The organism is Pseudarthrobacter sp. As-47, assembly GCF_058215595.1.
The window spans coordinates 895,567-953,237 of the sequence record NZ_CM177088.1; the positions used below are offsets into that span (position 1 = coordinate 895,567).

Sequence of the window (57,671 nt, forward strand, 5' to 3'; positions counted from 1 at the left end):
TCAAGCGCATCCGAGCGCTCATTGCCGAGGGTTTCCAGCCCATCGTTTTTTGCCGCTTCATCCCAACCGCACACTACGTCTCCGAGTACCTGCGGGAAGTTGGGAAGGGGAAGTTCGACATCGAGGTAGTCACCGGCGAACTGCCCTCAGAGGAACGCGCCGCTCGCATCGCCGCGCAGGCGGAACGCGCCGGCGACACGCCGAAGGTGCTGGTGGCCACAGACTGCCTGTCCGAGGGTGTGAACCTGCAGGACGGCTTCCAAGCCGTAATCCACTATGACCTTGCCTGGAATCCCACCCGCCACGAGCAGCGCGAGGGGCGGGTGGATCGTTTCGGACAGTTGTCGGACACCGTCCGCGCCCTCACCATCTACGGTGATGACAACGGTATCGACGGCATCGTGCTGGATGTCCTGCTCCGCAAGCATGAGAGTATTCGCCGGGACTTGGGCATCAGCGTACCCGTCCCGCCCCGCAGCGATCAGATCCTTTCCGCGCTCCTGGAAGGCATTATGATGCGCGGCAAGAACGGGGATCAGCTCGAGCTGTTCAGCCTTACCCCGGAAGCCGCGGAACTGGACGCTGAATGGCGAAGCAGCGCGGAACAGGAGAAGGTCAGCCGCTCCCGCTTCGCGCAGAATGCCATCCGCCCGGAAGAAGTGCAGGAAGTCGTGGACGCAGCCCGATGCAGCCTGGGCGACCCCGACGACGTTGCGGCCTTTGTGAAAGCAGCCCTCGAAGAAACGGGCGCGCACGTCGAGACCACTCCTGATGGGCTTGTGGCCGAGCTGACAGCGGCCGTGCCGGGCATCCGCAACGCCCTAGGCACCGATTCTAAGGTCCGCTTCGTTAACGACTTCCCGGCCCCGCACCACACCTCCGTGCTGGTACGGACGGACCCCGTCGTCGCTGCCGCGGCAAACTATGTCCTGAACTCCGCCCTGGACGCGCAACTCAGGGGCAAGGAACGCCCTGCCCGCCGCTGCGGGTTCATCAAGACCAACGCGGTGGACAAACTTACCGTGGCGCTCCTGATCCGCTTCCGCACGAAGCTGGTGCTTCCCGCACGGCTAGGCGACAAGACAGATATGGCAGAGGAGGCCCGCGTACTGGCCTTCAGCGGCAGCCCGCAGAATCCCGTCTGGCTCCCGGAAGAAGCCGTCGAAGCGCTGCTCCAGGCCAGACCGGACGCGAACGCCGGCGATGTCACCAACATGATGGCCGCCATCCTTGGTTCCCTTGACCAGCTGAAGGACCAACTCGAGCAAAAAGCCCGAGAAGTGGCCGAACAAATCCGTGATGCCCACAGGGAGGTTAGGATCGCCGCCCGTGGCGACCGTGCCGGTCAGCTCGGCATCCGTGGCCTCACGGTCGAACCGAATCTTCCCGCAGACATCCTTGGCGTCTACGTCTACAGCCCGGCCGGAGGCACCAAATGAGCGGGGCATTCCAAGCCATCACCGTCGTCGGAGGAGTCGTCCCCCCTTCGTTGCTGGGGCGCATCCAGGCCGGGGAAGTCAATGATGCCAGGAGCATGGCTCCGGCCAGTTTCCACCTTGCCGGCACGGAAACCGTCCGTGACGCGGCCTCACGGACGTGGATGTACCTACAGGGTGCCTGGCGCGCCTGGCGCGAATCTGACGCCGCCAAACGCCCGGACGGACAAGGCGCCGGCACCGGGGACGCCCGGCAGAAGTGGCTTCTGGTGCTACTCCGCGAACTCGGCTATGGGCAGGTTCCGGCGACTCCCGGCGGCCTGACGATCGGCGGAGAGGCGTACCCCATCTCGCACCGTTGGGAGTCCGTGCCTATACACCTGCTTGGCCCTGGTGTGGACCTGGACAAGCGCACCCCGAAGATTGAAGGTGCCGCCAGGCGCGCGCCCCAGGCGATGATGCAGGAATTCCTGAACCGTGAGGACACTTACCTGTGGGCCATTCTCAGCAACGGCCTCAGGCTCCGTCTCCTACGGGACTCCACCGCGCTGGCAGGCTCCGCATACATCGAATTCGATCTCGAGACCATCTTCGAGGCGGATCTCTATTCCGAATTCCAGCTGTTCTGGCAACTCTGCCACCAGTCCCGACTGGACAAGCGCGGTGGCTCCGAAGCGTCCCCGTCTGACTGCTGGCTGGAACTCTGGCGCGGTGAATCCGTCGAAGCCGGAGCTCGTGCCCTCGACAAGCTAGGTGCCGGCGTCGAGAAAGCTCTGGGCTTCCTGGGATCGGGCTTTCTGCGTCACCCGGACAACCGCTGGCTCGTGGATGCCCTACATGCCGGGGATCTAAGCCATCGCGACTTCCATAAGGCACTCCTTCGCACTGCCTACCGCCTGCTGTTCCTATTCGTGGTGGAGGACCGCAACGCACTCCTCGATCCGGCGGCGACCACCGAGGCCCGCCACCGCTACGGGACCTATTTCTCAACACAAAGGCTGCGGAAGATGTCCCGCACTCGCGACGGAGGCCCGCACCCAGACCTGTGGCGTACCCAGAAACTCGTGTTGGGTGCGCTGGGCGGCGACGGCCTCGGTGTAGTCGGTCTACCGGCATTGGGCGGTCTCTTTGATCCCGACGCGCGTGCGGCCAGGCTGGAAAACCAGCCGCATGACGACCTCTTGCTAGGTGCAGAGTTGGCAAACCAAGACTTCCTCAAGGCCATCCGCGGCCTGGGCTGGGTGGCTGGAAAGACCGGCCGTCTGCAGCCCGTGGACTACCGACATCTCGGCGCGGAAGAGCTCGGCTCAGTCTATGAATCTCTCCTGGAACTCGTGCCTCGCGTCGACACGGAAACCCGGACGTTCGAACTCGCGCACCTAGCCGGGAATGAACGCAAGACAACGGGCTCCTTCTACACCCCGCCGAGTCTGGTGTCCGCACTGTTGGACACCGCCTTGGATCCCCTGCTCGATCAAGCCGTTAACGGTGCGGCGGACGGCGGCGACGGCGAGGTACGCCTGCTCGCGCTGACAGTCTGTGACCCGGCCTCCGGATCCGGCGGCTTCCTTGTGGCCGCCGCACGCCGGATCGCCCGCCGTCTCGCGGAGGTGCGCGCCCGTGAAAACGAGCCCACACCCCGCGAGGTGCAGAGCGCACTGCATGACGTGGTGGAACGCTGCATTTACGGCGTTGACATGAATGACCTCGCCGCCGAACTGGCCAAAGTCTCCCTTTGGTTGGAAGCCATGCAACCCGGGAAACCGCTGGGCTTCCTGGACGCCCGAATCAAGATCGGCAACAGCCTGCTGGGTACAACTCCAGCGCTGCTTGCAGGGGGCGTACCGGAGGGGGCCTTCACCGTTCTGGAAGGCGATGACAAGAAATTCGCTGCGGAGGCCAAGAAGCGGAACAAAGCCGAGAACACGCGGAAGGCGGACAAGCTGTTTGGATCCTTGGGGCAGGATGCCTTCAGCTTCGGTGGCACGGAGTCCGCTGCGGCCCAGCTGATCAGCCAGCGCCGCGAACTGGTCAAACCCGTAGCGAGCGCCGAGGAAGCCCGGTCCCGAGCAAAGGCCTACGAGGCCTTCGACCACTCCGCGGCCATGGAGCAGAAGAGGCTTCACGCGGATGCCTGGTGCGCGGCCTTCGTGTGGCCGCTCAAGGCCGGTGAGGCAGAGCCCCCCACGTCGTCAATCGTCCGGCAGCTGGGCGACTCCGGCACCGCAGCTGGATACGCCGAGACAGTGGACGAGATTCACAAGCTGGCTGATGAGTACCGCTTCTTCCACTGGCACCTCGAGTTCCCGGAAGTCTTTGGCGATCCCGAGTCCAGCGAAGATGTCGGCGCCGAGGGCTGGCCTGGGGGTTTCTCCTGCATGCTCGGCAACCCGCCGTGGGAGCGAGTCAAGCTTCAGGAACAGGAGTTCTTCGCGGCGCGGAACGAGGAAATTTCGAAGGCTCCGAACGCCGCCGCACGGACGCGACTCATCAAACGGCTGGCCGCGGACGACCCGATCCTTCACGACGAATTCCTGGCCGCAAAGCGCAATGCCGAAGGTCAGAGCGCGAGCATGCGCACTTCCGGCCGCTACCCATTCAACGGTCGCGGCGACGTTAACACTTACGCCGTCTTTGCTGAGCTTTTCCGGAGCCTGACAGGACCCCACGGACGCTCCGGCGTCATTGTTCCCACAGGCATTGCCACAGATGCCACCACCCAATATTTTTTCAAGGATCTCGTGGACACCAGCACCATCGCGGCGCTGTACGACTTTGAGAACGCCCGGCCTTTGTTCGAAGGCGTGCACAGAAGCTTCAAGTTCTGCCTGCTGACGATTGCGGGCCGGCTGGCGAAGGAAGAAGTAGCATCCTTCGCGTTCTTCCTGCACGATCCAGCCGACATCACTGCGTCGGAGTTTGAGCTCAGCCCGGATGAAATCAAGCTCATTAACCCGAACACCGGGACGCTGCCCATTTTCCGGACGCGGCGGGATGCAGAAATAACTCTCGGCATCTACCGCCGCGTGCCCGTCCTCATCAACGAGAACGACCCCGTCAACGGCAACCCTTGGGGTGCGTCGTTCATGCGTATGTTCGACATGTCCAACGACTCGCACCTGTTCCACACCCGAGAACAGCTCGAGAGCGATGGTTGGACGCTAGTTGGCAATGTGTTCGAGCGCACCATCAACGACACCGTGGAAAAAATGTTGCCCCTTTATCAGGGACGCTTTGCTCACCACTTCGACCATAGATACGCGACGGAGGAGCGTGGGCATGTTCGCGAGCTTTCTAACCATGAACGAAGGTCACCAGACTTTTCTAGCTTGCCAAAGTCATGGATACCTGAGGCGGAAACGACAGAGAGGCTGAAGGGGCGTTGGAACAAGCCATGGTTCTACGCCTTTCGAAATGTGGGTAGAAGCACGGACGAGCGAAGCCATATTGGAACCGTGGTCCCGATGGCTCCTGTCGGCAACAGTTCTCCGCTCGTGCTCCTTCCGGATGCTCGTTCATGCGCATTTGTTCAGGCTAATCTTTCATCCTTCGTGGCTGATTTTTGTACTCGGCAAAAGCTAGGTAGCGCCAACATGAATTTCTTTATTGTTGAGCAGTTGCCCGTCATATCGAGGTCCGTCGCCGAAACCGATTGCTTGTGGGATTCGTCTATGAGCTCAGAGGATTGGATTGCAATCCGAGCAGGGGAACTCGACTGCGTTACGTGGGATATGGTTCCGTTCGCCAAAGATCTGGCTCTAGGTGACCGACCCTTTGTTTGGTCCGTCGAAAGACGTTCGCTGCTGCGAGCGGAAATTGATGCCGCGTTCTTCCATCTGTATGGCGCGAATCGCGACGACCTTGAATATGTCATGGAGAGCTTCTTGATAGTGAAGCGTAAGGAAGAAACAGAGTTCGGTGAATACCGAACAAAGCGTCTGATCCTGGAGTCGTACGACGCCATGCAGCAAGCCATCGACACCGGTATCCCCTTCCGATCCGTTCTCAACCCGCCGCCTGGTCAAGGCCCCCGACACCCAGCCAAGGAGCTCTCCGCATGACCCAGAACCTGAGCTGGACTCCCTTCATCGACTTTGCCGGAAAATTCATCGAAACGGTGGACCTCGACGCGGACGAGAACCTTTACAAGAAGGAACTGGCCTTCAAACTTTCGGGTGCCAGAGAAGAACTGCTGGCAGGGGAGCCTGGATGGCATTCGCACTTCATTCGGGCCCTGCGGACGACGAACCTCGTCAATTACAGAACCATCGGTGCCATGGACAAGCTGGACGAGGTCTCGTTGCAGAACCTGCAAAGAGTCTTGACGCGTTTTTGGTCGGGGGAGCCTACGACAGAGAAGCTGAATGCCCTGGTCGCCGGTCTGAAGGACCTGAACCCTCGAGAGCTTTCAGACGGTATCGCGACCGGAGTGGGTTCTGTCCTGCTCATGGCTGTGGACCCGACCGGTTTTCCCCCGTACCGTCCCGAAGCAGTTCGACAGTTCTGGAACATCGTTGAGTTTGACTACAAGGAGTCGGTCCGGACCCCACAAGGCCGCTATGACGCATTCTTGGACGTCCTTGATCTGCTCCGCTCGGAGCTAGCTGTAGCGGGCCTCGGTGACTATGACCGCCTGGAAGCCCAAGGCATCATGTGGACGGTCATGAACGCCGATCCGACAGACGGATGGGCCCCCCAGGACATCGTGAACTTCCGTAAATGGCGCGGAGACAAAGCCGCGACTGCCGAAATCGATCTGAGCGCTCCCGCAGCCACGATAGCTCCCCAGCTCGAAGCCGCCGGGCGACTGATCCTTGAGAGCGGATTTCGCGGCGCCCCTTCCGCCATCGACGGGACGACGCCAACTTGGACTGTTGAAAACGCTCGCGAGCTGGCAAGAAGAAGTGAGCTCGACGTCGGCCCCGGAACCTTTATGGAGAAGTTCGAACGTCAGCTGCAGGGCGCCAGTCGTGGCGTGGTCCTCTTGGCGGCGGAACTGGCGTTCCTACAGGTAGTGCCTCTCTCGAATGTAGGCGCCCAAACAAAGATCGCAAGGATCGAGAAAATCCTTTCCTGGATCGAACACGACCAAGTGCCTCTACCTCCAAAGCTTCGAAAGGGACTGGAAGCCGAAGGCGCCTTCAACGGCGGTGTCGGATTCAACATCCAGGTTGCAGAGCACATGAATTGGCTGGCCCGGCTTGTTGAGCATGTAGCGACGCAACCAATGAGCCTGATTGAAGCGGCACTTTCGGATCCTTGGGCGCTTCGTGACTTAACCCAGTCCGTCCCTAATGACCGCCCCACGATTCGTTACAGCGTGGACTACCTCGCTTGGCCGGGATACTTCCCCCCCGTCGTAAAGCGGGACCACCGGACAGAGATTTGGCATGCGTTTGCCGGTGTTCTTGGAGATGCCACAAGTTTCAGCGACAACGACGAGGCCGCCATAGCCAGAGACCTCCACGCCATCCGGCTCGTCCAGCAGGGCAGCTCAAATGAATTCGTGGAATGGTACAACGAGCCCTACCTGAGCCAGTGGCGGGTAGGCACGGAAGACTCCGGGCAGCGGGCGTGGCTGGTCCGGCAAAGCCAGGCGGGTACGACCATGCTGCATCCGTGGCTTGAGGATGGTTTCGTGTCCACCCCTGCCCAACACCTTGGGTCACCTGCGCCCGGATCGAATCTGAGCCAAATACAAGCCGCGGTCAACAAGGGCTACCAGCACATCGAGTACTCGGAGCGCAAATTACGCGCCATGGAATACCATCGTTTCCTCAGCATCATGAAAGTGGATGACCTCGTCCTTACCGCCTTCGAAGAGGGACTTTATTTGGGGGTCGTAACCGGGGAGGCCCACTATGTCGAGGACGCGACCTCCCGGTTGCGACGCGCTGTCGACTGGCAGAAAACGCCGATCAGCAATGAAGACATGCCCGCTCCCTTGCCGCGGCTCCTGGCCGAACAGGGGTCAGTCGTGGACCTTACAGAAGCTCTTTCAATCATCATGGCTTGGTTAAGTGTGGAAGCTGGCGACAACGAGACAGAAGACGTGGCACCCGTGCCGCAGATCGCCGTCGTACCCCAACTGAAGAAAGCCACGCCAGAACTGGCAAGAAAGCTGCACGTGGACCAGGAACACCTGCAGAAGGTGATCCGGCTCCTCCAGACCCGGCAGCAGATCGTATTTTACGGACCTCCCGGAACCGGCAAGACCTTTTTGGGAACGGCTATCGCGAAATTCCTGGCAGGGGAGGAACACTCTGACCACGTCAAGACGGTTCAGTTCCACCCTTCCTACGCCTACGAAGACTTTTTCGAGGGCTACCGGCCCGCAAAAAGCCAGGACGGCAACGTGGCATTCAGTCTGGAAGCGGGTCCGCTGAGGCGTATCGCCGACGAGGCAGCATCCGAGGGCAACCGCGATAAGCCATATTTTCTGATCATCGATGAGATGAACCGCGGAAACCTCGCCAAGATCTTTGGCGAGTTGTACTACCTGCTCGAGTATCGGAACGAGGGCATCAACCTCCAGTACAACCCCGAGAAGATCTTTGCCCTGCCGCCCAACTTGTTCATCATCTGCACGATGAACACCGCGGACAGGTCCATCGCCATGGTGGACGCGGCCATTCGGCGCCGATTTGCGTTCATTGAGTTGCACCCCCAGGACGGGATGATTTCGGGGTTGCTGGAACGCTTTCTAAGCGCGAACGGAAGGCCGTCTCTGCGGGCCGATCTCCTCAACGCTCTAAACAACGAGATTGAGGACACGAACCGCGACCTGATGATTGGACCGTCTTACTTCATGAAGCCCCATGCGGAGACCGATGAGGGGCTCGAGGAAATCTGGAAGTACGAGTTGCTGCCGCTTCTGGAGGAACAGTACTTTGGGCGGCTGAAACGGGACCAAGTCCGGGAAAAGTTCGGGCTGGCGGCGATGAGGCGAAAAGCCGGCGCCGATGTTGGGCCGGTGGATCTTTCTTTGGTGTCAGTCGAGCAGGTGCAGGCGGGTGAGGGCGCCGAGGAGCTCCAGCAGTTGTTGACGGATCCGGAAGGTACGTCCTCCTGATGCTCAGGTCCATCGTCCTCGACGAACTGCAAAGTTCGGCGGATGCAGTCGAGCTGGATCCGGAAGTCGCTGCGACGCTCCGGGACACCGGGCTGGTGACGGTGCTACCTGCTCACGGCGGATTGTGGACGGTGCTCCCCGCAGGAACTGTGGGGGCTGTCCAGGTGGGGAACCTTCTAGTCGAGGTCACGCCAAAACAGAAGGTCGGTCTCAGCCGGCTGCTGTTCCTGCTCGGCTACGCCGCGAATCCGGGCTTCCGTCCGGAAGACGTCGCCGGCATCGAAGACACCGACCTGTTCGCCGCCCTTGGCGAATCCCTGGCTCGGCAAGGGTTGCGGGCGCTGGAACGCGGTGCGCTCAGTGGGTACGTCCATGTTGAGGACGCCCTCCGGACAGTCCGAGGGCGGATCCGTGTGGGCGACCAGATGACCCGCCGCCCCGGGATGCTCCTGCCATTGGAAGTTGCCTACGACGACTTCACCGTGGACATCGCCGAGAATCGTATCCTGCGGACCGCCATACGCTTGATGATGCAGGTCCCCAGGCTTTCCCATGACGTGGCCTGGAAGCTCGCTCACTTGGATTCGAAATTGGACGGAGTCTCCGAGCTACGGTTCGGAGCCGCGCTACCTGCCTGGACAGAATCGCGTCTCAACGAGCACTATGTTCCGGCCCTCCGCTTGGCGGAGATCATACTGCGGAACATGTCGGCCGAGGCCGGCATCGGACGCTATTCCGTCGCTTCATTCGTTGTGAACATGGCCAAGGTGTTCGAGGACTTCGTAACAACTTCGCTCCGCGAGGCGCTCGATGGCTATCCCGGCCAAACCAGTGGGCAATACGAAACGTTCCTGGACGAGTTTGAACTTGGCCAGACTGGGAATCGTGTCCGCATGTCAGTGGACATCGTTCATTCGGTACGCGGTGTTCCCGCTATGGTGTTCGACGCTAAGTACAAAGCGGCGTCTGCGGCCGACGGTTATCCCAATGCTGACTACTATCAAATGCTCGCCTATTGCACGGCCTTGACTGTGCCGACGGCATGGCTGATTTACGCGGGGCCCGGGGAGGTTCGGACGCGGCGGGTCACTAACAGTTCGGTGTCCATTGTCGAGTTCCCGCTTGATATTTCCCAGACACCCGCAGCCCTCTTGGCACGAGTGAGTGCGCTTGCCGAAGCGGCGTATCAGGAATGGCGCGTGTCCGGTTTGGCTATGGCTTACGACTCATCCAGCGGCCACGAGAGTCCTTGAATTGGTGCGGCGACACCTTGGTCGGGCCCGCCGGCGTTAGCAACAACGGCCGGTCACCGGGTTCGATGACCTCGACGACCATCGAGGGGGTGAGGTCCCGCGAAGTGCGCAGTGGCCTCCTGACTGCAAAGTCCAGGACTGTCAGCCTGCACACTTGAGCCTGGAAGGCAGATTTGCTTGAGGGACACGGTCAGCCTTGGGGCTCATCGGGCCACTAGGCGATTTCGGGTTCTTTGAGGGTGACGGATGCGGGACGAGCTCTTGTGCCCTGTCCATTGGAGAACCGATCAGCGCCGTGTGGTCCCCTGTACGAAGCCAGTGTGGTGTCGCGCTAAGCAGCGGTGCATTGTCAATGACCGCCGTCGCATCGAACGTTCGCCATGGCGTGAACGGGTAGTCTCCCAGCAGGTCCCGCTGTGCCCATCGGTCTGATTCGGAGGATCTATTCACGGCGTAGAAGGAGGCGGTCAAGGTGAGGAATTCTTCGGACAGGAGATGCCTCTCCGGGAACCAGTCCTCCCAGTGAGCGTAGCCGATTCGAGCTGCGGGGCAGTCCTGCCCTGTGCCGGGGAATTCCTGGAGTACGCGTTTGAGGCGGCGTTTGATCTCGTGGGCAGGGTCCGCGGCGGTGTGCCGCGGACGGTCCGGGTGCGGGGCAGCAATCAGAAGCACCGTCAGTCCCGAGGTCTCGAGCGGGCGCTGGATGATGAGTCGAGCCCAGCGGCGGACCTTTTGTTCGAAGCTATCCGATGCGGTGGTGACGAGTTCGTAGGCGATGCGCAGGCCGTCCTGGCGGATGAGTGTTCCATCGGCGGGCCGCCTGTCTCCTGGTATGGCTGCCTTGCCCAGTCCGGTACCGGCCAGTAGGTCTGGGGTAGAGAACTTTTCTCCGAGGACTGCTCCGATTGGGAGGTGCTCGGCTGCGCGTAGGCCAAGCTCGGCGGCGAGGATGTTGTGCCGGCCGGGGCGACCGGCTGACGACCAGGACAGGCCACCGGTGACTGTGGCCCATTCCGGCCATGTGAGTGTGGGCGCGATGTGCTGTTCGAAGACGTCAGTGTTGGAGGGCCTGTAAACGGCGAGGCGGTTCAGGTTGAAGCCGGTTAGCGGGTGGGAGTAGGTGCCTTGGTCGATGAGTCCTAGAGCAAACGAGGCTGCAGACGCGGAGTAGTTGGGGTCGAGGAAGAGCGTGGAGCCTGTGAACGCGGCGAGTTGTTGGGCGCTGACCGTTCGCCAGGAGTCGATTACTCCCCACGCGGCGAGACGTTGGGCCCGGCCTCGGTTGCTGCGGAGCAGCCGCAAGGCGTTGTCCTTTTCGGTAAGCAGCCGACGGTTGATTTTTACGGCTCTCGTGGCGGTCAGCTCCCTGGCAATGGCTTCAGTGAACCACACAGGTGCTGAGCCAGGTGCCCACAGCCTGTCCCAGTAGGGATCATGCCGGTCGTGGGTGGCAAGCCCCTCGCTGGCCCGCGAAGGGGCTTCGGATGCGTGCCGTGCATGGGCCATGGTATCTGCGCGGCGACGCTTTCTTCGCGCCTGCACGGCTTTCCTGGGGGAGCTGGTGGTGGCCTGATTGTGTGCGGTCATACCAGAGAGCATGCGCAGATTTCTGATCCACGGCCGTCACGAGAGTGTTCTAATTCGGGGAATCCGGGACCGTGCGATCGGCTCCTAGAATCGGCATTTCCCCGGAAGTTGTGTTCCCTACACCTGGGGCATCATCTCTTCATCTGAGGCCACATGCTGCAAAGGCAAGATGGTCTGACGCAATGTGCCCGGTTCGTGTGCTAGCTGGTTAGTTGGAGCAGGGGTTTGTAAGCCAGTGCCGACGGCGCTTCTAGGGGAGCGAAGGGTTCAAGGCCGTTCACTTGAATCGTGGCGTCTTGTGCCGTGGGGTAGCCGGGGTGTGGACCGGGTCGACAACGTGTGGACGTTCAAAACTGCTGAGTCGGCCCTTTTGCTATTACAGCGTTTGGCAAGGCTGTCCTGCCGAGCCGTTGCCGCACCCCGCACCCAACGCCGACGTCGCCGTTGCGTCGCCGACAAGGCAGCTGCACGACCTTGCCGCCTGCAACTTATCTCCGTTTTGAGGGCCCCACCGCTGTCGCATGGTTTACACATCGCGAGTACCGATCTGCAGACGGATCGGGAAGGGGGAGGGCGAAGCCCGACCTCTTTTTTATGCCTCGTCGTCCTCGCGGACCACGGAACACCCGTCGGCCGAATGGCGGCGGCAGAGATGCGCTATCGCGCAGCCTCCGGTGCTCCCCGGTACTTATATGTGTTCGAGCAACAGTGGATCAGACCAACTCATCGCCGCCGTGGGAGAAAGCATCTTCCTGCCGGGTGCAGAAAATGACACCCGTCGGGGCCTAGGGCGCATAGAAACCTTGACCGGCCGCTCTACGGGAGTAGCGCCGGAACGGGCCGCACTCCAATGGAGGTCCGAGGATCACTAATAGAAAGATGATTTTTTGAAGGCACAAGTAAGTTCAGAAGGTGGGAAGCCGGTAGACGCCGGTCCCGGAGTCATGAAGCCACTCATGGTGGCAGTAGATGCTGCCTGCCCTCCTAGCCTGTTGCCGGTCTCGCCGGAAAACGCCGGGACCTTTTCGACCTCGGTGAAGTGGACGGAAGCGGACTACGCCCCATTCATCACGGGCTCACCGGCGCGCAAACTGGCGGCCGCCGGCGTTGCGCCGCTGCTCGCACAGGCGCGCGGGTACCTAGGCATGGACGACTGCAACTATCGGGAGCAGTACCGGCAGATGGGTCTGCAGGGTCGCAGCAAGGCCGGCCTCCAGCTGACGTCGGCCATCACGAAACGGGGCGGCTGGGGAATGACGATTCCCTGCTTCACACCGTCCGCCATCCACTCAGCGCGCTGGGAGGAGGGACGCCCCGTCCCGTCCTTCCATGAAGTCCTTCCGTCATCCCCCTGGGCGGACTCCAGCGGTAAGCGCGTATCCTCCGTGACGGTCCCAGATGTTTCCCAACAGCTCGATGTGCACCCTGCCGTCCCGGCCGACTGGATCGATACCACCGGAAAAACTCTGATCACCAGCGACGCGATGGAGGCCGACGTGGCATTCAGCGCAAGCCTGCTTGCTCTCGGGATTACCCGGGCGGAACTCGCCCTTGTGGAGCCGCTCGTGGAGGGTGGGTCGACGGACCCGATCGCGAACCTTCAGACCCTCCTCGCGCGGATCCCGGAAAAGGACCGTCTCCTGGTGCTGGCGGCATCCGGTTTCGGCCAAACCCCGTGGAGCGTAACGGACCTTAACGAGATCAAGATCAAGGGCCGGGTTTTTTGGCTCGCGCTGCCAACGGACAGTGAGTCCTCCGAATCCGTGCACTGCAATATCGAAAAGTTCGTCCAGGCACTCCACAAGAAAAGGGCGGCCTCGGTGCTGTATCTCGCACCGAAGAGGCAGAGTGACACGGACGAAGAACCCGAGCGCATCCGTGTCGCAGATCTTTTGGCTGCCAGGGCGTGGCCCGCACTCATCGACGCTTTGCAGGATGCACTGCCCGCAGGCCCCGTCCGGGACCAGTCCGAGTTCGTCGGCGCTGTCAGGGTCTCCAAGGACGGGTTCGCTGTCGAGGAATGCGTCGCAGTCAAGGACCGCTCCGGCGGCACCATCGGCTCTTACAAGTGGACCAAGATCGTTGACATCGGCGGGCGTATCAAGACCATGGAAACGCGACGTCACCCCACGGACGACGAGCTGCGCACCGGGATCTTCGACCCCAACATGCAGGCCCACGACATGGACGAGGCGATCGTTGAAATTGAGGTCGCTTGGACCCGTGGCGGCAAGGAGGACAGGGGTGTCATTGTCGGGCCCAAGACCATCCTGCACTTCACCCCGGCCGACTGGATCCAGCAGAAGGCCATCATCCCGGACAACATCCTCTGCCATCCGGCATGGCCGCCACGGGCAGCCAAGGGCGAGGCGTGGCTGGTTGCGCTGAAGACCAACCGCCAAGCCGAGACGGTGCAGCGGACCCGCTGGCAGCAGATGGGTTGGGTCCCCGTCGACGGCTCTGACCCGGTGTTCATCGTCGGCAACCAGATCATCGGGGAAACCTTCGAAGGGACTACGGCGGCAGGCGTGGACACCCAGGACATCCCGGTCGCGGACCTGTTCGGGGTGGGTGAAAGCCCGGTGGGCGAAGACCTTAATGACGACACAGTGCGCGAGGCTGTCCGAAAGGACTTGCGCGACGTCATCAGCACCTACATCACCGCCGGTGCTTGGAAGGACCGCTCCACCGCGGCCCTGGTTCTCGCCGGCGCACTGCGGCCCGCGATCCCGCTGCGGCCCCGCGCAACCATCTACCTTTGGGGGCCCAAGGGGAGGGGGAAGAGCTGGTCTGCCAAGGCGATGATGTATTTCTGGGCGAAGGGCCGGTCCACCTGGCTGGACCAGCTCCCGGGCTCGGCCAAGGACACGGTCGCGTATATCGAAACCTGCGTCTCCCGGACCCCGATCTGGGTCGTCGACGATCTGGCCCCATCACCGGTCAAGCGGCAAGCGGAGGCCGAAGACGGTAAGCTCGCGGACCTGACTCGTTCGATCTTCAACAACGCCACGAAGGGCCGCATGAAGGCGGACATGAGCACGCGCAAGGTCAACAGGCCGATTGCCCAGCTGATCATCACTGCGGAGAATGAGCTGAGCACGCCGTCTGCTAAGGAACGTCTTATCCCGGCCTACCTTGGTTACGGCTGCCTGGCCGGTTCAAGGGTCCCCACCGACGCGATCAACGAACTCGCCAAGCGCGGCGTACCGGCACGCTTTACCGGGCACTTCATCCGTTTCATCCGACAGACCGCGATCACCGTTCCGGGCGGCTGGGAGGCGTTCTTCGCTCGGCTGGAGGACATGCGCGCAGACGTCCAGAGGTCCGTCGAAGCCATCATGAAGTCGACGGGCAAAGTCACGGGGTCCCTGGAACGTACCTCCTCACTTGCCGCGGACGTGCTCCTGACCTTCGAGCTCCTGCAGCTTCTCGCAGAGGAACTGGACATGGGTGACGAGTTGCGAGACCTCTTCGACTTGGAGACCGGTATGGGCCGGGACATCATCACCGTCGTGGCATCAGCCCAAGCGGAAAACACGAAGGCTTCCCCGGGAGCAGCTCTGGTGCGGGCGCTGTCAGCCCTGCTGGCTTCCGGAGGCGCCCACGTGATCAACGCACAGAATCCCTCGGCACCCCCCATCGAGGGCGCCGCAGATTCCGCCGCGCTGGCAAACCACCGCCTTGGCTGGTCAGCCGGACCAGGCCCGGACGGGAAACTCCACCCCAACGGGCCCTCCATCGGGACGGTCGTGACCAAGGACGGCCAGAAGATCATCGTCTTTGAGGTCGAGACAGCCTTCGCAAAAGCCCAGGCCGCCTACCCCGCCCTGATCCAGCACGGCCAGGGTACTGGTTCGGCGTGGGCCTCCATCTGGGACGAAAAGCTGAGCCCGGCGTCCATCACCCGCCCGACGAACAGCCGTGGGGCCGCATCCAACACGGTACGCCTGACTTCCGGTTCCGGCGGTAGCCGCGTGCGGCCGTCGGGAGTTCCCATCACCGTCGATACCATCCTCGCTGGCGGCAACGACGGGGAGTGAAAATCCCCTGGTTCAGAAGCCCCGCTGCACCTCGTGCGGCGGGGCTTCCTTTTGCCTTGACTCCCGCTGACGCATGCTTGCACGGACTGATGTCGAGCATCCTGGACTTCCGCGCCTAAGACCAGGAACTGGGACGGCGATGACCGGGTTCACCCGTGCTGTGTCCAACTGCGGGTGGACACCAAAAATCCCTACAACAAGCGGAAGTAAGGCCCGTCCTCCATCGTGACCGACCAAACCGACCAGATGCATACCCCTCTAGGGAAGAGACATAACAATGCATGTGCTGTGGCTCGAGGGGACGTAGGAAAAGAACAAGAACAGGGAGGTCCTATAGAGAGAGATTAATGGTTGGTTTGGTCGGTTATATCTATATAAGGGGCCTACTTCCCAGCGCTGGCGCGGATTTTGATGACCAGCCTCGGTTGGCCATGCATTGGCCATGTCTGGTCACTTTGGCCGGCGGCCACCACATGGCGGGAGGTCGCCCGCCAAAGTCCCTGTTGGTGAGAGGACGCTAGGCTGCCCTACACATCGGTGTCATGAACCATCACCGACATCCCACAGCATCGACCGAGAGTCCCTGCCAGGAAAGCCTAATCTCCCGAACGGATTCTTACCCACGGGACGCCTGGACCTGCAAGCTGGCGGAGGGTCGATAGGTGAACTTGCAACCCGAGTATTCCGTCGACAAGATTACGGAAGCTTCGGAGGCCGTCAAGAACGTTCCCGGCGGCGTTGACGAGGATTTACTAGTCGACGAACTCTACTTGGGCGCCTTCGCCGCGGGGTTGGAGGCCAGACTCCTGCCTGAAGCCATGCGTTGGACTGCGGAACACCAAAATGCCATTCTCATGTTCCGGGCCACCGGCCGTCCGTTCCGGGAAGTCGTGGGACTGGCTGCAGGGAAGACCCTTCGAGCCCGGTGGCTGGACCGATACTTTCACGGCGTCTGCCCTCAAGATACTGATCCCCGCAACGCCCACATTGCGCTCATAGGTCCTCTGGAAGAACTTGCGATGAGCGCCGTCATCGACGTCCGGTTCGTGGTGCAGGTCATCCGGGAGACGACACCAGGCCGACGGCAGGATTTGCTGGAAAAACTAGCTGAGACAAGTCGAGACGAAAACCTCCGGACACGATTGGAAGACTAAATGCAAAATGAGACGAGTGTGCAAGACCTTGCGGTAGTCGTTTCGGCGAAATCGAAAGTTATTGGCCAAGCGATGGCCGGGAGTCCCGAGGACGACCCGCAGCCAGGCGAAAACCTCCGGCAAAACCCACATGACACAAGCCGGGTTTTTGCCGGAGCGGTCTTGGGCTATGCCCGAGTTTCGAGGACCGACCAAAATCTCGAGCGGCAGCTTGACGCCCTCCTCGAAGCCGGCTGCACCCGCGTCTTCCAAGACCATGGGGTGTCGGGAAGCCGAGACTCGCGCCCAGGTCTGGACGAAATGCTCGAGTATGCTCGTCCTGGCGACGTCATTGTCGTTCACGCCTTGGACCGACTCGGCCGAAACACCAGGAGCCTGCTCGCTCTGGTCGAGAGCCTCCGCGAAGCTCAGATCTCGTTGCGCATACTGACCCTGGGCGTGGACACTGGGACGCCGGCCGGTTTGATGGTCCTATCTGTGATGGCTTCGCTGGCCGCTCTGGAGAAAGCCATTTTGGTGGAGCGAGTGCACTCGGGCCTCGAAGCCGCACGGAAGCGCGGCCGGGTCGGCGGACGCCCGCCCTCACTGTCTGAAGAACGCAAGCGCGAGGTCGTCCGGATGAAATCAAGCGGCCGCACAGTCGCAGAGATTGCCCGGCTCATGGTCACCAGCGAACGCACCGTTCGTCGCGTGCTCGGTGCAACGACAGTGGAAAGCGACTGACAAACCATTGGATGACTGTTGCGATGAATGCATTGCTTCTGCGGATCTCGGGAAAGTGGGCGAGAAGGTGTTCTAGCCTCTAGAGCCGCCCCGGCGTGCGTGAGCCGCGTAGCATGCCCTGACCTGGTCAACCCAGAACTTCTCCTTGGCCCGCGGCGTCGCTTCCGCGGCAAGGATCCCGTCATGCTGGGCAAGCGCGTAGAAACCAGGCCCGGCGTCGTTGGCATTAAGGTAGACCACCACTGACGAGATCATGAGGCCAGGATTATCGCCCTGGTCACGGTCGACGATCCGTCCTAGAAGCTCGCCCATCGCAGCGCGTTCACCTGACTGGCTGAAATCAAACCCTTCCAACCCGGTGCGATTCGTAAGAACCGTGTTGAGCTCGGTATACGAAGTCAGGCGCTCCCGCCCTGCGACCTCTTTTAGGAAGCGGTGCCCTTCGCTAACGAGCTCGGTCCATTCTGCGTCGTCGCGTCCGTACATGGCTTCTCCCTTTCCGCCTTGCTGGAATCGTAACAGCCGCCCACCGGACCAGTGGTTTCGTCCGTGCGACCACATCATCAGTCAAGACAGGAACCCTCACGTGTTCATGAGGGCGTCCGTAAGTGGATCGATGAACGTAGCCGCTTCGACTCCATTGAAATCAGGGGACTCGAGGAACCGCCTGGCGATGTGCTCACGCAATTGCTCCTTCATGCCATCCTGCATTGTCATCCCTGATTCGACTTCAGCCATAACTTGATCGTTCCGCATGTCAGACGCATTCCCCAATCCGCGCGCTGGCAAATACGCGAGAGGTCGTCATGGCGAGGCAGAGAGCGTCCCATTTTCTTAGAACCGGGATGCTCACAATGTGGCTCTTCATTAACGAGGCTGACTCGGCTCATGCTGATGCGCCCCCGATGCCGTGAGGCAAGCTTTGCCCACGATAAGGTTATGGCTGACCGCAGAGAGGTGAGGAGAACCAGGCATGGAGTTTTGGAAACGCATGACTAAACGGCAGCCTAGAGGTGTTCAAGGTCCTTTAGCTGCGATGGGTTCAAATCCTCATCGTGACATTGAGTTGACACCTCCGTCCACCACTGCAGTTGCTGTAGCTCTCGGCGAATTACACGCGATGGCTCTACTTGAAGACGGAACTGTCTGTACTTGGGGCGATAACTGCGCACCTACACCTGAGGGTTTGGGCGATGTGGTTGCGATCGCTGCAGGTGGTTTCCACAGCCTTGCGCTGAAATCTGACGGAACAGTGGTTGGCTGGTCGAGTGTCAATGGCCGTAGTTTTGCCGCCCCCGAGGGTCTTGAAGGTGTGCGAGCGATTACTGCCGGCAGGAACCATAGTTTGGGTCTTCGCGAAGATTCGACAGTAGTTGCGTGGGGCAACAACTCCGACGGTCAATGCGATGTCCCACACGGATTGACCAATGTTAGAGCGATCGCCGCTGGAGCGTTCCACAGCGTCGCATTGACTTGGGAAGGTCAGATTTACTCTTGGGGCCACCCAGACACCGATCAAAGACACATCCCACCACATGCAGAGGGTGCAGTAGCCATTGCCGCTGGGCTTAATGACAGCTCAGCGATCCATGCCGATGGCTCAGTGGTTGATTGGGGGGGAAGGCCGGATTTTCTATACATGCCTCAAAGCTTCCACAATGTGGCAACAATTGCGTACGGGAGACAACACCGTGTAGCGCTACGTGAAGATGGCACCCTGTCTGCAGATGGCTTATGGATGGGCGGCTTGCCGATTCCCGAGGGGCTGCCGGAAATCGCAGCTGTTTCGGGTTGCGTGTCGGCAGAGCATTTCTCGTTCTTAGCCCTTACTTCAAATGGCAAGGTGCTTCCTCTAATGCATGATGTAGCAAAGCCTAGGACAGAGACTTTTGAGCTATTCCCGCCAAAACACGCGCCCCTAAACCCTGTAATGGATGTGCCAGAGTTCCTTACAAAGTAAAGGTCACACCCTCAAGGACGTCTTCGAAAGTTGTGGAACCCATGAGAAGTATCTTGCCTCATGTGATGACCCGCATGGCTCAACTTGACCACGCAGAGGTCGGCATGCGCGGGCTTACAGGCCGGCCCGGCAGCGAGGTCAGGCGAGCCGGGCAGTTGAACTTAGAGGTCCTTTAGGATGCCTGCCAGGTCTTCCGGAGTTCTCGGCAGGACGGTGTTCATTCGCTCATGAAGCTTTGCTCGTACTAGGCCATTCCTTGCAGCTGCGTCGGTGAAGACGATGTCGCAGTATGGCACCGCGAGCGACATGGCACTGATGTCGTGGAGGTCATTGACTGACCATCGTTTCTTTGCGTCGCGGTGATAGTGGGTCTTCAACTCAACGGTCACGCAGCTGCTGGGCATGCTCAGTACCAGTCTTCGGGCATCTGTGAGGTTGTCCACGACATCACTGAGAGTCATGGCCCGCGCCGTCAATTCGGCAATGAGCATATCGTTGAGCTCGAGATTGACCTCACGCCCGGCCAACACATCCCTCAAGCGTCCGCGGCGCCAACTTTCACTAAGCTGTTCATCCGCGAAGTGCTGCTCGATTCGTACGTTGCCGACAAGAGACTCTCGATGGACCTCGGGCGCATATCCTCGTTCTCGCATCCCCGGGATGTCCTCATCGCTCGGCCCTGCAATGAGCATTCGCTCGGCCTGACGTTCCAAGGCTCTCAGCCGCTCCCGACGCTCTGGCTCGAGGGTGTTGCGCTCGACGGATAAACCATCGGCATCCACCAGACGCAGTCCACCTACCCTGCCGAAGGCATGCAGAAGGCTCTTACCAACCAGAGGGACGGGTGAAAACGCCAGGCCACGCGTTTTAGTCATAGCATCCAGGGTTGCCTGCAGTTCGAGTTTCCTAATGTCCACAAGGCTGGCCATGTACTCGAAATGGGTTAGTTCCTCGATGAGGTCTGCCAGATCGTTCCTCTGGCGGGGATCTCGAATTGCGTAGATCTCCTCCACCAATGGGGCCGACAATAGGATTCGAATCCGCTTTTCAGTGACGGCTCGTCGGCATTCGTTGAGAAGATCTTGGTAGCGGGCCGCGCTTCCGCGCTGGAGTCTCGCCTTTGCGAGGTTAATCCAGTGATTGAGATCCAAGTACAGCAATGTAGGCGGGGTTGCGGGCCTCTTCAAAGCAGACGGCCAGACGAGTTCAAACGGGGCCATGTCAGGACGAGGCTTTGGTCCGTCGATTTGCATGGGAACCAGCCTAGTCGCGCGGTCGTGGTGTCCTTGATGGCGGCGCTGGCGGGTTCTCAGAGTCGCGGTCAAAAAGGCGACTCTCTAAGGGTCATTCCCGTCAAAACGGCTATTTGTCGCCACTCTCAGGGTGGCAGGAAACCGACAGCTGGCTGATCCAATGTCGGCCGCACCAGTGAACATGAACTCCAGTCAATCTGGTGTGTTTGAACTCCGTTATCCGCCGGGCGCACTGGACCGTCTCCGGCGGATCCGTCACTTAGTGTGCTTCTCGCGACGGAGGTCCCACAGCCTCCACGCTTCACTGGTCATTAGCACGGCGACTCCGACTGACTTGGCGAACTCCTCCACACTGGAGGTCACGCGCCGGACGTCGCCGCCCCGTGCGGACAGGGCCTCCGTTTTGCGAACCTGCATCGGCCAGGACCGAGCGTGTGCCGCAGCGCTGGCGACCCGCCACTCGTAGGACAGTGCCAACCGCATCCACTCGTCTTCGACTTCGCCTGCTTTGGTCAAGTGGGCAGCGGCCTCACGCATCATCCTTGTCGTATCGAACTTGCCGGAATAAGCCGTGCCCTTGCGAAGGAGTTCCAGCCGGTTGACTTCGCCGGTTAGCTCGGCGTCGACTCTGCGCAGATCGTCGACGAACCCGGCACTGAAGTTGTCTCTGATGTATCCATCGTTCAGGTGGTCTCGAATAAAGGTCCGATGTTGGATGCGTTCGTCAAGGGCGACAGCGAGGCTGCGGTCGATTCGCTGTGGCCTCATCCCCGTGAGAATCCAGACAGCTTGGGAGGAACCCAGCAAAGCGGCACGCGCCGGGGTGAAGATGGCGCTAGGGCGCAATGTCAGTTCGTCCTTGGCTAGGTCTGCGATGAGCCCTAAATGGTCGACGGCGGTTATCAGCCCATATCGGGCGGCCGAACGGACGGGGTTGCCGATGAGTCCTTCGTCGTCTTTGGCCAGTGAGCTGCCTGATGCGACGAGTTCGTGCTCGCCCATACGTGGTTCCCAGGCGCGGATGGCCGTGATGGACCTCTGTAGACGCTTCAGCCATTGCTCTTCACTCATGGCGTAAATCTACCGCCTGCCCGAACCGACACCGGGATCGCTGGGACGAGACGCAGGTTGGGAGCATCGCAGGGGCTAAAGACGCGTACGGATAGGGTAACCGCTCGTCAGGCCTGACGGTGTTGCGCCGCTTGGGCGTATTTGGCGTTCGTTACTCAGCCGGCGGAACTTAGTCATCCTTTGTGACCGCGATCCCGCCGTTGAAGATGCCCACGACCGCGACCAGACACTTGACGGCAGCGATACTGGCACGGTCGAACGACGGACGCTTCCGGGGAGAGCGGCTCGGTACGCGGCGCGCTTTGCCGCCCGTACTGAATGAGCCCCCTGCGTACCCGTGGCGCTTCGAAGCGCCACGGGAGCCGCCGGCCCCGGCGGTTCCCGTGCGGTAGAAGTGGCGGGCGGGCCAGCGGGAGGCAAGGACAATCCGTCCTGCCCCGCGCTGGGTCGAAGCGAACTCTTACGACGCAACTGAGGCGCCTGTACGTCCCTCGGCGGCGGGCCCGAGCCCGCGGCGCACGTCTCCCGTCGGTGCTGGCTAAGTTTCGCCTCCGGAGAGCGACCACACGGAAACGACACGTTTACGACACGCTTTGAACAGGAACTGACGGGAACACGCGGGTAGGATTTCGACATCAACAGCTGCAAAATTGCTGGTCAGGAGCGCTTTTTGCGCATCCCCGGGAACGCGCGGGATACGCCGCCGCGATAAGCGGGGGTCGTCGGTTCGAATCCGACAGGGGGCTCCACCGCCAGACATTCCGTCCAGGCCGTCCGCGTCCCCGTGCACCCTGGCAGTTAAGCTGGTGTCATCCGCATGATCAGCCTGCTGATGAAAGGAGTGTGGGTGCCATGCCCAAGACCGGCAAGAACGACCACGCCCGCAAGGAAGAGCTTCCCTCCACCCTGCAACGCTCTGAGCAAAAGGCCCAGGACACGTTCGCCAAGACCTACGATTCAGCCCTGGAAAGCTATGACAATGACGAGGGCCGGGCTGCGCGGGCGGCCTACGCCTCCGTCAAGCACAGCTACGAGAAGGTGGGAGACCACTGGGAGCCGAAGGAAAAGCGCGGCCCCTCGGACAAGCGGGCCGAGGAGGGTGGGACGTCATCCGAACCCACCGCGGGAGGGGTGGACGCGAACGCCTCCAAGGAGCACCTCTACAAGCTTGCCCAGGAGCTGGACATCGATGGCCGTTCCACCATGGATAAGGATGAGCTGGTCAAGGCCATCCAGAAGGCCAATGATGCCGCCACCCGGAAGGCGCGCGGCAGCTAATACCAGGCCCTGCGGCTCTTGCCGATCCACCCTCCAGGGTGTCGAATCAGAGGACACGTTTCAGTCCGGTCGGATGGCAAAGACGCCAGGAGGTTTCCCATGTCGGTCAAGGGCACCAAGGACCCAGCCAGGACGGCAGCTGGCCGCAACGGAGCCGAGTCGCGCCGTGCGGACGCCTCTGCCGGCCTTGCCGCGGAGGATCCGGCAAGGATCCGGAATGTGGCGCTGGTAGGCCATTCGGGCGCCGGAAAAACCATGCTCATAGAAGCACTGCTCGCTGCCCAGGGAATGATCACGCGCAAAGGATCCATCCCGGACGGGACAACGGTCAGCGATTCCGACCCCGCTGCCGTACACCAGCAACGCTCCGTTACCCTGTCCCTGGTGCCGCTGCTGATCGACGGCATCAAAGTGAACCTCCTGGATACCCCCGGCTACCCCGATTTCATCGGCGAACTCCGGGCGGGCCTGCGCGCGGCGGACGCCGCGCTGTTCGTGGTGTCCGCCGTCGACGGCATCGACGCCACCACCACCGCACTGTGGGGTGAGTGCGAGCTCATGCAGCTGCCCCGCGCCGTCGCCATCACCCGGATGGACCACCCGCGGGCAGATTACGACGGCGTCCTGGCCGCCTGCCGGAAATCATTCGGCGAGGGCGTCCTGCCGCTCTACGTCCCGGTGCGGGCGGGCGGTGAGGTCACCGGACTGCTGGGACTGCTGTCCGGCACGGTTACGGACTATTCGTCCGGGGAGCCGGCCGCTGCCGTGCGGGCAGCGGATGCGGCGGAACTTGACGCGTCAGGTGCCGCCAGGGGCGAGCTCATTGAGGGGATCATCGCCGAGAGCGAGGATGAGACCCTGATGGACCGCTACCTCGAAGGCGAGGATATCGACACTGATGTCCTGATCGCCGACCTGGAAACCGCCGTCGAACGCGGAACTTTTTTCCCGGTCCTGTCCACGTCCGCCGTGAGCGGGCTGGGCACCGCGGAACTCCTGGAGGTGCTGGTCCGGGCCTTTCCGTCACCCCCGGACGGCAGCGTGCCCGGGGCGACCGACCTGGCGGGGTCACCCGCAGGGGCCCTGACGTGCGACCCCACCGGTCCGCTGGCGGCGGAGGTGGTCCGCACCTCCGTCGATCCGTTCCTGGGCCGGGTGTGCCTGGTCCGGGTTTTCTCCGGAACGCTCAGGGAGGATGCGCCGGTGCACGTCGGCGGCCACGGGCTGGCGGACCGCGGCCACCAGGACCACGACTCGGACGAACGCGTCACGCACCTCTACTCACCGCTGGGCGCCTCCCTGCGGCCCGTGCCATACTGCGTGGCCGGCGACATGTGCGCGGTGGCCAAACTGGGAAGCGCCGAAACGGGGGACACCATTTCCGGACGGGACCGGCCCCTGCTGCTGGCCACCTGGGAGATGCCCGAACCGCTGCTGCCGGTGGCGGTTGAACCCGATTCGCGCAGCGACGAGGACGCGCTGGCGCGCAGCCTGGGGAAGATCGCGGCGGGTGATCCCACCCTCCGCGTGGAGCGGAACTCCGAAACGCACCAGCTGCTCCTTTGGTGCATGGGCGAGGCCCACGTCGAGGTAGTCCTGGACCGGCTCCGCGACCAGGGCGTGAAACTGCACACGGTGGACGTGGTGACGCCGCTGCGGGAAACCTTTGCAGCACCCGCGGCCGGACACGGCCGGCACGTCAAGCAGTCCGGAGGCCACGGGCAGTACGCCGTCTGCGACATCGACGTGGAGCCGCTTCCCCGCGGCGGGGGTTTCGAATTCGTGGACAAAACGGTGGGCGGCGTGATTCCGGGAACCTTCATCCCGTCCGTGGAAAAGCGCGTCCGTGCGCAAATGGAGAAGGGCGTGAGCGCGGGCTTCCCCGTGGTTGACCTGCGGGTCACCCTGACGGGAGGCAAGGCGCACAGCGTGGATTCCTCGGACGCAGCATTCCAGGCGGCAGGGGCACTGGCGCTGCGGGAAGCCGCGGCCGCCGGGCGGATCCAGCTGCTTGAACCGGTGTCCGCAGTGACCATCACGGTGGCGGACGAGCACGTAGGGTCCGTGATGAGCGACCTGTCATCCCGTCGCGGCCGGCTCACCGGCACCACGTCCTCGGGCGAGGGCCTGACTGAAATCGGCGCCGAAGTCCCGGACCAGGAGCTCCTGCGGTACGCCGTGGACCTGCGGGCGCTTACCGCCGGAACGGGGCGCTTCCGCCGCCGTTACCTGCGGCACGACCCGGTACCTGCCAGCTTCAGCCCCTCGTAGCAGCGCCTTTCCATGAACGCGGCTGCCCGGAAGATCCAGCGCGTCTATCTGACGCTGACCCTGGGCAACACGCTCGCGGCCTCCTTCATCTGGGGAATCAACACCCTGTTCCTGCTGGATGCCGGGCTAACCAATCTTGAGGCCTTCGCCGCGAATGCCTTCTTCACCGTGGGCATGGTGCTTTTCGAGGTGCCCACCGGGGTGGTGGCGGACGGCTGGGGGAGGCGGACTTCGTTCCTGCTGGGGACCGTCACGCTGGCCGGGTCCACCTTCCTGTACTTCCTGCTGTGGCAGTTCTCGGCCCCGTTCTGGTGGTGGGCCGCCGTCTCGGTCCTGCTGGGACTGGGCTTTACCTTCTTTTCGGGGGCGGTGGAGGCCTGGCTGGTGGATGCCCTGCGCTTTTCGGGCTACGAGGGAGGCCTGGAGGTGGTGCTTGGGCGCGGACAGATGGTGTCCGGGGTCGCCATGCTCGCCGGTTCCGTGGCAGGCGGGGTGATCGCGCAGGCCACGAACCTGGGGGTTCCGTTCCTGGTGCGCGTGGGTGTGCTGGTGGCGATGTTCGCGGTGGCCTTCCTGCTCATGCACGACGTCGGCTTCACGCCTGAACGCTCCGCCCACCCCCTGCAGGCCACCCGGGCTGTCCTCAAAGCTTCCGTGGACGGCGGCCTGAAGCATCCGCCGGTGCGGTACATCATGCTGGCTGCGCCGTTTACCGAGGGCGTGGGCATCTACGTGTTCTATGCGCTGCAGCCCTACCTGCTGCAGCTGTTTGGAGACCCCCGGGCCTATGCCATCGCCGGCCTGGCGGCGGCACTGGTGGCAGGAGCGGACATCGTGGGCGGGTGGATGGCGCCGCGCATCCGGAAACTGGTCAAGCGGCGGACCAGCGTGCTGATCGCCACCAACATCGTCAGCGCAGTCATCCTGGTGGTGCTGATGTTCACCACCACTTTCTGGCTTGCCCTGGCCCTCTTGGCGCTGTGGGCCGTGGTGTCCTCTGCCGGCACTCCCGTGCGGCAGGCATACCTGAACGACATGATCGCATCGAAGCAGCGGGCAACAGTGCTGAGCTTCGATTCCCTGATGGGTTCGGCCGGGGGAGTCGTGGTGCAGCCTGCGCTGGGCAGGACTGCAGACCTCTACGGCTACCCGGCTTCCCTGGCCGTGGGCGGTGCGCTCCAGCTGATCGCCGCACCGTTCATCCTGCTCAGCCGCAGGCAGCGACCAAAGGCGGACACGGCATCGGAGGGGACGTCTCCAGCTCCCTAGCAGCGGCCCGGGCTACGGCGGACGTAACGCCGGCGAGACCGCGATGAAACGCGCCCACAACAATCGCTGCGTAGCTTTCAGGCATGATCGCAAACATCTCCGGCCGGTTCCGCGCGTGGCTACTCGACACGTTTACCTACGACTCCGGCCAGCAGGCAGCCGATGCCATGGCTGATGCCACCCGGTGGGGATGGCTGCCCGCCCTGAGCGGGGTGGCGGTCGGGGGAGAACACGCCAGGCGGAGCCACAATGAATCCGTGGTCCAGGGCGGCGGAGTGTCCGGTTGAGCACACTATTGCGCCGGTAGCGGGATCATGCCCTAAACTTCTGCACTGAGGTGCCTGAAATGGCGCTGCGCAGCAACGAAAGTGAACACGCTATGGCTACCGATTACGATGCCCCACGCAAGCAGGAAGAAGAAACTCCGGCCGACTCTCTGGAGGCCCTCCAGGCGTCGCGTGGCGGCAACGCGCAGACCGCAGTCATTGACGTCGATGAGAACGACACCGCCGAAGGCATAGACCTGCCCGGCGCGGATCTTTCCAACGAGGAACTGACGGTCATTGTTGTTCCTGAACAGTCTGATGAATTCACCTGCTCTTCCTGCTTCCTGGTCCGCCACCGCTCCCAGGTTGCCCGCGAAAAGAACGGCATGAAGTACTGCCGCGACTGCGAAGGCTGACGCCTCCCGACTTCCCTGCGCCGGCCACCTCCATAAGGTGGCCGGCGCTTCTTCGTCTCCGGCCGCCGTCGTTATGCCGGTAACGGCAAGGTGCAGGTACCACGCAACAACAGGGCAGAAACAGCCCGCACGGGGCCAGGGAAAGGCCCATTTCGGCTCCGGATTTATGCGTGCGTGATCCGCGGCGCCGCAGCCTAACGGTTGCGCGGCGAAGCGGCCACAGGCCTCGATCTGCGCCGGAAACGCTCCTACCCTTGAGCTATCACATCGCTCAACACATGGGTGGCCCCACAATGAAAAAGTTCTCCACCTGGCTCGCCGCCATCCTCATGGCCGCCGGGCTGGGAATCGTGGCCCCGGGGCCTGCCTCGGCAACCACTTCCTATTGCGGGCTCGTCTGGGGGTCCCTGGCGAAAGCCGACCAGGACATGAGCACCGCCAACGTCACCAACGTCCGCACGGGGCAGCACTACTGCTTTGACAGGATGGTAGTGGACCTCAACGGCCCTGCCGCCGGCTACACCGTGCGCTACGTCCCCCAAATAGTGCAGGACGGATCCGGGTTCACCATCCCGGTCCGGGGGAACGGGCGCCTGCAGGTGACAGTCAACGCACCCGCCTATGACGAAAACTACAACTCCACCTACAACCCGGCTGACCCCGCGGAACTCTCCAACGTGGCCGGTTACCAGACCTTCCGCCAGGTGGTCTGGGCCGGGAGCTACGAGGGCTACACCAGCATTGGCTTGGGCGTCCGTGCCCGCCTTCCGTTCCGGGTCTTCACCCTGGACGGGCCGGGTTCCGGATCCCGCCTGGTGGTGGACGTGGCGCACTACTGGTGATAGGCGTAAAGGTGCCGTTCCCCTGGTACGAGGGAACGGCACCTTTCCTGCGTTTGGACGGCTGGGCGAGCCCAGGGTGACTACTCCGGCACCACGAGCGCGGGGGTATCCCGCTTGAGGGTCTCGCCGCGGAAGAAGCCGGGACGCACCCTGGCCATGATGAGCATGACGGCGGCGCCTGAGGCCAGGATCCCGACGCCGAGGACGAACACCAGGCCCACTCCGAAGATTTCCGAGCCGCTGCCGAACTCCGGGGCCCAGCTGTCCACTGCCGTCTGCAGGAATACCACGAACAGGCCCACCCCGCCCAGCACCGGGCACACCAGCCGGAGTACGAAGTGCCGCAGGCTGTCGAAGACGCTGTGGCGGAAGTACCAGGCGCAGGCCAGTGCGGTCAGTCCGTAGTAGAAGCAGATCATCAGCCCGAGCGCCAGGATGGTGTCGTTGAGGACGTTCTCGCTGACCACATGCATCACCGCGTAGAAGCCCGCAGACATGATGCCGGCGGCAACGGTGGCGAAGCCCGGCGTCGCGAACTTCCTGCTGACGCGGCCGAACGGTGCGGGCAGGGCGCCGTAGAACCCCATGGCCAGCATGCTCCTGGAGGGTGACATGAACGTGGACTGCAGGGAAGCGGCCGAGCTGGACAGCACGGCAAGGGACATGAGGATGGCGAACGGACCCATGATGGGGGAGGCCAGGGCGGTAAAGATGTTCTCGTGGATCTCGGTATTGTTCAGGCCGTTGCCGGTATCCCCGACGCCGGCGAACATCATGGTGGCGATGCTCACCAGCAGGTAGATCGCCAGGACGATGAGGGCAGTGAGGGTGCCGGCCAGCCCGGAGGTCTTCCGGCCGTTGGACGTTTCCTCATTGACCGTCAGGCAGACGTCCCAGCCCCAATAGACAAAGATGGAGAGTGAGATGCCGGCGGCAATCTGCCCGAAGGTCTCGATCCTGGTGACGTCGAACCATTCCCAGCTGAACGGGATGGCGGTTTCGGACGAGGACCAGTTGGCAAAGGCCATGCCGACAAACAGCCCCAGGACCAGCAGTTGGAATCCCACCAGGCTGTACTGGACCAGCTTGGTGGTGTGCAAGCCGCGGTAGCTGACCCAGACGGCCAGGGCCACGAACACAAAGCAGGTCATCACGTTCAGGGCTTTGTTTGCCGCCAGCTCGGCGAGCTCCGGCGAGCCCGTCAGCTGGGAAAGGAAGAGGTAGAAGAAGTCGACGGCGACTCCCGCGAGGTTGGAGAGCACAATGATGTTGGCGGCCAGCAGGCCCCAGCCTCCCATCCAGCCCACCCAGGGGCCGAAGGCCTTGGTGACCCATGTGAAGGTGGTGCCGCTGTCCGGGGAATCGGCGTTGAGTTCCCGGTAGGCAAGGGAGACCAGGATCATGGGAATGAACCCGATCAGGAAGATGACAGGCAGCTGGAGCCCGGCTTCGTTGACCGTGGGGCCCAGGGCGCTGGTAAGGGTGTAGGCGGGGGCGATGGTTGAAATGCCCAGGACGACGACGGCGAGCAGGCCCAGCTGCCCGCCTTTCAGTCCTTTGGGGCTGATGCCGGACGTTCCCGGGGAGTGCGGCCCGGAACCGGCAGGGGATGTTCTGGTGCGGATGGTCTCGGTCATGGCACCACTTTCTGGAAGATGTTGAGACAACGGTCACTATATGAATGGCGTTCATTTAGTATGGGCGGATGTGACGCAGGACGCAAGGGGAAATATGAATGCCGTTCGTTTATGTGCGTATTTCGCAAATTAGTAAGCTCACTGAGAAATCCTTCGCGGACCCGCCACAGCGCGCTGCGGTGCTGATAGCGTCGGGACTACTGAACCACTTGAGGAGGACGCATGAAAGCTTCACCGACACTGACCAACAACCTGCAGGCCGTGCTCGCCGACCTGATCGAACTGCACATCCAGGGCAAGCAGGCGCACTGGAACATCGTGGGAACCAACTTCCGCGACCTGCACCTGCAGTTGGATGAGATCGTGGACGCGGCCCGCCAGTTCGCGGATGACACCGCCGAGCGGATGCGGGCACTGCACGCGCTGCCGGACGGCCGCAGCTCCACCGTGTCCGGGTCCACGAGCCTGGCCCAGTTCCCTGAAGGGCTGATCAGCACCAAGGACGCGATCGAACGCATCGTCGCTGCCCTCGAGGCTGCCGTTGGCACCATGCGCAAGGTTCACGATGAAGTGGATGAAGAGGATCCCACTACCGCGGACCTGCTGCACGAGTTCATCGCCAAGCTGGAGCAGTATGCCTGGATGGTCAACGCGGAAAACATGAAGCCCACTGCCAGCGTTACGGCGCCGGACGCAAAGTAGCAGCGTCCGCAGCGAAGCGGAGTGCAGGGCGCCCGCAGCCGGAGGTGGAATCCTCCGGCTGCGGGCGTCTTTTGCTGTCACGGCGCGCAGGTGACCCTTCAGCTGTCTGCCCTGGGCACTTTCCGAAGTACGACGGCGGCGAGGACTGCCGCCGTCGCCATCAGTACCAGCCCAATTGCTGCGGTGATGTGCACTCCCGAATCGAACGCCCCTGCCGCGGCCAGGCGCACGGAATCTGCCATGGGCTGCGGCAGCCTGGCCGCCAGCTCCATGGCGCCGGCGAGGGTCTCGCCGGCGTGCGCAGTTCCCGCGGTGGGGGCGGCTTCGGTGATGCCCGCCGGCAGCCGCAGGTTGTGCTGGTAGGAAGCCGTGAGGATGGAGCCCAATACCGCGGTTCCCAGCAGGGCGCCCACCTCGTAGCCCGTCTCGGAGACCGCTGCCGCTGCGCCTGACTTTTCCGGCGGCGCACTTCCCAGGATGAGGTCGTTGGAGATTGTTTCGGCAGTTCCCACGCCCAGCGCGAGGATCAGCAGTGCGGCCAGCAGCAGTGAGGGACCCCCCGAGTGGCTGCCAAAGGTGACCAGGCTGTACCCCGTAGCGCTCATCGCAAGCCCGGCCGCCACCACGAAGCCGGGCCGTACCTTCCGTACGGCCGGCACCGCGGCGAGCCCCGCAACAACGGTGGCCACCAGGGCCGGAATCATCGCCATTCCGGCGGCCGAGGGTGACATGCCCTCGATGAGCTGGAGGTGCTGGGCCAGGAAGAGGATGAACCCGTTGAAGGAGAACAAGGCCAGGACGTTGGCGGTGATCGCCATGCTAAAGACCCTGTTCCGGAACAAGGAAATGTCCAGGAGCGGGCTGTGCAGGCGCTGCTGGCGGCGGACAAACACAACACCCATGGCCACGCCGAACGCCATGGTCCCCAGCGCCGCGGCGCCTGGTCCTTCGGTGGCGAACTCCTTGATCCCGTAGACCGCCGGGGCCATGGTGAACAGGGAGAGCAGGATGCTGGGCGCGTCCACTTTCCCCGGAGCCGGGTCCCGGGATTCCGGAATGAAGGCGGGGCCCAGGACCAGGAGGGGGAGCATGATGGGCACTGCGACCAGAAGTACTGCTCCCCACCAGAACTGTTCCACCAGCCAGCCGCCAAAGATCGGCCCCAGCGCGGCGCCGCCCGAGAACCCTGCGGCCCAGACCGCGATGGCCAGCCTCCGCCGGTTGGGGTCCGTGAAGATGTTCCGGATCAGCGAGAGTGTGGAGGGCATCAGCATGGCGCCAAAGAAGCCCAGCGCGGCCCTGCCTGCGATAAGCCAGCCCGCGTTGGGGGCAAAGGCGGTGGCTGCTGATACCGCCGCGAAGCCGATGCTGCCGATGACCAGCAGCCGCCGGCGTCCGACCCTGTCGCCCAGGCTCCCCATGGCAACCAGCAGCCCCGCCAGCACCAGCGGGTAGGCGTCCACGACCCAGAGGAGCTCAACTCCCGACGTGTCCAGGGCGCTCGCGATGGCCGGCAGCGCAAAGGTCAGCGCCGTGTTGTCCACAGCAACCAGCAGGACGGGAAACATCAGCAACCCCAGCGCCAGCCAGTCCCGCCGGCTGCCCGGCGGGCGGCTGCCTGCGGGCAGGTTGGACGCGGTGGGGTGGAAGCTTTTGGGCTGGGAGGCGGCGGACTGTGTCATGAAATAACTGTACCGTCTGGACGGTAGAGTTAATAAATCGAATCCCCACCGTGCATGATGGGAACCATGGCCAGGAAACCCGTCGCGCGAGATGCAGTCCTCGATGCTTTTGAAGAGCTCCTTATCGACGTGGGAGAACGGGCGGCCACCCTCGATGCGGTCGCCAGGCGGGCCGGTGTCTCCAAGGGAGGCCTGCTCTACCACTTCCCCAACAAGGAAGCACTGATCACGGCCACCCTCGAGCGGCTGGACCAGCTGGCGGGGGAGGATCTCGCTGCGATGGCAGACGCAAAGGAGGGCGCCGCCGCGTACTTCATCCGGTCATCCCTCTGGTCCGACACCCCCATGGACCGCTCCTTCGTTGCTGCCACTCGCCTGGCGGAAGTGGCGCACGAGGAGGCACGGCGCCGCTTCGCCGCCATCCAGCAGCACTGGCTGGACCTCATCGGGAAGGACGTGGGCACGGCAATGGCCAAGGCGGTGCTGTACATGGGGGATGGGCTGTACTTCAATGCCATGTGGGAGAGCGGGCCCTCCGGCAACCCCGGGAACAGGCGGGAGGACGTGGAGGAGCTCCTGGCGGCAGTGGAGCGGCTGAGGGGCTGACCGGCATTTGCCCGCGGGCCCGCAGCGTAGGAGAATTGCTCCATGTGTGGGCCGTCACCGGCAACCACAAACACTACAAATCAATAGCCTTTGATCTGCGGCGGGAGAGTTCTGCCAGAAGGTACACGCAGGCGCCGTAGGAGCAATACCTCCCCAGGAATCTCACAGGCCCATGTACCGCCGCGGCGAGGCAACTCTGGAAAGCAGCAGGCTGTCGGCTTTGAGATCCGGTCCCGGAAATCCAGGCAGCTGTGCTCACCGACGGTGCAAGCGGGACCGGCCCAGGCCGGCCACGCGGAAACTCTCAGGTCCAATACAGAGCGGGGAGGGACACGAATCGATGTGGCGTACTCTGCGCCGCCCTATTTATGGAGTTCCTCGTGACTGTATCTCCGGCCTCCGCCGCCCCGGCCGCCACCACACCTGCTTCTGCCGAACCCGTTTCTGCCGCAGCCTTCGTTGACCGGCACATCGGCGCAAGGCGCCAGTCCGACGTCGACACCATGCTCAAGGCAGTGGGTTACGACACCGTGGACGCGCTGGTGGATACCGCCGTCCCCAAGGACATCCGGCAGGATTCCCCGCTGGAACTGGCAGGCGCGCTGAGCGAGGTGGAGGCCCTCGCGGAGCTCCGCAGGCTGGCCGCCAGGAACAAGACCGCCGTGCAGATGATCGGCCAGGGCTACTACGACACCGTGACGCCGCCGGTGATCCGCCGCAACATCCTCGAAGGACCGGCCTGGTACACCGCCTACACCCCGTACCAGCCCGAGATTTCCCAGGGCCGGCTCGAGGCGCTGCTCAACTTCCAGACCATGGTGCAGGACCTGGTGGGCCTGCCCATCGCCAACGCCTCCCTGCTGGACGAAGCCACCGCCGTGGCCGAGGCCGTGCTGATGATGCGCCGGGCGAATAAGTCCACCGGACAGAATGCCGCTGCCCGCGACGGTAAGACTGTGCTGGACGCCGACTGCCTGCCGCAGACCATTGCCATTGTGAAGGGCCGCGCCGAAGCGCTCGGCTTCGAGGTTGAAGTGGCGGACCTTTCCCAGGGACTGCCGGACGGTGCCATCAACGGGATTGTCCTGCAGCAGCCCGGTGCTTCCGGCCGGGTCTGGGACCACTCCGCGGTGATCGCCGGGGCCAAGGAGCGCGGTGCGCTGGTCACGGTTGCCGCCGACCTCCTGGCCCTCACCCTCATCACCCCTCCGGGCGAGCAGGGTGCGGACATCGCCGTGGGCTCCGCCCAGCGCTTCGGCGTCCCGCTGTTCTACGGCGGCCCGCACGCGGCCTACATGGCTGTGCAAAAGGGCCTTGAGCGCTCGATGCCCGGCCGCCTGGTGGGCGTTTCCAAGGACAACGCCGGCGTCCCGGCCTACCGCCTTGCCCTGCAGACCCGCGAGCAGCACATCCGCCGCGAGAAGGCCACGTCCAACATCTGCACCGCCCAGGCGCTGCTCGCCATCGTGGCCTCGATGTACGCCGTCTACCACGGCCCGGAGGGCCTGAAGGCGATTGCACTGTCCGCCCATACCCACGCCAGGAGCCTGGCTGCGTCCCTCAAGGCCGCAGGCCTCGATGTGCTGCATACCAGCTTCTTCGACACCGTCACCGTTTCGGTGCCGGGCAAGGCTGCCGGAATCGTCGCCGCTGCCGAGGCAATGGGCATCAACCTGCGCAGCATCGATGCCGACACCGTCGGCTTCTCAACCGATGAAACCACGACGCCGGACATTGCCGGCCGCGTCCTCGAAGCCTTTGGCGTGGACACCCCCGGCGTCCCGGCCACGGCGAAAGGCAACGCAGCCTTCGCGCTGGACACCGCCGTCGAACGCTCCACCGATTTCCTGCAGCACCCGGTGTTCAATACGCACCGTTCCGAGACCCAGCTGCTGCGCTACATCCGCCGCCTTTCCGACCGGGACCTGGCGCTGGACCGCACCATGATCCCGCTGGGGTCCTGCACCATGAAGCTGAACGCCACGGCCGAGATGGAAGCCATTTCCTGGCCGGAGTTCGCCTCGATCCACCCGTTTGCCCCGGACTCCCAGACTGCGGGCTGGCGTGAGCTGATTGCGGGCCTGGAGGCGGACCTTGCCGAGATCACGGGCTATGACCAGGTGTCCATCCAGCCGAACGCCGGGTCCCAGGGTGAGCTCGCGGGCCTGCTGGCGATCCGCGGCTACCACCACTCCCGCGGTGACCAGCAGCGCAACGTCTGCCTGATCCCGGCCTCGGCGCACGGCACCAACGCCGCGTCCGCGGTCCTGGCCGGGATGAAGGTTGTGGTGGTGGCCACCGCTGCGGACGGCACGATCGACCACGCCGACCTGGAAGCGAAGATCGAGGCCCACAAGGACGTCCTCTCGGCCATCATGATCACCTACCCGTCCACCCATGGGGTGTACGACTCCGATGTCCGTGAGGTCTGCGACGCGGTCCACGCCGCCGGGGGACAGGTGTACGTTGACGGTGCAAACCTGAACGCTCTTGTGGGCCTGGCGCAGCCGGGCAAGTTCGGCGGCGACGTCTCGCACCTGAACCTGCACAAGACCTTCTGCATCCCGCACGGCGGCGGCGGACCCGGCGTCGGACCGGTTGCTGCCAAGGCACACCTGGCACCCTTCATGCCCGGCAACGCCGCCACCTGGACCGAAGGCAACGACGTCCCCATCTCCGCCTCCAAGTTCGGATCCGCGGGCGTACTGCCCATTTCCTGGGCCTACGTGAAGCTGATGGGCGGCCAGGGCCTGACCGAGGCCACCAAGTCCGCACTGCTCGCTGCCAACTACGTGGCAGCACGGCTGAACGACTTCTTCCCGGTCCTGTACACCGGCGAAGCCGGCCTGGTGGCGCACGAGTGCATCCTGGACCTGCGCGAACTCACCGCCCGCACCGGCGTCACCGCGGAGGACGTGGCCAAGCGGCTCATCGACTACGGTTTCCACGCCCCCACGCTGGCTTTCCCCGTGGCCGGCACGCTCATGGTGGAGCCCACCGAGTCCGAGGACCTGGGGGAGATCGACCGCTTTATCGAAGCCATGATCGCCATCCGCGCCGAGATCGACCAGGTGGCGAACGGTGACTTCACTGTGGCGGACAGCCCGCTACGGAACGCACCGCACACCGCTGCTGCCGCCATCAGCAGCGACTGGGACCGGGCGTACCCGCGCGAGCAGGCCGTGTTCCCGGTGAAGTCACTCAAGCAGGACAAGTACTTCCCACCGGTTGGCCGCATTGACGGCGCCGCCGGAGACCGGAACCTGATTTGCTCCTGCCCGCCGCTCTCCGAATTCGAAAACTGAGGACGCCTGCCATGGCTGAGAAGCGCACCGCCCTCTATGACGAGCATGCCAAGCTCGGTGCCTCCTTCACCGACTTCGGCGGCTGGCAGATGCCCCTGAAGTACAGCTCCGAACTGGCCGAGCACCACGCCGTCCGTAACGCCGCCGGCCTGTTCGACCTGTCCCACATGGGCGAGGTCTGGGTCACCGGGCCGGAGGCCGCCGCGTTCCTGGACTACGCGCTGGTGGGTAAGATCTCGGCCATGGCCGTGGGCAAGGCCAAGTACTCGCTGATCTGCACTGAGGACGGCGGCATCATCGACGACCTCATCACCTACCGCCGCCCTGCGGCGGACACCGCAGGAGACGGGACCGACCGCTTCCTGGTGGTTCCCAACGCAGGCAACGCCAAGGTGGTGGCCGCGGCCCTGGCCGAACGGGCCGCCGGCTTCGATGTCACCGTGGACGACGCCTCCGCGTCCACCCCGCTGATCGCCGTCCAGGGTCCCAAGGCACAGGAGCTGCTGCTGCGCCTTGTACCGGCTGCCCGGCACGGCCTGGTCACGGAGCTGAAGTACTACGCCGCCGTGGAGGTTCCGTTCCTGGTGGGAGGCGCCGGGCAGGAGCTCCTGCTTGCACGTACCGGCTATACCGGTGAGGACGGCTTCGAGATCTTTGTGGCGAACAACGACGCCCCCGCCCTGTGGCAGGCACTCGCCGCCATCGCGGAGGACGGGGAGCTGACGCCGGCCGGGCTGGCTTCGCGCGACTCCCTCCGCCTTGAAGCGGGGATGCCGCTGTACGGGAACGAGCTCTCACTGCAGGGTGACCCCTTCGCCGCAGGCCTGGGACCCGTCGTCGCCCTCTCCAAGGAAGGCGACTTCGTGGGAAAGGCCGCCCTGGCCGCCAAGAAGGAGGCCGGGGCCGGCTCCTCCGCAGGCCGCAGGCTTGTGGGACTCAAAGGACTGGGCCGGCGCGCCGGCCGCGCACACTACCCCGTGCTCAAGGACGGCAAGCCCGTAGGCGAAGTCACCTCCGGGCAGCCCTCACCCACGCTCGGGTATCCGATCGCCATGGCGTACGTTGACGTTGAGTTCACCCAGGCCGGCACGGCATTGGACATCGACCTCCGGGGCAAGGCGGAGCCGTTCGTCGTCGTCGATCTCCCGTTCTACAAGCGCGCCACGTAGGTGCACCCGGCCTGACTTACGTCCGGGGACGCCGGACCGGACATTTTCCGCGTGCCCTGGGCCCACGCCGTCAGGGTTCCCTGGCCGAGCTTGCGAGGTTAGGGAGACGGTGGGGAGCACGCTTTCGAAAAGTCCGGCTCCGCCGGCCCCTCGCGGTCCTGTCACCTTAGGTGACGGCGTAGGCGGCTGGGCGGATTCCGGAGGCGGGCGTCTAAGGGAGCGTCACGTCCGCTTAGCGGGCGTCTTCGCGACCGAGCCCGCGGAGGAATTCGGCCGGTCGCACCCAACCCACCACGAACTCTTTAGTTAGGAACCACCATGGCTGTTGGCGTCTTTGATCTTTTTTCGATCGGGATCGGACCCTCGTCTTCTCATACTGTGGGGCCGATGCGGGCTGCTGCTGTGTTTGCGGAGGAGTTGAAGGCTTCGGGGGTGCTGGCGGGGGTGGCGTCGTTGCGGGTGGATTTGTATGGGTCGTTGGCGGCGACGGGTCATGGGCATGGGACGATGACGGCCATTTTGCTGGGGTTGGAGGGGTTCCATCCGGAGCTGATCTTGCCCGGTGAGGTGGAGGAGCGGCTGGCCGCGATCGCTGAGACCGGGACCCTCCAGCTCGCTGGTGCGGTGGCGTTGCCGTACGGGGTGAAGGACATGGTGCTGCGGCCCTTGACGGTCCTGCCCAGGCATACGAACGGGATGACGTTCACGGTCTCCGACGCGGCCGGCGAGGTACTGCATGCGGCGACGTTCTTTTCGGTGGGCGGCGGGTTCATTGTCCGTGAGGGTGAGGAGGACGCGGCGCTGCTGGAGCTGGAGGAGTCCAAGAAAGAGCTGCCGCTGCCGTTCCGGACCGCTGCGGAGCTGCTGGAGCATTGCCGGGAGACGGGCCTGGGCATCAGCGATGTGATGCGGGTGAACGAGGAGGACAGCCGCACCCCGGGGGAGATCCGGGCGGGGCTGCTGCATATCTGGTCGGTCATGGAAGGCTGCGTGGCCGCGTCCCTGAAGCGGGAGGGTGTGCTGCCGGGCGGGTTGAAGGTCCGGCGCCGTGCCCCGGACTGGTATGACCGGCTGCGGAAGGAAAGCGCCCGGCCCGGCGGCGCCGGTGACGAGAATGGGGCCGGGGACGAGTTCCATGATCCGAAGTATTGGCAGGAGTGGGTTAATTTGATTGCTCTTGCGGTGAATGAGGAGAACGCCTCCGGTGGGCGGGTGGTGACGGCGCCGACGAACGGGGCGGCGGGGATCATTCCGGCGGTGCTGTATTACGCGCTGCATTTCGCACCCGGGATGGAGAACGCGTCCCAGGAGGACCGCGACGACGTCGTGGTGCGTTTCCTGCTCGCCGCGGGCGCGGTGGGGGTGCTGTACAAGGAGCAGGCGTCGATTTCTGGTGCCGAGGTGGGGTGCCAGGGCGAGGTGGGGTCGGCGTCGTCGATGGCCGCTGCGGGCCTGGCTGAGGTGATGGGCGGGTCTCCGGCGCAGGTGGAGAACGCGGCGGAGATCGCGATGGAGCACAACCTGGGGTTGACGTGTGATCCGATCGGCGGGCTGGTCCAGGTCCCGTGTATCGAACGGAACGCGATCGCGGCGGCGAAAGCGATCAACGCCGCGAAGATGGCGCTCTGGGGCGACGGGTCCCACCGCGTCTCGCTGGATGAGGTGATCGTGACCATGCGCGAGACCGGCAAGGACATGAGCTCCAAATACAAGGAAACGGCCATGGGCGGCCTCGCCGTCAACGTCGTCGAATGCTGACAGCTTGAACCTTCAGTTGTGGACGGCAGCCCACCAGTTCAAGGTGGACGCAAAGACCAGCCACGCAATGTAGGGGAGCAGCAGCAGTCCCGCGGTCCGGCTGATGGGGCCGAAGTAGAGGACCGTCACCGTGACCGCGGCGATCAGGGCCACGATAATGGCCATGGCCAGCCACAGGGCGGCCGTGCCCATAGCGGGATAGAGGCCGAAGAACACCGGAGTCCAGGCGAGGTTCAGGCCCAACTGGACCGCGTAGGCCGTCAACGCCGGCCTGGTCTTGGGAGCCCTCTTCCGCCACACGAGCCACGCAGCCACCGCCATGGCTGTGTAGAGCAGGGTCCATACCGGGCCGAAGAGCCAGTTGGGCGGCGACCAGGGCGCCTTGTCAGCCGTGGCATACCACCCGTCCACATTGTCAACGGTGGAGAATCCGCCGAGCCCGGCCACCAGGAAGGATGCCACCAGGAATCCGGCCAGCACCGCTGCCTGGACCCGCGCGCTGTACGGCTGGCCGCTTCCATCCGGCGGGGATGACAACTCTTCACGGTTAGGCTGCATGCCTCCACCCTTGCCAACCGGTCCACCCGAGTCAAGGGCACGGGCCGCGGCAGGCACGGGCCGGCTGCTGAAAAGCCGTGGGGGCTTCAGGCTTTAGACTTGAGGCTGCATGTCCGCACGCAGACACGAGTACCGAAACCGCGCACGAAACCGATTGGACACGGCCCCCTTGCGAGAATTTACCGCACGTTTTGCCACAGCCGAAGAGATTGAAAACTGGGACAAGCACGTCACGGCCAACCCCAACGGCGGCAACATGCTGCAGTCCGCCGCTTACGCTTCGGTAAAGAACGGCAGTGGCTGGAAAGTCCGGTTCCTGGTCCTCGAAAACGGTGGATCGGCCAGCTACAACCTGGTGCTCGAAAAGAAATTCCCCGTGCTGGGCCGGCTGTGGTACCTCATCAAGGGACCTGACCTGGCGGCGGCGGCGGACCTCAAAGCGGCGCTGGAGGCCTGCGCGGCTTTCGTGCTCAGCCGGAAGCTCAACGTCTTCACCATCAAGATCGAGCCGGACATCCTTGACTCGGAGGAAGCCCAGGCACACCTGAAGGTGGCGGGCCTGGCCAAGGCGCCCAACATCCAGTCCAACGACTCCACTGCGCTGCTGGATATCTCCGGCCCCGAAGAAGTGGTGTTCAAGGCCATCTCCTCCCGGGCGCGTAACGCCATCCGACGGGCCGAGCGGGAAGGCTGCGAAGTGGTCCGCAAGGAACACGGTCCGGAAACCTACCGGGCCCTCTATGACCTGATGGCGGACACCGTCAATGCCAAGGGCTCCATGCCCCTGCGCAGCTACGCGTATTACGCTGCGTTCTGGGACGAATTCTGCAACCGCGGCCAGGGCAACTTCTTCTTCACCTATGAAGACGGGAAACCCAGTGTGGGAGCCTTCGTCATCAACTACGGTGCCAAAGCCACCTACAAGGACGGCGGCTCCACCCAGAACCGCAAACAGTACGGCGATTCGCACCTCGTCCAGTGGGCTGCCATCCGGCGCATGCAGGAGCTCGGCTGCACTGAATACGATTTCTGCGGCACCCCGCCGGCCTCACAGATCAAGGACAAGAGCCACAATCTCTACGGGATGGGCATGTTCAAGACCAGCTTCACCAAGACTGTCACCGATTTTGTCGGCTGCCACGACTACGTTCTCTCGCCCCTGAAGCACCGGCTCTGGGTCAAGGGAGCAGAGAAGGTGTTCCGCCGGATCGAAACTGCCCGCACCGGCCAGCAGTTCTACTGACCCGGAAGACCGGCCGCAGCTGACTGCCCAGCCACCCGCCGCCGGGCCCCGCCCACATCCTGCCTATGCCAGCCCCCATCCGTGAAGAAGGTAATCCCTTGACTGCAATATCCGCCGCCGACCTGGAGTTCGCCATGCTCAGCGACGCCGAATTCGAGCAGTTCGCGCTGAAGCACCCACAGAACAGCTTCCTCCAGTCCCTCGACTTCGCCCGGTTCCAGCGTGCCCGGGGACAGCAGGTTGAACTTTTCGGAGTGCGCCGCGACGGCGAACTGGTGGCGGCCGGCAAACTGAACTACACCACCACGCGCCTCGGCTACACGGTGTGCGAGTGCGCCAAGGGCCCCCTGATGGACTACACGGACCCTGGACTGGTGCGCGCCGTCGTCGAACTCCTCCGCAAACGCGCAGCGGAGCGGAAAGCCGCCGAGCTCCGGATCTCCCCGAACCTCAGGTACATAGCCCGCGATGCCGACGGCGCGGAACACCCCGAAGTGGAGGACAACAGGCCGCTGGTGGCACAGCTCGGCGGGCTGGGGTTCCAGCACCAGGGGCTGGACATGAACTTCGTGAACGTGAACTGGATGTTCATCAAGAGCCTGGAAGGCATCCAGGACGCGGAGGAACTGATCATGGGAACCAGCTACCGCACCCGGAAGGCCATCCGCAAAGCGGAAAAGAACGGTGTTTTCCTGGAGCAGGCAACACTGGAGACCCTTGATGAGTTCTACGGCGCCCTAAGCCGGGCCGGCGACGAAAAGGGCTTTGTCTACCGCGAACGCGCCTACTATGAACAGCTGCTCCGCACCACGTCGGCCGAGTTCACCAAGCTCATGATGGCCAAGATTGACATTCCCGCCTACCGGAAATCCATTACGGAGCGGCTGGCCGCGGAATCGGAAACCGCGGCAGAGCTCCGCCGCGAGGTGGAGGAGACCGGCAGCAAGAAAAAGGCCAACCGGCTCAAAGTGGTCCAGGGCCTGGTGGACAGCTACGAGCGAAGCCTGAAGGACATCGAACGTTTTCCGGATTCGGTTGGCGTTGCCACGGTGGCCGCCATCCACTTCGTCTGCTACGGCGACGAAGTGGTCTGCGTCATCGGCGGCACCGTGCAGGACTACATCTACTTCAACGGAGCCACCTCGCTGTACTGGGGGATGATGCTCCACGCCCTTGAGAAGGGTTACCCGCGGTACAACTTCTACGGTACGTTCGGCATCTCCGGCCAGGACGAGGAAGGCCACGGCGGCTACGAGTTCAAGAAGGGCTTCGGCGGCGAAGTGTTCCAGCTCGTGGGCGACTTTGTGATGCCTGTCCGCCCTGCCGTGTTCCGCGCCAACAGGCTTGCCCGCGCCGCAGCGGGGGCCGCCCGCCTCCTGCTGGGCAAGCTGCCCCTGCGGCGCTCCGCCTGACGCGCTCCGCAGCACACACGCTGCACACCACCACAACGGGAGGAGGGACCCATGACCGACCGGCCTGACTATCCCGGCGGCGGATCACCAAAGGCAACGCCATCACCGAAGGCACCGCCGCGCACGGACGGCCTGCCCAAAACCGAGCCTCTGACCCCCTCCCAGCTGCGGCAGAATGCTGCGGCGAAAAGGATGCTGCGGCGCCTGGTCCAGGGCGAGAACCCGCCCACTGCTCCCATGAGCATCGTGGACAGGCTCACCGGCAGCCCCTATGCGAACCCCATGATCCAGGTGGGCGGCGTGGACACGTCCGCCCGGAAGACCCTGGACTTCGCGCTGCACCTGGCCGAAACCATGTTCCGCTACGGTGCTGGTGCCCTGGAGGTTGAAACCAGCATCATTGCCGTCACGGCGGCGCTGGGCCTGAAGAACATCGAAGTGGACATCACCAACCAGTCGGTGGGCATCAACTACGCGCCCAAGGACCAAACCCCCATTGCGCTGCTGCGGGTGGTCCGGTCCTGGACCAACAACTACGCAGGCCTGGCCAAGGTCCACCAGCTGGTGACGGACATCGTTGCGGGGGGAGTGGGGCGTGACGAGGCGATCCGCAGGCTGGATGAGGCCATCACCAGTCCCAAGCCGTTCCCCCGCTGGATGGTGACGGCGGCGTTCGGGGTCTTTGCCGCAGCGTTCGTTGCTGTGCTGGGCGGCGGGCCGGTGTCCTCCGCCATTGCGTTCGCCGTCAACATCGGCGTGAGCCTGCTGGCCCGCCAGCTGGGCCGCTGGCGCGTGCCGGACTTCTTCACCACCGCCAGCTGCTCCTTCGCGGTGACCCTGCTGGCTCTGCTGTTGTGGCAGTTTGGGCTGACCACCTCTCCGGCGATCGTGGTGGTGGGCGGAATCCTCCTGCTCCTGCCCACAGGCCGGCTGGTCTCCTCCGTGCAGGACGCCATCAACGGCTTCCCCGTGACCGCGGCGGGGCGGTTCCTTTCCACCCTGCTGACCTTTGGTGCGCTGGTAGCGGGCATCGCCGTCGCTTTTGTGGTGGGCCAGCTGACCAGCATGCAGGCAATCGACGTGACGCAGACCTTCCCGCCCGCCTACGACCTGTGGGTGCTGGTGATCCTGGTTGCCGTGGCGGTGATGGCCATCGGGGTGACCGAGCAGACAACCTGGCAGCTCCTGCTGCCCACCGCGGCGGTGGGCGTCGCGGGGTACCTGGTCCTGCTGGGCGGCGGCCTGCTGGGCATTGGCGACCGGTTCTCGCCGGCCCTGGCTGCCGTGGTGATCGGCCTGCTCGCACGGGTGGTCGCTCTGCGCATGGGCGCACCCCAGCTGGTGGTGGCGGTGCCGGCGGCACTCATCCTGCTGCCCGGCCTCACCATTTTCCGCTCCATGTACGTCCTGACCATCGAGGAAGCCGAGATCCTGCTCGGCGCCGGCGGGATGCTCAACGCCGGTGCCATCGTCCTGGGAACTGCCGGGGGGATCGTGCTGGGCGATACCCTCGCGAGGCCGCTGACCCGCAGCCTGGCCAGCAACGAGCGGCGGCGGGCCCGCCGCCGCTGACCGGGCCGGCCTGGATCTGTCCTCCTAGATCTGACCTACGGGCAACTTCTTCTCGGCCTGGAAGACGTCCTCGACGCGGCCCCTGGCCCAGTAGCCGGACAGGGACACCTGCTTGCGGTCCAGTCCGCGCTGGACGAACAGGACATCCCGGAGTGCCTTCATGTACCCCCGCTCGCCGTGGGCAAAAACGTCCACCCTCCCCGCGGGCCAGTCAGCCTCCGCAACGGCCTGCACCAGGAGGTTGCTTTGGCCGGCGGGGACACCGCGGCGGAAGAGCCAGTGCAGTTCCAGCCCGGCCGGTGCGGCAATCGGCTGGATGTCGGCGTCGGAATCGACCTCGAGGAACGCGACGCCGGCCGCTTCCGCCGGCAGGGATTCAATGCAGGCGGCGATGGCGGGCAGGGCCGCCTCATCTCCGGCGAACAGGTACCAGTCGGCTTTGGGGTCCGGGTTGTACGCACCCCCCGGGCCGGTGAAAGTCAGGGTGTCGCCTGGCTCGGCCCTGGCCGCCCAGGGGCCAGCCAGCCCCTCGTCGCCGTGGACCACAAAGTCGATGGCAAGTTCGCGGGCCGCGGTATCCACCCAGCGGAGGGTGTATGTGCGCGTGAAAGGCCATTGTTCCCGGGGCATGGTTTCCCGGATGCTCCACAGATCCAGGGGTGAGGGATACGGGACCCCCGGCTGCGGAAAGACGATCTTGACGTACCGGTCAACAAAGCCGTTATTGACGAAATCGGCGAAACCGTCCCCGCCCGCGACAATCCGGACCATCTGCGGCGCCAGCTGTTCCCGGCGGACCACCGTGAGGTTGACCTGGGGGCGGCTTTTCTTGCTGGCGCTGGTGGAGGCGGGAACAATGCTCATAAGGCAAGCCTAAGCTAGGGCACCGCCGGAAGCTCCCAGGTTACGTCCGCGGCCCCCTGCTCCCGCAGGAGCTTGTTGACGCGGCTGAACGGGCGGGAGCCAAAGAAACCCCGTGACGCGGACAAGGGGCTGGGGTGCGCGCTGGACACTGCCGGGACCCCGGGCAGCAGCGTGCGCACGCTCTCGGCGTCCTTCCCCCACAGAACCGCGACCAGCGGCAGGGGTGACCCGTCCGGTGCCCGCCGCGCGCCCAGCGCCTCGACGGCCGCCGTCGTAATGTCTTCCCAGCCCTTCCTCCGGTGGGATCCCGCAGATCCCGCCCGTACCGTCATCACCCGGTTCAGGAGCAGTACCCCCTGCCCGGCCCATGCGGAGAGGTCACCATGCACCCTCGGCGGGATTCCCAGGTCGGCCTCCAGCTCCCGGTAGATGTTCGCGAGGCTCCTGGGAATGGGCCGGACGTGCGGGTCAACGGCGAAGGACAGCCCGACGGCGTGCCCCGGCGTGGGGTAGGGGTCCTGTCCCACAATCAGCACCTTCACGTCCGCAAGGGGCTGGCGGAAGGCCCGCAGGACGTTCGACGGCGCCGGCAGGACCCGGTGACCGTCCGCCACTTCGCCTGCCGCGAAGCGAAGAACGGCGCGAAGTTGGGCGTCCACGCCGGAGAGTGCGGCGGCCCAGTCCGGGGCCATCAGCTCTGCCAGCGGCAGCTGCGCCAGCCCGGCGAAGCCGGTGCTGCCTGCAGGTTCCTGCTCCAGCTCAAACAAGGCGTCCAATTCAAACATCAGTCCATTCTTGCAGGCGGCGGGAGGCGCCGGCCGGACCGTACGGTGTGTGCGGCGGGGCTATGCGCAAATGACAATGGTGTTGTTCGTCCGTAGCATGGGGGTCAGACATTTTACGTAACCAGCTAAGGAGAGTGCGCCGTGGCGGAGCCAGCTCGGGAGCACCTGCCGGCGCAGGAACAACGGAACGCCCTGCTGGCGGATTTCACCCTGCGGGAGTCGCCGCTGAGCGAGCGGGACCAGCAGATGCTCGCCCTGGAGCGGCAGTGGTGGAAGTATGCGGGCGCCAAGGAGCAGGCCATCAGGGAACTGTTCGATCTGTCCGCCACGCACTATTACCAACTCCTCAACGCCCTGATCGACACCGAGGATGCGCTGGCGCATGACCCCATGCTGGTCAAGAGATTGCGTAGACTACGTACTTCGCGTCACCGTGCACGCACTGCACGCCGACTGGGGTCCGACGCATAAGACGCTCACGCTGAGTCCTCAGCAGCTACACACAAGGATGTCTCTCTCCCATGACCAAATACGCCCGCGATGAATTCGACAAGGTCCCGGAGACCGCGTCGCGACAAGGTGTACACCGCACAGCCTCCGCTCCGGCGCGGGTCCGTCTCTGGCCCATCCTGACTGCGGGGATTGCTGCGCTGGCCATCGGCGTGGTTTCTTTCCTGATCCTGCCCAGGCTCGGATTCGACGGTCCGGCAACCCAGGCGTCGTCGAGCCTGGAAGCAGCACCGCTGGCCGGAACCGGATCGACTCCGTCCGCCGCGCCGGACCCGTCAGACGTCCCCTCCACCGAGCCTGAGCCGTCGCCTTCCTCCGAACCTGCCGGCGCGGCAGGAAACGGGACATCGTCCAGCCCCCAGAGCACTGCGCAGGCCGCAACAGTGGATAAGGCCCAGGCCGTGGCGGTCTACAACGCTGCCGGAACTGCCGGGCTGGCCAGCCGCGTGGGCGGAACCCTGCAGACGGACGGGTGGACACTGGGCCAGGTAGGCAACTGGGCAGGGGCACCCCAGCAGGGCTCCATCATCTTCTACGCGGGAGCGGCGCAGGAGGCCAACGCGCAGGCCCTCGCGGAACTTGTGGGCGTCCCCACCGTGGTGGAGAGCACCGAATTCCAGGTTCCCCTGGTGGTGGTGCTCGGCCCCGGATACCGGTAGGCCGGGGTTCCCAACAGGGCGCCTCACGCCACATCCGCACGGGTGAAGGCCGGGGTCACGCCTGAATAACGTTTGCGGCCGGCCATGCTGTGCCCCGGCGCTGCCGGCGAGCATTGGCTAGAGTGAATTCCGGGCTTCGAGCCACGGCGGCACCGGCGCAGCATCCCGGACCTAACGGAAAGAGTGGTCATCATGGCACGAGGAACCGTCAAATGGTTCAACGCGGAAAAAGGCTACGGCTTCATCACCGTTGACGGCTCCGGGGACGACGTTTTTGTCCACTGGTCCGCCATCCAGGGCGAGGGCTACCGCGCACTGGACGAGGGCCAGCGCGTGGAACTCGAAGTTGGCGAAGGCGAGAAAGGCCCGCAGGCCGAAAGCGTCCGGCCGGCCGAGTGAAGCACCCGTTTTCCTCCGCTGCACCCATCCGTCCGTTGTTCGCCGCAGCCCTCTGCGGCACTCTCGCCCTTACCGGCTGTTCCGGGGTGACCGGAAACGCGCGCACGGAACCGGCGGAGGCCTCAGGTGACGGCACGCTGCGGGTCGGCCTCATCCTGGACAACACCGGTGCCAACAGCTTCCTGAACGGTCCCCAACTTGCTGCCGCCAAGCTTGCCGTCAAGGAAATCAACGCTGCCGGCGGGCACAAGGGCCGGCCGGTGGAACTTCTCCCCGTTGAAACAGGCCAGGACACAGCGTCCCAGGCGCAGTCCCTGGTCCAGGCCACAGCGGATGTGGTCATTGGCCCCACCGACTCCAGCCACGCCTCCGCAGCCGTCGACATCCTCTCCAGGGCGCGGACGCCACTGATTTCGCCTGCCAACACCGCGGCCGGGCTCAGCAGCATAGCCAGCGGCGGATACTACTTCCGGACGGCCGCCGCCGATGTCGCGCAGGGACCCGTGCTTGCCAAGCTCGCCAAGGACGCCGGCGCCGCAACCATCTCCGTGGTGTACCAGGAAGGCTCCTACGGCAGCGATGTCTCCGCGGCCGTCTCCGCGTCCGCTGAACAGGCGGGCCTGGACGTGTTGTCAGCGGTGGGCTTCACACCGGGTGACGCGGGATCTGCGGCTGCCTCAATCCGCGAGGCGCAACCCGACGCCGTGATCCTGGTGGCCCGTGACGGCGCGCAGGGCGCCCTCGCTGAGCTCAACAACGCCGCCCTCGCAGGCTCAAGGCTTATCCTGAGCGACGGCGCCTTCAGCCGGTATGGCTCCCGGCTGGGAACCAGGGCCCTGGACGGTGCACGTGCGGTTGTCCCGGGGCAGCTTCCCTCGGCAGGGTTCCAGGAACGGCTGCTGGGCATCGATCCGGCCCTGAAGGACGTGTCCTTCGCAGCGGAGACGTACGACGCCGTGACCCTTGCCGCGCTCGCAGCGGCCAAGGCCGAGGACGACTCCGGGCGTTCAATCGCCGCGAGCCTGGTCTCGGTATCCGGCGGGACCGCTGGCGGAACAGGCCCGGCTGGAACGGCACCATGCGCCAGCTATAAAGAATGCCTGGCAGGCAAGGCGTCCGGTGCGGACATCAATTACGACGGCGAATCGGGCCCACTTGCCTTCGATGCCAACGGTGACATCACCTCGGCCGCCTACACGGTGTTCACATACGGCGCCGACAACAATCCCGCGGCCACCGGCGTTGAAACGGCAGGCCGCACCGCCGGCTGATCGCCCTCGGCGAAGACGCGCCCGCCAGGACGCTTTCCGCTTGTTATTCGCTTGCACTCTCACGTGGGGAGTGCTAATTATTGAGTTAGCACTCTGACGTACCGACTGCTAAGCAAAGCGTGGCTTCGGCCGGCGGCGCCGGCAGCGGTCGAGGAGCGAAGAAACACCTAACTGGAGTGAGACCCACACCCGAAGGCATACAGAGGCCGCCGGAAACGGGTCGTCCGTCGCGGGCACTGCAGCGAAGGTTCATTCTTAACGACTGTCCCGAAAGGACTACTGCCGTTATGGCCAAGATCATTGCATTTGATGAAGAGGCACGCCGCGGCCTTGAGCGGGGCCTGAACATCCTCGCCGACGCCGTTAAGGTCACCCTCGGCCCGCGTGGACGCAACGTCGTCCTCGAGAAGAAGTGGGGCGCCCCCACGATCACCAACGATGGTGTTTCCATCGCCAAGGAGATCGAGCTGGACGATCCTTACGAGAAGATCGGCGCCGAGCTGGTCAAGGAAGTTGCCAAGAAGACGGACGACGTCGCTGGCGACGGCACCACCACCGCCACCGTCCTGGCACAGGCACTGGTGAAGGAAGGCCTGCGCAACGTTGCTGCCGGCGCCGACCCGCTGTCCCTCAAGCGCGGCATCGAGAAGGCCGTTGAGGCCGTCACCGCCGAACTGCTGAACTCCGCCAAGGAGATCGAAACCAAGGAAGAGATCGCCGCCACGGCGTCCATCTCCGCCGGTGACGAGGAAATCGGTGCACTCATCGCCGAAGCCCTGGACAAGGTGGGCAAGGAAGGCGTCATCACGGTCGAGGAGTCCAACACCTTCGGCCTGGAGCTTGAGCTCACCGAAGGCATGCGCTTCGACAAGGGCTACATCTCGGCCTACTTCGTTACCGACGCTGAGCGCCAGGAAACGGTCCTCGAGGATCCGTACATCCTGATCGTCAACTCCAAGATCTCCAACGTCAAGGAACTGGTTGCTGTCCTGGAAAAGGTCATGCAGTCCAACAAGCCGCTGCTGATCATCGCTGAGGACATCGAGGGCGAGGCCCTGGCCACCCTGATTGTCAACAAGATCCGCGGCACCTTCAAGTCCGTCGCCGTCAAGGCTCCGGGCTTCGGCGACCGCCGCAAGGCACAGCTTGCCGACATCGCCGTCCTCACCGGCGGCCAGGTCATCTCCGAGGAAGTCGGCCTGAAGCTGGAAAATGCCGGCCTGGAACTCCTGGGCCAGGCACGCAAGGTTGTTGTCACCAAGGACGAGACCACCATCGTCGAGGGTGCCGGCGACGCCGACCAGATCGCCGGCCGCGTTTCCCAGATCCGCGCCGAGATCGAAAACTCCGACTCGGACTACGACCGCGAGAAGCTGCAGGAGCGCCTGGCCAAGCTGGCCGGCGGCGTTGCAGTCATCAAGGCCGGTGCCGCAACGGAAGTTGAGCTCAAGGAGCGCAAGCACCGCATCGAAGACGCCGTGCGCAACGCCAAGGCTGCCGTTGAGGAAGGCATCGTCGCCGGTGGCGGCGTGGCCCTCATCCAGGCCGGCGCCAAGGCATTCGCCAACCTGCAGCTGTCCGGCGACGAAGCAACCGGCGCCAACATCGTCCGCGTGGCCATCGACGCTCCGCTCAAGCAGATCGCCTTCAACGCCGGCCTGGAGCCGGGCGTTGTGGTGGACAAGGTCCGCGGCCTGCCCGCCGGCCACGGCCTGAACGCAGCCACCGGCGAGTATGTCGACCTGCTGGCCGCCGGCGTCAACGACCCCGTCAAGGTCACCCGCTCTGCCCTGCAGAACGCGGCTTCCATCGCTGGCCTCTTCCTCACCACCGAGGCAGTTGTTGCCGACAAGCCGGAGAAGAACGCTGCTCCTGCCGGTGGCGACGACATGGGTGGCATGGGCGGTATGGGCGGCTTCTAGCCACTCCTGCCGGGACCAGTCCCGCTAGACACGAATGTGGCCCCCTCTTCGGAGGGGGCCACATTCGTGTCTTACCGCAGGGTGTTACTTGGCGCTGGCCAGCATTCCCTCAACTTCCTTCTTGAATGCGTCAGCGGCCGCCTGGGGCGTGAGGCGGTCGTAGAGCACCTCATCGGTGTAGCGCTTGATGACGTTCTGCACGCTGCCCGCGCCTACCGGCGGAACAGGCGGCGCATCCTTGATGTCGGGTGCGATGTCCTTCAGGAAGCCCACCACCGTGGTGTCGGCAGGCTTCAGGGACGGCGTGATGCTCTCAACGATGTCCGTGTTGGTGGGAACGCCGCGGTCCGTCATCAGGATGGCCCCGGCCTCCGGGCTGTTGGCCAGGTAGTTGATGAAGGTGGACGCGGCTTCCGGGTGCTTGGAGCGTGAGGAGGCGGACCAGAACATGGTGGGCTTGTAGTACATCCCGTTCTCAGCCGCTGAACCGTCGACGCTGGGTGCACGGAGCATCTTGATGCTGCTCCCGGTGGTGGACTCCAGGGACCCGAGCTGGTTGGTCCACCACCATGCCATGCCCACCCTGTTGGTTCCGAAGAGGCTCTCCTCGAGTCCGGCGCCGGAGTCCTCTGTGGCCACCGTGGCCGGCGGGCTTGCCTTGGAGTCGCGCTGCTCCTTAAGCCGTTCCCAGAAGGACGCGGCCGTGGCGGTGTCGAAATCGAGCTTGCCGTCCTGGGAGTACAGGTTCTCCCCGTGCTGGCGCAGCCAGATGATCAGGTCGGCTTCATTGCTTCCGTAGGCTGCGCCGTAGTTCTTGCCGTCTCCGGCGGCGCTGATCTTTGAGGCTGTTGCCATGAATTCCTCCCACGTCCACGTGGTGTCATCCGGGATGGGAACATTGGCTGCTTCGAAGACTTTGGTATTCGCCATGATGACATAGGCGTTCTGGCCGGTGCTGAGTCCGTACTGGGCGCCGTCGTACTGTCCCGAAGCCAGGGCTTCCTCATCCAGCTTGGACGTGTCGATACCGCTTTGCTTGGACAGGTCAAGGAGTGCCCCGCGCCCGCCGTATTCCGCGATGTACTTCTGGTCCATCTGGATGACGTCCGGCGCATCGTTGGCGGCTGTCTTGGTTGCCAGCTTGTCCCAATAGCTGCCCCACTCGCCTGGTTCGGATTCAATCTTGATGTTCGGGTGTTCCGCCTCGAAGGCGTCGATAACCTTCTCAGTCTGGGCGTTGAGGTACTCGTTGCCCCACCAGGCAAACCGGAGGGTTACTTGCTCGTTGCTCTCAGAGCCTGAAGAGGTGCCGCAGCCTGTGGCGAGGAGGGAGAGTGCAACGGCTGCGGCGCCGAGCTGGAACTTCCTCCGGCTGAGGGTTGGGATCGTCATTGATGTGCCTTCCTGGTGCTGAGGGCGCTTTCCGTTGGCTGCCGCGGCACAGTGCCCGGGCTCCGGTGAGAAAACGCTTTCTCGGTTCAATACAGCGATTGTGCCTGCCCGGCTCTCTCCGCGTCAAGTACTTTCGGTAACCGCTTTCCAAGCAATGGCCGCGGGCGGACTCCGGTTTGTCGTGCCCGTCTGGCAGGATGGACCGGTGACGATTACTGCAGCGGCTGACGGTTCGGCCTTGGGAAACCCGGGTCCGGCCGGCTGGGCCTGGTACGTGAATGACGACTGCTGGCGTGCCGGCGGTTGGCCCCATGGGACCAACAACCAGGGCGAGCTGATGGCGGTCCTGGATCTGTTCCGGGCCACAGCCCACCTTCCTCAGGAGGACCTCCGCATCCTCTGCGACAGCCAGTACGTCATTAATTCCATCACCAAGTGGATGCCGGGGTGGAAGCGCAAAGGCTGGCGTAAAGCAGACGGGAAGCCGGTCCTCAATGTGGACCTGCTCAAGGAACTGGACCGTGAGCTTGCCGGCCGGAAATACACCTTCGAATGGGTGAAGGGGCATGCAGGGCATGACCTGAACGAAGCCGCGGACGAACGTGCGCGGGCGGCCGCAACGGCCTACCAGCAGGGCGTGGCTGCCCGCTCCGGGCCAGGCTTTCCGGGTGCCCACCACGCCCACCCTGCGCCGGTGAAACAGGAAGCCAGGGACGCGCCCGCGGAGCCAGGAAAACCGGCAGGGGCCTACGAGGAGCCGGATCTGTTCAGCCAGCTGGACAACCGTGGTTTTGATGCGCCCGGGACTGCCGCAAGGGCGGCTGAAGCACCGGCTGAGGCCGTGGTGGAGGAACTTGAGCGGGAACTGCTGGGCCCGCTGGTGCGCGGGGACATCGGCCGGACTGCCGTCCTGCTCCACCCTGATTTCGTGGAGATCGGCAGCTCGGGCAGGATGTGGACCCGGGACGCCATGATGATGGCGCTCGAGGAGGACCCGGGCGAACGGACGGACATCGAAATTCTGGGCGCCGAACGTGTCGGCGCTGAGGCGGTCCTCCTTACCTACCGCAGTTATGCCCGCTCCGGCACCACCCTCAGAAGCTCGCTGTGGGTACTGGATGGCGGCCGGTGGCGGCTTCGGTTCCACCAGGGCACGCCCGAAGCCTAGGCGCCTCAGCTGAACCGCTGGGTATTGCCCTGCTCCGCCTGCGCGTAAGTGGCTGCTGCTGAGGCAAGTGCGGTGTTGATGGATGCCAGTGATGCCTCCACTCTTCCCTGAGTCATGGTCCATTCCGTAATGAGCGCCTGGAAGTTCGCGGCGGCAGAGCCCCGCCAGGAGCCCTGGAGTTCGTCCAGTCCGCGTTTCATGGCCTGCACGTCGGCGCTGATTCGGTCCATGGTGGCCTGGACGGTGGCGGACTTCAGCTGGAGGAGTTCGGTATCGACGGAGATAATGCTCATGGTGGTGCCTTTCGCTGTACAGCAGCTTGCGCCTGCGGGCCCGGCCGGTCCGGCCCCTTGCCCTCGAGCGTAGAAAACTCCACGGCCACGCTGCCACCGCCAGTGGCTATATGTGCATAACCTCGCCGCCGCTGCCTTGGCTCTTTTCAGCACGGTTCTCTTCCCCGCGCATTCCCGCATCCGGAACGTCATCACGCCGCGGAAGGCTGACCACGAGCGTGGCGCCGCCGCCGTCGGTCTTTTCAACCCGGACGCTGCCGCCGTGGGAGCCCACGATCGCGGCAACAATGGCGAGTCCCAGCCCGCTGCCTCCCGTTTCCCGCGTCCGGGAGGTGTCCGCCCGGTAGAACCGCTCGAAAACCTTGGACGCGTCTTCGTCCGAGATGCCCGGCCCGTGGTCCCGAACTTCTATTACGGAGAGCAGCTGCCCGTCTTCCGCCGTGCGGACCCCCACCGCCAGCTCGATGGGGGTGCCCTCCGGGGTGTAACGCAGGGCGTTGCCCACGAGGTTGCCCACGACCTGGCGGAGCTTGGCTTCGTCGCCCAGCGCCGGTGCAGGCGTGGCCGGGCCGCCGTCGAGGCCGGTCAGCGAAATCACGCGGGACCGGTCGCTGGCTTGGGTGTCCACCACGGCATCATTCGCAATGAGCTGGAGGTCCACGGGCTTTTGCTGCAGCGGCCGCTGCTCGTCAAGGCGGGCCAGCAGCAGCAGGTCCTCCACCATAGAACCCATGCGCTTGGCTTCGCTTTCGATCCTTCCCATGGCTGTGGACACGTCTTCCTTCGTGGCCAGCGCGCCATGCCGGTACAGCTCGGAGAACCCCCGGATGGTCACAAGCGGGGTCCGCAGCTCATGGGAGGCGTCGGCCGCGAACCGGCGCATCCTCGCCTCCGAGGCGGTGCGGGCCGCGAAGGCTGTTTCGATATGGGCGAGCATGGCGTTCAGCGACCTGCTCAACCGCCCGAGCTCGGTGCCGGGGTTTTCGACCTCCACGCGGCGGGAGAGATCGCCGGCAGCGATTGCGGCCGCGGTCTTTTCCACCCGGGCCAGCGGCCGGAAGGACCGGGAGACCGTCCAGCTTGCAATGAGGGACGCGAGCAGCAGGGTCAGCAGCCCTACCCCCGTCACCACCAGGGTGGCGTGCTTGAGGACATCGTCGACGCTCCGCAGGGGCAGCCCTATGGCCACGACAGCTGTGGTCTGGCCGTTCTGCACGGGCACAGCGACCACCCGCCAGTTTTCGCCGTCCGTGCCGCGCACCTGGTAGGGGACTGTCCCGCGCGCCTGGGCCTGCTCCACGGTGATGGAGCTGATGTCCGGGCGGTTATCCGGATCGCCGCCGAACGGGTAGGGCTCCTCGCCGGGGGCGAAGAGAATCAATGAATAGTCCGTGGGGACCATCGGGTTCGTGGGAGCCTGCAGCGGAGTGAAGGAGCGCTGTTTCCGGGCCAGGTCCACAGCTGCATACAGTTTGCCGTCCACCTGCCCCTGGAGGTAACTGTGCAGCAGCGCCAGCGTTCCGGCCCCGGTCACTGTCAGGGCAACTATCAGCAGCGCCATGATCATGGCCACCAGCTGCGTCCTCAGGGACGCGGACTTCCATCGCTGCAGCAAGGTCAGCGCTTTTCTGCCGTCCGGAGCACGTAGCCCACGCCGCGTTTGGTCTGGATCAGTGCGGGGGCGTCGGGGTCGATGTCCACCTTCCGGCGGAGGTAGGAAATGTACGACTCCACGATGGAGGCGTCACCGTTGAAGTTGTATTCCCAGACGTGGTCCAGGATCTGCGATTTGGAGAGCACCCGGTTGGGGTTGAGCATGAGGTAGCGGAGCAGCTTGAACTCGGTGGGGGAGAGCTCAATCACGGTGCCGCCGCGGCGTACTTCGTGCGCGTCGTCGTCGAGCTCCAGGTCGTCCACACGGATCACGGCATCGTCATCCATCATCGGTTGCGTGCGGCGCAGGACGGCGCGGATCCGGGCCACCACCTCGTCGAGGCTGAACGGTTTGGTGACGTAATCGTCTCCGCCGACAGTGAGCCCGGTGACCTTGTCCTCCGTGTCGTCCTTGGCGGTGAGGAAGAGGACCGGGAAATGCTTCCCGGCGGCGCGGAGGCGGCGGGTGACAGTGAAGCCGTCCATGTCAGGGAGCATGACGTCCAGCACGGCCAGGTCCGGGGCGTGGGCATCCGCGGCCGCAAGGGCGTCACGTCCGTTGGCGGCCGAGACGACGTCGAATCCGGCAAACCGCAGCGAGGTGGACAGCAGCTCGCGGATGTTGGGTTCGTCGTCGACAACGAGGAGCTTCGCTTCTGGACCGTTCTTGTTCATGCTCCCATCATGCTCCCAGACTCTGGGAGTTGTCTGGATATTCGTTGGAAGCCAGGTGGGGAAAACGGGAGCTTACCAACCCATGGTCCCGGGTTCGCCCTTGAACGGCCCAGCCACGCGGCCAGTGATCCAGCCGCCGTAGAATCCTCCCGCCTGCGGACGGACACGCTCGCCCTCCACTTCGCAGTAGTCCATCCGGCCGGGGTACACGGCAACGCGGTCAACCAGGGCCTCGTACCCCTTGGCCGGCTCCGGGTAGAACCACGCTGCTGCTTCAGCCACCAACCCGCCGCCGTGGACAGTGAGGTACTGCGCTGCGCCTTTGAACTCACAGAAGCTGCTTCCGGGGGCCGGTTCCAGCGCCCCCGGCCGGAACGCCGACCGGGGCAGGTAGTAGACCGGCGGGTGGCTGGTCTCGAGCACCCTGATCGAGTCAGCGGTATCCAGGATCAGTTCGCCGCCCAGGACGATCCGGATCCTTTCGGTGCCCGGCTCCACGCGTGGCGGCCGGGGGTAGTCCCAGACGGATTCCTGTCCGGGACGGGGGATGGCGGGAGTAACTTTTCGGCGCATGCCTCCAGTGTGCAGGACGGGAACCCAAACCGGAGCGAGAACGTTCCGGGATTCACGCCTTCCGCCGGGTGCAGCACGGGAATACAGTGATGGTGCCGGGCTTGGGCACGTCCCGAATCCGGCACCGCGGGGCCCTCGCGGCACCTGCGGACCCGCGCTTGGCTGTTCCACACTATGATTTCCGGCCCAATGAAGGGGATAGACCATCATGACTGACCTGAGTGCATCCGAAAACACCGCATCCAACGAACGCAGCATCCGGGACTGGGCGGACCTGGCGGAGGAAATGTGGTCATACCTCACAGGCAAGGGTGCCGCGATCAACTACCAGTTCGTTGACATGACCATCGAAGTGCCGCGCGACATCGGCCCCGACGCTCCCCGGGCCACCTGGAAGCTGAACGGCAGCCTGCGCGTCACCACCAGCGACAAGGACGCCGCCGGCTCCGACCTGAACCGTGGCTGACGGATATGGCTGACTACCGCCTGGACGTGGATCTGGACTTCTCGTACACAGATGAGTCCGGATCGGTTACGAGGGGGAGCGCCCGGTCCTCGGGCACGGACGTCACCGTGTCCATGGACAGCCTTTCACCCCTGGGAGGCGGCGGCATCCCGTCACTGGACGAAATCAGGCCACTGGCGGAGATGCTGGCCGGGAAGGGACTCAGTGTCACCCTCTCCGGCCCGGACGGAAGTATCGTCAGCCTGGGTGCGGTGAACAGCCCCGCCTCCCAGCGCCTGGTGACCCGATCGCCCCATATCAAACTGGGCAAGCTGGGAGCACTGGTGCCGATCGTCAGGCAAGGGCGGCGCAAGTCGGCAGCCGTCCCGCTGCTGCCTCCGTCCACCCCATTGCCCCTGCTCCCCACCGTCCGGCGGAAAATCAGCCGCCGGATCACCACCACGCACTACACCCGGGGCAGCGGCCGGCCGCGGCTGATCTTCGTCCAGGACGCCGCCACGTGGACCGGGCAGATCCCCCGGGAGGTGACGCTGGCCGGGGAGAAGACCACGATCGGAAGCGACCCGGGCTGCGACATCATCCTGGAGGGGCTGGAAGGGGTCCACGCCGAAATCAGGCATGACGAGCTGGACGAGTACGTCCTGGTCCCCCACGGGACGGTCAGCGGCAGCGTGGCGCAGGCTGGTCCTTCAGTGCTCCGCACCGGTGCCAGGATCCAGATGGGGCAGTGGTGCCTCGCCTTCTTCCGGGAAGAATTTGCCGACCACGGGCGCCCCTACGGCGGACGCAGCGGTGGAGAACTGGCGTACGAGCGCCCGCAGTTCGATCCGCGGACCGGCACGATGGAAAGGGACAGCTCGCGCGGGGTGACCTGACAGGTGCCACCCGGGGAGGTACGGCCTAGTCAGCCGTCTCAACGTCCTTGGCGTCCATGATCCGGTACGCGTAGCCCTGCTCCGCCAGGAACCGCTGGCGCTTGGCGGCGAAGTCCTGGTCCAGGGTGTCCCGGGCCACGAGGGAGTAAAAGCGTGCCGAGCGGCCGTCCTTCTTGGGCCGCAGGAGCCTGCCCAGCCGCTGGGCTTCCTCCTGCCGGGAACCGAATGAGCCAGACACCTGGATCGCCACCGAGGCCTCGGGGAGGTCAATGGAAAAGTTGGCCACCTTGGAGACCACCAGCGTCTGGATCTCCCCGGAACGGAAGGCGTCAAACAGCTTCTGGCGCACCTTCACCGACGTCTCGCCCTTGATGACGGGCGCATCGAGGCGCTCGCCGAGCTCATCCAGCTGGTCGATGTACTGGCCGATGACCAGCAGCTGTTCACCGGCGTGCCGGCTGACCAGCTGCTCCACCACCAGTGTCTTGGACTCCGAGGTGGCGCAGAGCCGGTACTTGTCAGCGTCCTCGGCCATGGCGTAGGCGACCCGTTCGTCCTTGGGCAGGTCCACGCGGACTTCCACGCAGTCAGCGGGCGCGATGTAGCCCTGGGACTCGATGTCCTTCCAGGG

46 protein-coding genes and 1 riboswitch (2 of these 47 only partly in view) are annotated in these 57,671 nt (G+C 64.1%); of the genes, 30 read left to right on the top strand and 16 right to left on the bottom strand.

The window, feature by feature from the left end:
• The 4 genes in view from AC4BCK_RS04220 to AC4BCK_RS04235 are tightly spaced (each overlapping or abutting the next) and all read left to right on the top strand, a layout consistent with a single transcriptional unit that may run on beyond the window.
• Positions 1-1,439, top strand: the 3' portion of a protein-coding gene (locus AC4BCK_RS04220) for a DUF8741 domain-containing protein (RefSeq protein ID WP_490566615.1). It extends 1,423 nt beyond the left edge of the window; 1,439 of the gene's 2,862 nt are visible here — the last part of the coding sequence; its start codon lies off the left edge, out of view; the stop codon is at positions 1,437-1,439.
• Entirely contained in the window at positions 1,436-5,497 is a 4,062-nt protein-coding gene (locus AC4BCK_RS04225; RefSeq protein WP_490566616.1) for an Eco57I restriction-modification methylase domain-containing protein, read from the top strand. The genes AC4BCK_RS04220 and AC4BCK_RS04225 overlap by 4 nt, the downstream gene beginning before the upstream one ends.
• On the top strand, positions 5,494-8,508 hold the full coding sequence (locus AC4BCK_RS04230) for an McrB family protein (protein WP_490566617.1): 3,015 nt from the start codon (positions 5,494-5,496) through the stop codon (positions 8,506-8,508). The genes AC4BCK_RS04225 and AC4BCK_RS04230 overlap by 4 nt, the downstream gene beginning before the upstream one ends.
• On the top strand, positions 8,508-9,761 hold the full coding sequence (locus tag AC4BCK_RS04235) for an McrC family protein (protein ID WP_490566618.1): 1,254 nt from the start codon (positions 8,508-8,510) through the stop codon (positions 9,759-9,761). The genes AC4BCK_RS04230 and AC4BCK_RS04235 overlap by 1 nt, the downstream gene beginning before the upstream one ends.
• Positions 9,762-9,902: 141 nt before the next feature.
• Here AC4BCK_RS04235 and AC4BCK_RS04240 read toward each other — a convergent pair whose 3' ends face one another.
• Complete coding sequence (locus AC4BCK_RS04240) at positions 9,903-11,348, bottom strand: hypothetical protein (protein WP_490566619.1); 1,446 nt, start codon at positions 11,346-11,348, stop codon at positions 9,903-9,905.
• Between the two features lie 956 nt (positions 11,349-12,304).
• Here AC4BCK_RS04240 and AC4BCK_RS04245 point away from each other — a divergent pair.
• From AC4BCK_RS04245 to AC4BCK_RS04255, 3 genes are all read left to right on the top strand, one after another.
• A complete protein-coding gene (locus AC4BCK_RS04245; RefSeq protein ID WP_490566620.1) occupies positions 12,305-15,388 on the top strand; it encodes a hypothetical protein in 3,084 nt (1,027 codons plus the stop codon).
• Positions 15,389-16,050: 662 nt separating this feature from the next.
• On the top strand, positions 16,051-16,542 hold the full coding sequence (locus AC4BCK_RS04250) for a hypothetical protein (protein WP_490566621.1): 492 nt from the start codon (positions 16,051-16,053) through the stop codon (positions 16,540-16,542).
• Positions 16,543-17,265 (top strand): recombinase family protein, encoded by a 723-nt coding sequence (locus AC4BCK_RS04255; protein WP_490566622.1) that lies wholly within the window; start codon positions 16,543-16,545, stop codon positions 17,263-17,265. It abuts the gene before it with no gap.
• Between the two features lie 72 nt (positions 17,266-17,337).
• Here the strand turns inward: AC4BCK_RS04255 and AC4BCK_RS04260 are convergent, their stop codons facing one another.
• Positions 17,338-17,751, bottom strand: coding sequence for a hypothetical protein (locus tag AC4BCK_RS04260; protein WP_490566623.1), 414 nt, complete (start codon positions 17,749-17,751; stop codon positions 17,338-17,340).
• 96 nt (positions 17,752-17,847) lie between these two features.
• Positions 17,848-18,003 (bottom strand): hypothetical protein, encoded by a 156-nt coding sequence (locus AC4BCK_RS04265; RefSeq protein ID WP_490566624.1) that lies wholly within the window; start codon positions 18,001-18,003, stop codon positions 17,848-17,850.
• Positions 18,004-18,238: 235 nt separating this feature from the next.
• Between AC4BCK_RS04265 and AC4BCK_RS04270 the strand changes: the two genes are divergently transcribed.
• Positions 18,239-19,225 carry an RCC1 domain-containing protein gene (locus tag AC4BCK_RS04270; protein WP_490566625.1) on the top strand — a complete coding sequence of 329 codons (987 nt, stop codon included), beginning with the start codon at positions 18,239-18,241 and terminating at the stop codon, positions 19,223-19,225.
• 161 nt (positions 19,226-19,386) lie between these two features.
• On the opposite strand, the gene AC4BCK_RS04275 is transcribed toward AC4BCK_RS04270, so the two are convergent.
• Both AC4BCK_RS04275 and AC4BCK_RS04280 read right to left on the bottom strand, forming a co-directional pair.
• The gene (locus AC4BCK_RS04275; protein WP_490566626.1) at positions 19,387-20,478 is read right to left on the bottom strand and encodes a hypothetical protein; all 1,092 of its coding nucleotides are present in this window, start codon (positions 20,476-20,478) and stop codon (positions 19,387-19,389) included.
• Positions 20,479-20,733: 255 nt separating this feature from the next.
• On the bottom strand, positions 20,734-21,549 hold the full coding sequence (locus AC4BCK_RS04280) for a hypothetical protein (RefSeq protein ID WP_490566627.1): 816 nt from the start codon (positions 21,547-21,549) through the stop codon (positions 20,734-20,736).
• 852 nt (positions 21,550-22,401) lie between these two features.
• On the opposite strand from AC4BCK_RS04280, the gene AC4BCK_RS04285 reads away from it, so the two are divergent.
• The 6 genes from AC4BCK_RS04285 (at position 22,402) to AC4BCK_RS04310 (ending at position 27,891) form a co-directional block, all read left to right on the top strand.
• Positions 22,402-22,827: a ChaB family protein gene (locus AC4BCK_RS04285; RefSeq protein WP_174179670.1), complete on the top strand. Its 426-nt coding sequence runs from the start codon at positions 22,402-22,404 to the stop codon at positions 22,825-22,827.
• Between the two features lie 99 nt (positions 22,828-22,926).
• A complete protein-coding gene (locus AC4BCK_RS04290) occupies positions 22,927-25,098 on the top strand; it encodes an elongation factor G-like protein EF-G2 (RefSeq protein WP_490566628.1) in 2,172 nt (723 codons plus the stop codon).
• 12 nt (positions 25,099-25,110) lie between these two features.
• Positions 25,111-26,367 (top strand): MFS transporter, encoded by a 1,257-nt coding sequence (locus AC4BCK_RS04295; RefSeq protein ID WP_174179666.1) that lies wholly within the window; start codon positions 25,111-25,113, stop codon positions 26,365-26,367.
• 83 nt (positions 26,368-26,450) lie between these two features.
• A complete protein-coding gene (locus tag AC4BCK_RS04300) occupies positions 26,451-26,654 on the top strand; it encodes a hypothetical protein (RefSeq protein WP_251425825.1) in 204 nt (67 codons plus the stop codon).
• Positions 26,655-26,746: 92 nt separating this feature from the next.
• On the top strand, positions 26,747-27,049 hold the full coding sequence (locus AC4BCK_RS04305) for a DUF4193 domain-containing protein (protein WP_104189665.1): 303 nt from the start codon (positions 26,747-26,749) through the stop codon (positions 27,047-27,049).
• A 293-nt stretch (positions 27,050-27,342) separates the two neighbouring features.
• Complete coding sequence (locus AC4BCK_RS04310) at positions 27,343-27,891, top strand: AMIN-like domain-containing (lipo)protein (RefSeq protein ID WP_400513027.1); 549 nt, start codon at positions 27,343-27,345, stop codon at positions 27,889-27,891.
• 80 nt (positions 27,892-27,971) lie between these two features.
• Here AC4BCK_RS04310 and AC4BCK_RS04315 read toward each other — a convergent pair whose 3' ends face one another.
• Entirely contained in the window at positions 27,972-29,528 is a 1,557-nt protein-coding gene (locus AC4BCK_RS04315) for an APC family permease (RefSeq protein WP_251425829.1), read from the bottom strand.
• 222 nt (positions 29,529-29,750) lie between these two features.
• Between AC4BCK_RS04315 and AC4BCK_RS04320 the strand changes: the two genes are divergently transcribed.
• A complete protein-coding gene (locus tag AC4BCK_RS04320) occupies positions 29,751-30,230 on the top strand; it encodes a Dps family protein (protein WP_104189606.1) in 480 nt (159 codons plus the stop codon).
• Positions 30,231-30,328: 98 nt separating this feature from the next.
• Here AC4BCK_RS04320 and AC4BCK_RS04325 read toward each other — a convergent pair whose 3' ends face one another.
• Entirely contained in the window at positions 30,329-31,912 is a 1,584-nt protein-coding gene (locus AC4BCK_RS04325; protein WP_490566629.1) for an MFS transporter, read from the bottom strand.
• 66 nt (positions 31,913-31,978) lie between these two features.
• On the opposite strand from AC4BCK_RS04325, the gene AC4BCK_RS04330 reads away from it, so the two are divergent.
• The 4 genes from AC4BCK_RS04330 to AC4BCK_RS04345 all read left to right on the top strand — a co-directional run bounded on the left by AC4BCK_RS04330 (position 31,979) and on the right by AC4BCK_RS04345 (position 38,750).
• Entirely contained in the window at positions 31,979-32,518 is a 540-nt protein-coding gene (locus AC4BCK_RS04330; protein WP_251425833.1) for a TetR/AcrR family transcriptional regulator, read from the top strand.
• A 91-nt stretch (positions 32,519-32,609) separates the two neighbouring features.
• A riboswitch (glycine riboswitch) is annotated at positions 32,610-32,708 on the top strand.
• A 178-nt stretch (positions 32,709-32,886) separates the two neighbouring features.
• On the top strand, positions 32,887-35,823 hold the full coding sequence (gene gcvP / locus AC4BCK_RS04335) for an aminomethyl-transferring glycine dehydrogenase (protein ID WP_400513030.1): 2,937 nt from the start codon (positions 32,887-32,889) through the stop codon (positions 35,821-35,823).
• An 11-nt stretch (positions 35,824-35,834) separates the two neighbouring features.
• Positions 35,835-36,992 carry a glycine cleavage system aminomethyltransferase GcvT gene (gene gcvT, locus AC4BCK_RS04340; protein ID WP_490566630.1) on the top strand — a complete coding sequence of 386 codons (1,158 nt, stop codon included), beginning with the start codon at positions 35,835-35,837 and terminating at the stop codon, positions 36,990-36,992.
• Between the two features lie 318 nt (positions 36,993-37,310).
• Entirely contained in the window at positions 37,311-38,750 is a 1,440-nt protein-coding gene (locus AC4BCK_RS04345; RefSeq protein WP_364272235.1) for an L-serine ammonia-lyase, read from the top strand.
• Positions 38,751-38,762: 12 nt separating this feature from the next.
• Here the strand turns inward: AC4BCK_RS04345 and AC4BCK_RS04350 are convergent, their stop codons facing one another.
• The gene (locus AC4BCK_RS04350) at positions 38,763-39,308 is read right to left on the bottom strand and encodes a TspO/MBR family protein (RefSeq protein ID WP_174179650.1); all 546 of its coding nucleotides are present in this window, start codon (positions 39,306-39,308) and stop codon (positions 38,763-38,765) included.
• A gap of 109 nt (positions 39,309-39,417) precedes the next feature.
• On the opposite strand from AC4BCK_RS04350, the gene AC4BCK_RS04355 reads away from it, so the two are divergent.
• From AC4BCK_RS04355 to AC4BCK_RS04365, 3 genes are all read left to right on the top strand, one after another.
• Positions 39,418-40,551, top strand: a complete 1,134-nt coding sequence (locus AC4BCK_RS04355; protein WP_251425840.1) for a lipid II:glycine glycyltransferase FemX — start codon at positions 39,418-39,420, stop codon at positions 40,549-40,551.
• A 65-nt stretch (positions 40,552-40,616) separates the two neighbouring features.
• On the top strand, positions 40,617-41,963 hold the full coding sequence (locus AC4BCK_RS04360) for a peptidoglycan bridge formation glycyltransferase FemA/FemB family protein (RefSeq protein WP_490566631.1): 1,347 nt from the start codon (positions 40,617-40,619) through the stop codon (positions 41,961-41,963).
• Positions 41,964-42,014: 51 nt separating this feature from the next.
• Positions 42,015-43,535, top strand: a complete 1,521-nt coding sequence (locus AC4BCK_RS04365) for a threonine/serine exporter family protein (protein WP_246256347.1) — start codon at positions 42,015-42,017, stop codon at positions 43,533-43,535.
• Between the two features lie 24 nt (positions 43,536-43,559).
• On the opposite strand, the gene AC4BCK_RS04370 is transcribed toward AC4BCK_RS04365, so the two are convergent.
• Positions 43,560-44,399: a siderophore-interacting protein gene (locus tag AC4BCK_RS04370; protein ID WP_364319355.1), complete on the bottom strand. Its 840-nt coding sequence runs from the start codon at positions 44,397-44,399 to the stop codon at positions 43,560-43,562.
• Positions 44,400-44,413: 14 nt separating this feature from the next.
• Entirely contained in the window at positions 44,414-45,184 is a 771-nt protein-coding gene (locus AC4BCK_RS04375) for a uracil-DNA glycosylase (protein ID WP_490566632.1), read from the bottom strand.
• A 141-nt stretch (positions 45,185-45,325) separates the two neighbouring features.
• On the opposite strand from AC4BCK_RS04375, the gene AC4BCK_RS04380 reads away from it, so the two are divergent.
• The 5 genes from AC4BCK_RS04380 (at position 45,326) to groL (ending at position 49,945) form a co-directional block, all read left to right on the top strand.
• Complete coding sequence (locus tag AC4BCK_RS04380; RefSeq protein ID WP_174179640.1) at positions 45,326-45,655, top strand: DUF3263 domain-containing protein; 330 nt, start codon at positions 45,326-45,328, stop codon at positions 45,653-45,655.
• A gap of 50 nt (positions 45,656-45,705) precedes the next feature.
• Entirely contained in the window at positions 45,706-46,353 is a 648-nt protein-coding gene (locus tag AC4BCK_RS04385) for a LytR C-terminal domain-containing protein (RefSeq protein ID WP_490566633.1), read from the top strand.
• Between the two features lie 192 nt (positions 46,354-46,545).
• The gene (locus tag AC4BCK_RS04390; protein ID WP_139028133.1) at positions 46,546-46,752 is read left to right on the top strand and encodes a cold-shock protein; all 207 of its coding nucleotides are present in this window, start codon (positions 46,546-46,548) and stop codon (positions 46,750-46,752) included.
• The gene (locus AC4BCK_RS04395) at positions 46,749-48,023 is read left to right on the top strand and encodes an ABC transporter substrate-binding protein (RefSeq protein WP_251425853.1); all 1,275 of its coding nucleotides are present in this window, start codon (positions 46,749-46,751) and stop codon (positions 48,021-48,023) included. Before AC4BCK_RS04390 ends, AC4BCK_RS04395 begins: the two co-directional genes overlap by 4 nt.
• A gap of 287 nt (positions 48,024-48,310) precedes the next feature.
• The gene (gene groL / locus AC4BCK_RS04400; protein ID WP_066273856.1) at positions 48,311-49,945 is read left to right on the top strand and encodes a chaperonin GroEL; all 1,635 of its coding nucleotides are present in this window, start codon (positions 48,311-48,313) and stop codon (positions 49,943-49,945) included.
• Between the two features lie 84 nt (positions 49,946-50,029).
• Here the strand turns inward: groL and AC4BCK_RS04405 are convergent, their stop codons facing one another.
• Entirely contained in the window at positions 50,030-51,337 is a 1,308-nt protein-coding gene (locus AC4BCK_RS04405; protein ID WP_174179637.1) for an ABC transporter substrate-binding protein, read from the bottom strand.
• A 205-nt stretch (positions 51,338-51,542) separates the two neighbouring features.
• Here AC4BCK_RS04405 and AC4BCK_RS04410 point away from each other — a divergent pair, with 205 nt between their 5' ends.
• Positions 51,543-52,505 (top strand): ribonuclease HI family protein, encoded by a 963-nt coding sequence (locus tag AC4BCK_RS04410; RefSeq protein ID WP_174179636.1) that lies wholly within the window; start codon positions 51,543-51,545, stop codon positions 52,503-52,505.
• A 5-nt stretch (positions 52,506-52,510) separates the two neighbouring features.
• Here AC4BCK_RS04410 and AC4BCK_RS04415 read toward each other — a convergent pair whose 3' ends face one another.
• The 4 genes from AC4BCK_RS04415 to AC4BCK_RS04430 all read right to left on the bottom strand — a co-directional run bounded on the left by AC4BCK_RS04415 (position 52,511) and on the right by AC4BCK_RS04430 (position 55,699).
• The gene (locus AC4BCK_RS04415) at positions 52,511-52,798 is read right to left on the bottom strand and encodes a WXG100 family type VII secretion target (protein WP_174179635.1); all 288 of its coding nucleotides are present in this window, start codon (positions 52,796-52,798) and stop codon (positions 52,511-52,513) included.
• Positions 52,799-52,904: 106 nt separating this feature from the next.
• Positions 52,905-54,413, bottom strand: a complete 1,509-nt coding sequence (locus AC4BCK_RS04420) for a sensor histidine kinase (RefSeq protein WP_174179633.1) — start codon at positions 54,411-54,413, stop codon at positions 52,905-52,907.
• 2 nt (positions 54,414-54,415) lie between these two features.
• Positions 54,416-55,126, bottom strand: coding sequence for a response regulator transcription factor (locus AC4BCK_RS04425; RefSeq protein WP_104186151.1), 711 nt, complete (start codon positions 55,124-55,126; stop codon positions 54,416-54,418).
• Positions 55,127-55,198: 72 nt separating this feature from the next.
• A complete protein-coding gene (locus AC4BCK_RS04430; RefSeq protein WP_174179631.1) occupies positions 55,199-55,699 on the bottom strand; it encodes a DUF427 domain-containing protein in 501 nt (166 codons plus the stop codon).
• Between the two features lie 208 nt (positions 55,700-55,907).
• Between AC4BCK_RS04430 and AC4BCK_RS04435 the strand changes: the two genes are divergently transcribed.
• Positions 55,908-56,165, top strand: coding sequence for a hypothetical protein (locus AC4BCK_RS04435; protein ID WP_066273863.1), 258 nt, complete (start codon positions 55,908-55,910; stop codon positions 56,163-56,165).
• A gap of 5 nt (positions 56,166-56,170) precedes the next feature.
• Positions 56,171-57,040: an FHA domain-containing protein gene (locus tag AC4BCK_RS04440; RefSeq protein WP_174179629.1), complete on the top strand. Its 870-nt coding sequence runs from the start codon at positions 56,171-56,173 to the stop codon at positions 57,038-57,040.
• Positions 57,041-57,065: 25 nt separating this feature from the next.
• Here the strand turns inward: AC4BCK_RS04440 and AC4BCK_RS04445 are convergent, their stop codons facing one another.
• Positions 57,066-57,671 carry the end of a DNA repair helicase XPB gene (locus AC4BCK_RS04445; protein WP_174179623.1) on the bottom strand. The gene runs 1,041 nt beyond the window's last position, so only the last 606 of its 1,647 coding nucleotides appear in the window; its start codon lies beyond the right edge, outside the window — the gene reads right to left on this strand; its stop codon occupies positions 57,066-57,068.

Excerpts from the sequence above, each read along its gene's own strand:
- AC4BCK_RS04305 (WP_104189665.1), top strand. The coding sequence starts at position 26,747 with ATGGCTACCGATTACGATGCCCCACGCAAGCAGGAAGAAGAAACTCCG.
- AC4BCK_RS04370 (WP_364319355.1), bottom strand. The coding sequence starts at position 44,399 with ATGAGCATTGTTCCCGCCTCCACCAGCGCCAGCAAGAAAAGCCGCCCC.
- AC4BCK_RS04360 (WP_490566631.1), top strand. The coding sequence starts at position 40,617 with ATGCCAGCCCCCATCCGTGAAGAAGGTAATCCCTTGACTGCAATATCC.
- AC4BCK_RS04345 (WP_364272235.1), top strand. The coding sequence starts at position 37,311 with ATGGCTGTTGGCGTCTTTGATCTTTTTTCGATCGGGATCGGACCCTCG.
- AC4BCK_RS04320 (WP_104189606.1), top strand. The coding sequence starts at position 29,751 with ATGAAAGCTTCACCGACACTGACCAACAACCTGCAGGCCGTGCTCGCC.
- AC4BCK_RS04325 (WP_490566629.1), bottom strand. The coding sequence starts at position 31,912 with ATGACACAGTCCGCCGCCTCCCAGCCCAAAAGCTTCCACCCCACCGCG.
- AC4BCK_RS04260 (WP_490566623.1), bottom strand. The coding sequence starts at position 17,751 with ATGTACGGACGCGACGACGCAGAATGGACCGAGCTCGTTAGCGAAGGG.
- AC4BCK_RS04350 (WP_174179650.1), bottom strand. The coding sequence starts at position 39,308 with ATGCAGCCTAACCGTGAAGAGTTGTCATCCCCGCCGGATGGAAGCGGC.
- AC4BCK_RS04230 (WP_490566617.1), top strand. The coding sequence starts at position 5,494 with ATGACCCAGAACCTGAGCTGGACTCCCTTCATCGACTTTGCCGGAAAA.
- AC4BCK_RS04235 (WP_490566618.1), top strand. The coding sequence starts at position 8,508 with ATGCTCAGGTCCATCGTCCTCGACGAACTGCAAAGTTCGGCGGATGCA.
- AC4BCK_RS04280 (WP_490566627.1), bottom strand. The coding sequence starts at position 21,549 with ATGAGTGAAGAGCAATGGCTGAAGCGTCTACAGAGGTCCATCACGGCC.
- AC4BCK_RS04355 (WP_251425840.1), top strand. The coding sequence starts at position 39,418 with ATGTCCGCACGCAGACACGAGTACCGAAACCGCGCACGAAACCGATTG.
- AC4BCK_RS04415 (WP_174179635.1), bottom strand. The coding sequence starts at position 52,798 with ATGAGCATTATCTCCGTCGATACCGAACTCCTCCAGCTGAAGTCCGCC.
- AC4BCK_RS04390 (WP_139028133.1), top strand. The coding sequence starts at position 46,546 with ATGGCACGAGGAACCGTCAAATGGTTCAACGCGGAAAAAGGCTACGGC.
- AC4BCK_RS04245 (WP_490566620.1), top strand. The coding sequence starts at position 12,305 with ATGGTGGCAGTAGATGCTGCCTGCCCTCCTAGCCTGTTGCCGGTCTCG.
- groL (WP_066273856.1), top strand. The coding sequence starts at position 48,311 with ATGGCCAAGATCATTGCATTTGATGAAGAGGCACGCCGCGGCCTTGAG.
- AC4BCK_RS04315 (WP_251425829.1), bottom strand. The coding sequence starts at position 29,528 with ATGACCGAGACCATCCGCACCAGAACATCCCCTGCCGGTTCCGGGCCG.
- gcvP (WP_400513030.1), top strand. The coding sequence starts at position 32,887 with ATGGAGTTCCTCGTGACTGTATCTCCGGCCTCCGCCGCCCCGGCCGCC.
- AC4BCK_RS04290 (WP_490566628.1), top strand. The coding sequence starts at position 22,927 with ATGTCGGTCAAGGGCACCAAGGACCCAGCCAGGACGGCAGCTGGCCGC.
- AC4BCK_RS04310 (WP_400513027.1), top strand. The coding sequence starts at position 27,343 with ATGAAAAAGTTCTCCACCTGGCTCGCCGCCATCCTCATGGCCGCCGGG.
- AC4BCK_RS04385 (WP_490566633.1), top strand. The coding sequence starts at position 45,706 with ATGACCAAATACGCCCGCGATGAATTCGACAAGGTCCCGGAGACCGCG.
- AC4BCK_RS04285 (WP_174179670.1), top strand. The coding sequence starts at position 22,402 with ATGCCCAAGACCGGCAAGAACGACCACGCCCGCAAGGAAGAGCTTCCC.
- AC4BCK_RS04275 (WP_490566626.1), bottom strand. The coding sequence starts at position 20,478 with ATGCAAATCGACGGACCAAAGCCTCGTCCTGACATGGCCCCGTTTGAA.
- AC4BCK_RS04225 (WP_490566616.1), top strand. The coding sequence starts at position 1,436 with ATGAGCGGGGCATTCCAAGCCATCACCGTCGTCGGAGGAGTCGTCCCC.
- gcvT (WP_490566630.1), top strand. The coding sequence starts at position 35,835 with ATGGCTGAGAAGCGCACCGCCCTCTATGACGAGCATGCCAAGCTCGGT.
- AC4BCK_RS04365 (WP_246256347.1), top strand. The coding sequence starts at position 42,015 with ATGACCGACCGGCCTGACTATCCCGGCGGCGGATCACCAAAGGCAACG.
- AC4BCK_RS04435 (WP_066273863.1), top strand. The coding sequence starts at position 55,908 with ATGACTGACCTGAGTGCATCCGAAAACACCGCATCCAACGAACGCAGC.
- AC4BCK_RS04295 (WP_174179666.1), top strand. The coding sequence starts at position 25,111 with ATGAACGCGGCTGCCCGGAAGATCCAGCGCGTCTATCTGACGCTGACC.
- AC4BCK_RS04270 (WP_490566625.1), top strand. The coding sequence starts at position 18,239 with ATGGAGTTTTGGAAACGCATGACTAAACGGCAGCCTAGAGGTGTTCAA.
- AC4BCK_RS04440 (WP_174179629.1), top strand. The coding sequence starts at position 56,171 with ATGGCTGACTACCGCCTGGACGTGGATCTGGACTTCTCGTACACAGAT.
- AC4BCK_RS04425 (WP_104186151.1), bottom strand. The coding sequence starts at position 55,126 with ATGAACAAGAACGGTCCAGAAGCGAAGCTCCTCGTTGTCGACGACGAA.
- AC4BCK_RS04330 (WP_251425833.1), top strand. The coding sequence starts at position 31,979 with ATGGCCAGGAAACCCGTCGCGCGAGATGCAGTCCTCGATGCTTTTGAA.
- AC4BCK_RS04375 (WP_490566632.1), bottom strand. The coding sequence starts at position 45,184 with ATGTTTGAATTGGACGCCTTGTTTGAGCTGGAGCAGGAACCTGCAGGC.
- AC4BCK_RS04255 (WP_490566622.1), top strand. The coding sequence starts at position 16,543 with ATGCAAAATGAGACGAGTGTGCAAGACCTTGCGGTAGTCGTTTCGGCG.
- AC4BCK_RS04430 (WP_174179631.1), bottom strand. The coding sequence starts at position 55,699 with ATGCGCCGAAAAGTTACTCCCGCCATCCCCCGTCCCGGACAGGAATCC.
- AC4BCK_RS04300 (WP_251425825.1), top strand. The coding sequence starts at position 26,451 with ATGATCGCAAACATCTCCGGCCGGTTCCGCGCGTGGCTACTCGACACG.
- AC4BCK_RS04240 (WP_490566619.1), bottom strand. The coding sequence starts at position 11,348 with ATGACCGCACACAATCAGGCCACCACCAGCTCCCCCAGGAAAGCCGTG.
- AC4BCK_RS04405 (WP_174179637.1), bottom strand. The coding sequence starts at position 51,337 with ATGACGATCCCAACCCTCAGCCGGAGGAAGTTCCAGCTCGGCGCCGCA.
- AC4BCK_RS04265 (WP_490566624.1), bottom strand. The coding sequence starts at position 18,003 with ATGGCTGAAGTCGAATCAGGGATGACAATGCAGGATGGCATGAAGGAG.